Annotated in this window: 53 protein-coding genes and 1 tRNA gene (1 of these 54 running past the window's edge); 31 read left to right on the top strand and 23 right to left on the bottom strand. The window is 39.5% G+C overall.

The window, feature by feature from the left end:
- The 6 genes from ppsA to AC1DDK_RS05035 all read right to left on the bottom strand — a co-directional run.
- Positions 1–258 carry the 5' portion of a phosphoenolpyruvate synthase gene (gene ppsA / locus AC1DDK_RS05060; protein WP_337716641.1) on the bottom strand. 2,139 nt of this gene lie to the left of the window's left edge, so only the first 258 of its 2,397 coding nucleotides appear in the window; its start codon is at positions 256–258; its stop codon lies off the left edge, out of view.
- Positions 259–410: 152 nt separating this feature from the next.
- Complete coding sequence (locus AC1DDK_RS05055) at positions 411–830, bottom strand: hypothetical protein (RefSeq protein WP_477611801.1); 420 nt, start codon at positions 828–830, stop codon at positions 411–413.
- Positions 831–946: 116 nt separating this feature from the next.
- On the bottom strand, positions 947–1,810 hold the full coding sequence (locus AC1DDK_RS05050; RefSeq protein WP_172659924.1) for a universal stress protein: 864 nt from the start codon (positions 1,808–1,810) through the stop codon (positions 947–949).
- Positions 1,811–1,846: 36 nt separating this feature from the next.
- Complete coding sequence (locus tag AC1DDK_RS05045) at positions 1,847–2,731, bottom strand: universal stress protein (RefSeq protein ID WP_337716639.1); 885 nt, start codon at positions 2,729–2,731, stop codon at positions 1,847–1,849.
- A gap of 117 nt (positions 2,732–2,848) precedes the next feature.
- Positions 2,849–3,568 (bottom strand): LOG family protein, encoded by a 720-nt coding sequence (locus AC1DDK_RS05040; RefSeq protein ID WP_337716637.1) that lies wholly within the window; start codon positions 3,566–3,568, stop codon positions 2,849–2,851.
- 55 nt (positions 3,569–3,623) lie between these two features.
- Positions 3,624–4,187, bottom strand: a complete 564-nt coding sequence (locus tag AC1DDK_RS05035; protein WP_337716635.1) for an HdeD family acid-resistance protein — start codon at positions 4,185–4,187, stop codon at positions 3,624–3,626.
- A gap of 154 nt (positions 4,188–4,341) precedes the next feature.
- Here AC1DDK_RS05035 and AC1DDK_RS05030 point away from each other — a divergent pair, with 154 nt between their 5' ends.
- The 3 genes from AC1DDK_RS05030 to AC1DDK_RS05020 all read left to right on the top strand — a co-directional run bounded on the left by AC1DDK_RS05030 (position 4,342) and on the right by AC1DDK_RS05020 (position 7,579).
- A complete protein-coding gene (locus AC1DDK_RS05030) occupies positions 4,342–5,181 on the top strand; it encodes a universal stress protein (protein ID WP_216854321.1) in 840 nt (279 codons plus the stop codon).
- Positions 5,182–5,236: 55 nt separating this feature from the next.
- Entirely contained in the window at positions 5,237–6,190 is a 954-nt protein-coding gene (locus AC1DDK_RS05025) for an NAD(P)-dependent oxidoreductase (protein WP_172659919.1), read from the top strand.
- Between the two features lie 339 nt (positions 6,191–6,529).
- Positions 6,530–7,579 (top strand): response regulator, encoded by a 1,050-nt coding sequence (locus AC1DDK_RS05020; protein ID WP_337716633.1) that lies wholly within the window; start codon positions 6,530–6,532, stop codon positions 7,577–7,579.
- Positions 7,580–7,760: 181 nt separating this feature from the next.
- Here the strand turns inward: AC1DDK_RS05020 and AC1DDK_RS05015 are convergent, their stop codons facing one another.
- Positions 7,761–8,135, bottom strand: a complete 375-nt coding sequence (locus AC1DDK_RS05015; protein WP_172659917.1) for a helix-turn-helix domain-containing protein — start codon at positions 8,133–8,135, stop codon at positions 7,761–7,763.
- Position 8,136: 1 nt separating this feature from the next.
- On the bottom strand, positions 8,137–9,543 hold the full coding sequence (locus AC1DDK_RS05010; protein ID WP_172659916.1) for a L,D-transpeptidase scaffold domain-containing protein: 1,407 nt from the start codon (positions 9,541–9,543) through the stop codon (positions 8,137–8,139).
- 316 nt (positions 9,544–9,859) lie between these two features.
- Here AC1DDK_RS05010 and AC1DDK_RS05005 point away from each other — a divergent pair, with 316 nt between their 5' ends.
- The 10 genes from AC1DDK_RS05005 to AC1DDK_RS04960 all read left to right on the top strand — a co-directional run bounded on the left by AC1DDK_RS05005 (position 9,860) and on the right by AC1DDK_RS04960 (position 19,189).
- Entirely contained in the window at positions 9,860–10,270 is a 411-nt protein-coding gene (locus tag AC1DDK_RS05005; protein WP_157766335.1) for a hypothetical protein, read from the top strand.
- A 79-nt stretch (positions 10,271–10,349) separates the two neighbouring features.
- Complete coding sequence (locus AC1DDK_RS05000) at positions 10,350–11,027, top strand: response regulator transcription factor (RefSeq protein ID WP_172659914.1); 678 nt, start codon at positions 10,350–10,352, stop codon at positions 11,025–11,027.
- Entirely contained in the window at positions 11,024–12,298 is a 1,275-nt protein-coding gene (locus tag AC1DDK_RS04995) for a sensor histidine kinase (RefSeq protein WP_216854319.1), read from the top strand. Before AC1DDK_RS05000 ends, AC1DDK_RS04995 begins: the two co-directional genes overlap by 4 nt.
- An 87-nt stretch (positions 12,299–12,385) precedes the next feature.
- Complete coding sequence (locus tag AC1DDK_RS04990; RefSeq protein WP_172659913.1) at positions 12,386–12,820, top strand: thioredoxin family protein; 435 nt, start codon at positions 12,386–12,388, stop codon at positions 12,818–12,820.
- Between the two features lie 6 nt (positions 12,821–12,826).
- Positions 12,827–13,762: an FAD:protein FMN transferase gene (locus tag AC1DDK_RS04985; protein WP_172659912.1), complete on the top strand. Its 936-nt coding sequence runs from the start codon at positions 12,827–12,829 to the stop codon at positions 13,760–13,762.
- A 79-nt stretch (positions 13,763–13,841) separates the two neighbouring features.
- Positions 13,842–13,994, top strand: coding sequence for a DUF4266 domain-containing protein (locus tag AC1DDK_RS04980; RefSeq protein WP_288879068.1), 153 nt, complete (start codon positions 13,842–13,844; stop codon positions 13,992–13,994).
- An 8-nt stretch (positions 13,995–14,002) separates the two neighbouring features.
- Positions 14,003–15,223, top strand: coding sequence for a DUF3570 domain-containing protein (locus AC1DDK_RS04975; protein WP_337716630.1), 1,221 nt, complete (start codon positions 14,003–14,005; stop codon positions 15,221–15,223).
- Between the two features lie 16 nt (positions 15,224–15,239).
- Positions 15,240–15,923: a cytochrome b/b6 domain-containing protein gene (locus AC1DDK_RS04970; RefSeq protein WP_172659910.1), complete on the top strand. Its 684-nt coding sequence runs from the start codon at positions 15,240–15,242 to the stop codon at positions 15,921–15,923.
- On the top strand, positions 15,913–16,602 hold the full coding sequence (locus AC1DDK_RS04965) for a VIT1/CCC1 transporter family protein (RefSeq protein ID WP_099437513.1): 690 nt from the start codon (positions 15,913–15,915) through the stop codon (positions 16,600–16,602). Before AC1DDK_RS04970 ends, AC1DDK_RS04965 begins: the two co-directional genes overlap by 11 nt.
- A gap of 82 nt (positions 16,603–16,684) precedes the next feature.
- Complete coding sequence (locus AC1DDK_RS04960; protein ID WP_337716628.1) at positions 16,685–19,189, top strand: cation-translocating P-type ATPase; 2,505 nt, start codon at positions 16,685–16,687, stop codon at positions 19,187–19,189.
- Between the two features lie 780 nt (positions 19,190–19,969).
- Here the strand turns inward: AC1DDK_RS04960 and AC1DDK_RS04955 are convergent.
- Both AC1DDK_RS04955 and AC1DDK_RS04950 read right to left on the bottom strand, forming a co-directional pair.
- A tRNA-Ser gene (locus AC1DDK_RS04955) sits at positions 19,970–20,056 on the bottom strand.
- Positions 20,057–20,121: 65 nt separating this feature from the next.
- On the bottom strand, positions 20,122–22,200 hold the full coding sequence (locus AC1DDK_RS04950; protein WP_172659908.1) for an HD family phosphohydrolase: 2,079 nt from the start codon (positions 22,198–22,200) through the stop codon (positions 20,122–20,124).
- Positions 22,201–22,393: 193 nt separating this feature from the next.
- Here AC1DDK_RS04950 and AC1DDK_RS04945 point away from each other — a divergent pair, with 193 nt between their 5' ends.
- The 7 genes from AC1DDK_RS04945 to AC1DDK_RS04915 all read left to right on the top strand — a co-directional run bounded on the left by AC1DDK_RS04945 (position 22,394) and on the right by AC1DDK_RS04915 (position 30,026).
- A complete protein-coding gene (locus AC1DDK_RS04945) occupies positions 22,394–23,254 on the top strand; it encodes an SPFH domain-containing protein (protein WP_172659907.1) in 861 nt (286 codons plus the stop codon).
- Between the two features lie 9 nt (positions 23,255–23,263).
- Complete coding sequence (locus AC1DDK_RS04940) at positions 23,264–23,443, top strand: type II toxin-antitoxin system antitoxin (protein ID WP_048906559.1); 180 nt, start codon at positions 23,264–23,266, stop codon at positions 23,441–23,443.
- Positions 23,444–23,521: 78 nt separating this feature from the next.
- Positions 23,522–24,700 (top strand): acetyl-CoA C-acyltransferase, encoded by a 1,179-nt coding sequence (locus AC1DDK_RS04935; protein ID WP_337716626.1) that lies wholly within the window; start codon positions 23,522–23,524, stop codon positions 24,698–24,700.
- 33 nt (positions 24,701–24,733) lie between these two features.
- Entirely contained in the window at positions 24,734–25,627 is an 894-nt protein-coding gene (locus AC1DDK_RS04930; RefSeq protein ID WP_337716624.1) for a hypothetical protein, read from the top strand.
- A gap of 234 nt (positions 25,628–25,861) precedes the next feature.
- On the top strand, positions 25,862–27,688 hold the full coding sequence (locus tag AC1DDK_RS04925) for a peptide MFS transporter (protein ID WP_172659904.1): 1,827 nt from the start codon (positions 25,862–25,864) through the stop codon (positions 27,686–27,688).
- A 16-nt stretch (positions 27,689–27,704) separates the two neighbouring features.
- Positions 27,705–29,198 carry a peptide MFS transporter gene (locus tag AC1DDK_RS04920; RefSeq protein ID WP_337716621.1) on the top strand — a complete coding sequence of 498 codons (1,494 nt, stop codon included), beginning with the start codon at positions 27,705–27,707 and terminating at the stop codon, positions 29,196–29,198.
- Positions 29,199–29,294: 96 nt separating this feature from the next.
- Positions 29,295–30,026, top strand: a complete 732-nt coding sequence (locus tag AC1DDK_RS04915) for a polyprenol monophosphomannose synthase (RefSeq protein WP_172659902.1) — start codon at positions 29,295–29,297, stop codon at positions 30,024–30,026.
- Between the two features lies 1 nt (position 30,027).
- Here AC1DDK_RS04915 and AC1DDK_RS04910 read toward each other — a convergent pair whose 3' ends face one another.
- The 5 genes from AC1DDK_RS04910 to proS form a co-directional block, all read right to left on the bottom strand.
- Positions 30,028–30,543, bottom strand: a complete 516-nt coding sequence (locus tag AC1DDK_RS04910) for a YdeI/OmpD-associated family protein (RefSeq protein WP_172659901.1) — start codon at positions 30,541–30,543, stop codon at positions 30,028–30,030.
- 7 nt (positions 30,544–30,550) lie between these two features.
- Complete coding sequence (locus tag AC1DDK_RS04905) at positions 30,551–31,411, bottom strand: TIGR02757 family protein (protein WP_288879063.1); 861 nt, start codon at positions 31,409–31,411, stop codon at positions 30,551–30,553.
- 162 nt (positions 31,412–31,573) lie between these two features.
- Positions 31,574–32,713, bottom strand: a complete 1,140-nt coding sequence (locus AC1DDK_RS04900) for a cystathionine gamma-synthase (RefSeq protein WP_337716619.1) — start codon at positions 32,711–32,713, stop codon at positions 31,574–31,576.
- Entirely contained in the window at positions 32,710–33,405 is a 696-nt protein-coding gene (locus tag AC1DDK_RS04895; RefSeq protein ID WP_172659898.1) for a hypothetical protein, read from the bottom strand. Before AC1DDK_RS04895 ends, AC1DDK_RS04900 begins: the two co-directional genes overlap by 4 nt.
- Before the next feature lie 11 nt (positions 33,406–33,416).
- Positions 33,417–34,889: a proline--tRNA ligase gene (gene proS, locus AC1DDK_RS04890; RefSeq protein WP_172659897.1), complete on the bottom strand. Its 1,473-nt coding sequence runs from the start codon at positions 34,887–34,889 to the stop codon at positions 33,417–33,419.
- A 105-nt stretch (positions 34,890–34,994) separates the two neighbouring features.
- On the opposite strand from proS, the gene AC1DDK_RS04885 reads away from it, so the two are divergent.
- Together AC1DDK_RS04885 and AC1DDK_RS04880 are read left to right on the top strand one after the other, a co-directional pair.
- The gene (locus AC1DDK_RS04885) at positions 34,995–35,954 is read left to right on the top strand and encodes a hypothetical protein (protein ID WP_172659896.1); all 960 of its coding nucleotides are present in this window, start codon (positions 34,995–34,997) and stop codon (positions 35,952–35,954) included.
- Positions 35,955–36,007: 53 nt separating this feature from the next.
- Positions 36,008–37,492: an OmpP1/FadL family transporter gene (locus AC1DDK_RS04880; protein ID WP_337716617.1), complete on the top strand. Its 1,485-nt coding sequence runs from the start codon at positions 36,008–36,010 to the stop codon at positions 37,490–37,492.
- Positions 37,493–37,716: 224 nt separating this feature from the next.
- Here AC1DDK_RS04880 and AC1DDK_RS04875 read toward each other — a convergent pair whose 3' ends face one another.
- Both AC1DDK_RS04875 and AC1DDK_RS04870 read right to left on the bottom strand, forming a co-directional pair.
- Entirely contained in the window at positions 37,717–39,552 is a 1,836-nt protein-coding gene (locus tag AC1DDK_RS04875; RefSeq protein WP_337716615.1) for a UbiD family decarboxylase, read from the bottom strand.
- 184 nt (positions 39,553–39,736) lie between these two features.
- Entirely contained in the window at positions 39,737–40,216 is a 480-nt protein-coding gene (locus AC1DDK_RS04870) for a Dps family protein (protein ID WP_172659893.1), read from the bottom strand.
- 182 nt (positions 40,217–40,398) lie between these two features.
- On the opposite strand from AC1DDK_RS04870, the gene AC1DDK_RS04865 reads away from it, so the two are divergent.
- Both AC1DDK_RS04865 and AC1DDK_RS04860 read left to right on the top strand, forming a co-directional pair.
- Positions 40,399–41,631, top strand: coding sequence for a LysM peptidoglycan-binding domain-containing protein (locus tag AC1DDK_RS04865; RefSeq protein ID WP_337716613.1), 1,233 nt, complete (start codon positions 40,399–40,401; stop codon positions 41,629–41,631).
- Positions 41,621–42,274, top strand: coding sequence for a uridine kinase family protein (locus AC1DDK_RS04860; RefSeq protein ID WP_288879059.1), 654 nt, complete (start codon positions 41,621–41,623; stop codon positions 42,272–42,274). The genes AC1DDK_RS04865 and AC1DDK_RS04860 overlap by 11 nt, the downstream gene beginning before the upstream one ends.
- Positions 42,275–42,290: 16 nt before the next feature.
- On the opposite strand, the gene AC1DDK_RS04855 is transcribed toward AC1DDK_RS04860, so the two are convergent.
- Genes AC1DDK_RS04855 through AC1DDK_RS04835 form a run of 5 tightly spaced genes read right to left on the bottom strand, consistent with a single transcriptional unit; the run spans position 42,291 to position 47,854 of the window.
- Positions 42,291–42,950 (bottom strand): 3-oxoacid CoA-transferase subunit B, encoded by a 660-nt coding sequence (locus tag AC1DDK_RS04855; protein WP_337716611.1) that lies wholly within the window; start codon positions 42,948–42,950, stop codon positions 42,291–42,293.
- A 17-nt stretch (positions 42,951–42,967) separates the two neighbouring features.
- Positions 42,968–43,669 carry a CoA transferase subunit A gene (locus tag AC1DDK_RS04850; protein WP_068889605.1) on the bottom strand — a complete coding sequence of 234 codons (702 nt, stop codon included), beginning with the start codon at positions 43,667–43,669 and terminating at the stop codon, positions 42,968–42,970.
- Between the two features lie 49 nt (positions 43,670–43,718).
- Positions 43,719–44,807 carry a PQQ-dependent sugar dehydrogenase gene (locus AC1DDK_RS04845; protein ID WP_337716609.1) on the bottom strand — a complete coding sequence of 363 codons (1,089 nt, stop codon included), beginning with the start codon at positions 44,805–44,807 and terminating at the stop codon, positions 43,719–43,721.
- A 46-nt stretch (positions 44,808–44,853) separates the two neighbouring features.
- Positions 44,854–47,226 (bottom strand): endonuclease MutS2, encoded by a 2,373-nt coding sequence (locus tag AC1DDK_RS04840; protein ID WP_172659888.1) that lies wholly within the window; start codon positions 47,224–47,226, stop codon positions 44,854–44,856.
- A 13-nt stretch (positions 47,227–47,239) separates the two neighbouring features.
- Positions 47,240–47,854: a DUF4296 domain-containing protein gene (locus AC1DDK_RS04835; RefSeq protein ID WP_337716607.1), complete on the bottom strand. Its 615-nt coding sequence runs from the start codon at positions 47,852–47,854 to the stop codon at positions 47,240–47,242.
- Positions 47,855–47,926: 72 nt separating this feature from the next.
- Between AC1DDK_RS04835 and AC1DDK_RS04830 the strand changes: the two genes are divergently transcribed.
- The 6 genes from AC1DDK_RS04830 to AC1DDK_RS04805 all read left to right on the top strand — a co-directional run bounded on the left by AC1DDK_RS04830 (position 47,927) and on the right by AC1DDK_RS04805 (position 53,470).
- On the top strand, positions 47,927–48,616 hold the full coding sequence (locus AC1DDK_RS04830) for a YggS family pyridoxal phosphate-dependent enzyme (protein WP_172659886.1): 690 nt from the start codon (positions 47,927–47,929) through the stop codon (positions 48,614–48,616).
- A complete protein-coding gene (locus tag AC1DDK_RS04825) occupies positions 48,613–49,077 on the top strand; it encodes a GNAT family N-acetyltransferase (protein ID WP_337716605.1) in 465 nt (154 codons plus the stop codon). The genes AC1DDK_RS04830 and AC1DDK_RS04825 overlap by 4 nt, the downstream gene beginning before the upstream one ends.
- 1 nt (position 49,078) lies before the next feature.
- Entirely contained in the window at positions 49,079–49,888 is an 810-nt protein-coding gene (locus AC1DDK_RS04820; protein ID WP_288879052.1) for a DUF3298 and DUF4163 domain-containing protein, read from the top strand.
- Complete coding sequence (locus AC1DDK_RS04815) at positions 49,888–51,165, top strand: aspartate kinase (protein WP_337716604.1); 1,278 nt, start codon at positions 49,888–49,890, stop codon at positions 51,163–51,165. The genes AC1DDK_RS04820 and AC1DDK_RS04815 overlap by 1 nt, the downstream gene beginning before the upstream one ends.
- Complete coding sequence (locus tag AC1DDK_RS04810; RefSeq protein WP_288879050.1) at positions 51,158–52,342, top strand: class I SAM-dependent methyltransferase; 1,185 nt, start codon at positions 51,158–51,160, stop codon at positions 52,340–52,342. The genes AC1DDK_RS04815 and AC1DDK_RS04810 overlap by 8 nt, the downstream gene beginning before the upstream one ends.
- A gap of 99 nt (positions 52,343–52,441) precedes the next feature.
- Positions 52,442–53,470: a tetratricopeptide repeat protein gene (locus AC1DDK_RS04805; protein ID WP_172659881.1), complete on the top strand. Its 1,029-nt coding sequence runs from the start codon at positions 52,442–52,444 to the stop codon at positions 53,468–53,470.
- Positions 53,471–53,666: 196 nt separating this feature from the next.
- Here the strand turns inward: AC1DDK_RS04805 and AC1DDK_RS04800 are convergent, their stop codons facing one another.
- The gene (locus tag AC1DDK_RS04800; RefSeq protein WP_337716602.1) at positions 53,667–54,332 is read right to left on the bottom strand and encodes an NAD-dependent epimerase/dehydratase family protein; all 666 of its coding nucleotides are present in this window, start codon (positions 54,330–54,332) and stop codon (positions 53,667–53,669) included.
- Positions 54,333–54,521: 189 nt separating this feature from the next.
- Between AC1DDK_RS04800 and AC1DDK_RS04795 the strand changes: the two genes are divergently transcribed.
- Positions 54,522–57,515 (top strand): DUF2723 domain-containing protein, encoded by a 2,994-nt coding sequence (locus AC1DDK_RS04795; RefSeq protein WP_337716600.1) that lies wholly within the window; start codon positions 54,522–54,524, stop codon positions 57,513–57,515.
- Positions 57,516–57,671 lie beyond the last annotated feature (156 nt).

Below are 57,671 nucleotides of genomic sequence, written 5' to 3'. Positions count from 1 at the left end.
GGCCTGCTTTCCAATTTCTGCCAGGTTGGTATACCCCTGTCTGTCCAGTTCTTTCATCAGCGCAGCAAGTGGGAGTTCAAAACCATTGCAGCTGACAAAATATTTATAGGCAGCAGCAGTAACGGCAAACCCCTTAGGTATTAATATACCTTTTGGTGTTAAATGACTGAACATTTCTCCCAGAGAGGCGTTCTTTCCGCCAACCTCGGCAATATCATTAATGCCGATCTCACTAAATTTTTTGATGTAGTTCATCATGATAGAATTTAATTATGAATTTACTCACCGGTAGTTTTCCGGTAAACACTTAATAAGATATCTCTAAGGGCTAGGTGAAGGGAGAATACATGCTGATCAAAAAGCAATAATGTGCTCATGTGGCTATTATTTAATGTATGAAAGGTTAAGCATTACAATTCAAATAATTCATCATCTTTAACGACTTCTTCCACAAGCGCGAAAAGTACTCTTTTGGTATGGCGGAATTTATGGGTCAACTCGGTTATCAGCCGTCCCAGCCGGATGTGCATTGCTTCCAGGTCCTGAGGGTTTTCCAGGATCGTATCCTCTGAGATCAATTCTATCTGACTGAGGTGTTCACTAAGCAGTCTATCCAGTTCATAACGGTTATTTTCTATTTCCCCGAGTTCAGTTTCTAACGCACTGAGTTGTTGAGTAAATCGGGCTCCAGACAAGCGTACGAAATAGGCAGCCAGTAAACGGCGGAAGAAAACACCTTCAACCTTAAAAAACTCAAGGTCTTGAGCCCAGCTGTTAGCTGAAGAATGATAATTATTCAAGCGTGTAGCTAGTTTTACCGCGGTCTGCATAATTGAATGATTTGGTTATCAAATTTAAGCAGCTGAGACTGGAGCAAGTATGACGGTCGTCAGCTGATGCATTGATGCTGATCACAGATGAACTCAGTGGTAAGCCCCCCTGTTAATTACTGTTTCTGTGAAAATACCAACAGTGGAATTTTAGTATGTCTGGAAAACTTCTGTGTATGGCTCCCCCTGAAGATTCGTTGAAGCAAGCTATGGCGGCGATGACATAGGGCGATCATATCCATATGCTCCTGTTCGGCAAGCCATTCCAGTCCATTGTCAATGTCTATGTTCCAGACATATTCAAACTTAATATGAGGATAATTTATAGTCAAGGCCGCACGATCCAGGAAGGCATCTATCTTATTTTGCAGTTTACCATCGGGAGTCACCTCCTTATCGGTAATATGAACAATGGTGATCTGCGCTTCAAATGCCTGTGCAAGTTCTGCGATAAATTGCAGTGAAACGATATCCTGTTCTCCGAAATCCGTCGCGAAAGCGATTTTGCGAAGCTTTTTAAAACTCGCCTCAAAAGGCACAAATAACACGGGGCTTTCCGCCTTTTCAATCATCTCCTTACTATTGCTCCCCAGCAGGAACTGGGTAAGCCCACCCGCACCAGCTATCCCCATCACCACCAGGTCTATTTTTCTGTGCTTAACCAGGGATGAGACCACTTCACAAACCGTTCCTGCACTTGCCTCATAGCTCAAGTCAGGGCAATGCTCCTCTTCAGGGGAGCAGGACAAATCGGTCAGCATTTTAACCATTTCATCCAGATCGCCGGTAACTTCCCTTTTTAAATCGGCATAGTCCATTAAAGGCCATGCGACCTGCGCGGCCATAGGTGCGTCCGCAGGTACTTTAATCGCATTGCAAAGCAATACATCTGCTTTGAGGCCTTTGGCAAGTTCCAGGCCGTAGCGCGCAGCGTTTTCGGCCGGAACCGAGAAATCTGTTGGAATTAAGATCTTTTTCATATTACAAAAAATAAATAGATACAGGATAGAAAACTGCTATAGCGGTTTGTTTCCGCAATCAGGGGGAAATACCATTAAGGGGATAGAGATTCTCTTTTTGAGTCTTTGGGTATAGCTGCCCCTGAACAGTTTATGAAGCACGTTGTGTTGACGATGGACCATGGCCAGCACCTGCATCTGGCCATATTCGGCCAGCCAGTCTAAACCATTGTCCACCTCCGAATCCAGCACGTGCTGATAATAAATCTTATGATAATTGACTTTGTTGGTCACCTCATTTAAGAATACATTTATTTTATTCCGCTGCTCAATACCCTCATCAGGAACTTTCTCGCTGATATGGACAATCAGAATTTCAGCATTAAACATCCGTGCAAAGCCGGCTAACGTGTGGATGATGCCGATATCGGTTTTACTCAGGTCTGTTGCAAAGGCAATCTTACGGATGCCCAAAAATCTGGCCTCATCGGGAATCAGCAGAAGAGGCGTTTTAGTGGCCTCAACCATCGCCCTGCTGCTGCTTCCTATTAGAAATTTCCCTATTCCTCCTGCCCCGGACATGCCCATGACCGTTAGACTTATTTCACGGTCGGCTGCAAAATTTGTTACCGCATCTGCCACGCTGCCTATGCCCACGGCATATTCAATCAAAGGGTGGAAGCTGTCGGGAGCTGTTTCCTGCTCATCTCTTTCCTTTAGTTTTTTGACATAACGTTTCAACTCCTGCTCAACTTCATACTCCAGACTCTCAAATGTGATTAACGGGGCTGAAACATGTGCTGCCAAGGGAACTTCCAGGGGAACCATGACCACGTTACACAATTTGACATTGGCTTTCATCTGTTTTGCAAGATGCATTGCATAATTGGCCGCATTTTTAGCTGAGCTGGAAAAATCAGTTGGGATTAAGATCTTTTTCATGGGATTACAATTTTGTGTTCAAATACCCGATTACGCTTCAAAGATGCTAAGTAACAGCAATTTAAATAGTGACAATCATCATCTTTAAGCATGATTATCGGCACTGGAGGAGGCCTGCTAGCTATGCTCAAAAAGCCATTGAAAAGGATGTGGTTTCTGTCTGGGTTTTAACCCATATTGTTTGATGCTTTTTTCCCGAATTAAATCAACAGCTTCCTCAATACTGTCGGTAACCAGAAACAGTTCTGTGTCTCCCCTTGTCACGGTTCCCTCCTTTTGCAAACGCAATATATAAGCGATCAGTTCCTGGTGAAATTCTTTGCCAAAGATGATGATCGGGAAATTACTGATCTTACGGGTCTGGATCAGGGTCAGCGCTTCAAAGAATTCATCCAGAGTGCCAAAGCCTCCCGGCATAACCACAAAAGCAAAGGAATATTTCACCAGCAAAACCTTCCTGATAAAAAAATGATTGATGTAAACCCATTTATCCAGATATTGATTTGGTTTCTGCTCGGAAGGAAGTTCGATATTGCAGCCCACTGAACGGCCGTTAACATCTTTGGCTCCTCTGTTTGCTGCCTCCATCAAACCCGGGCCGCCACCTGTAAGGATCGTAAAACCAAGTGACGCAAATGCTGCCCCAGCCTTTCTGGTCAGCTCATAATAAGGATGTCCTTCTTTGAAACGGGCAGATCCAAATACGGTAATACAGGGCCCCAGAAAATGAAGCTTCCTGAATCCGCGAATAAACTCCCTCATGGTTTTTAAGGTGAAGATAAACTCTTTCCACCTGGATTGCGGTCCGTCAAGAAAGACGATCTCGGATTTGCTCATGTCAGCTGTATTTTAATATTTACCGGTTGTCAATGATTCCTGGAGCAAGGAAGATTCAATAGAGATTTCTGGCCAGACTCCTGAGCTGCAGGGATAACAGTATTCTGAATATTCCCGACAATAAGAACGCGAAAGCGGTCCAAACGACAATGTTGATGGCGCCAAAAAGAGGATCTGCAATAATCAATACCGACAAAACGACAATCAGGATACCTGTCAGCAAAAGCCAGGCCCAGTCCAGTACTCCATAGGCACGAAGTTCAATAGAACTGCTTATGGCCATAAATCCCCTAAGGAGCATCCATAAGCCAATGATTACCGGCATGATCACCATGGTCAGTAACGGAAGATTTAAAAGATAGCCTCCAAGGAAAATGTCAATCAGCCCCCCACTCAAAGTCCAGCCCCAGCCATGAAGCCTTTTGTGGTTACTTACCGAAAAGGTCACTTCAAAAATCCCGGCAAAAATCATCCCGAAGGCAAACAACAGGCTTAGGGAAAGATAAGACGAGACTGGGGCGGCAAGCATCCAGATTCCCAGTCCTATAAATAATACTCCGGAACAAAACATCAGCCACCAGTATTGTGCAGCGTCATTATTGAGATAGGTAGTTTTCATGATATTTTATATTAAGATGAGGCTTATTTCCAGCTCAAAGTTTCATAATCCATAAAAAAAAATACATGACAAAGATCACCGGAACCGCTGATGGTGATCACCGGCTGATCCAGAAAATCAAGTTAGGTTTGAACTGCATACCACATAATTACAGATGATGAAAAAGATTCTTGTGACAACAGATTTCTCCACAAACTCAAAGGGGGCATTGCGTTTTGCCATGCAACTTGCCATGCAAAGTGACTGCCAGATCACATTTTTCCATTCCTACCTGGTCCCAAGACCAAGCAGATGGAGTGAGAGGGTTTTCAATTCCTTTGAAAACAGCGAATTTGCGAAAATCAACAAGAAACTGCGCAGGTTTATAGCCGGTGTATATAAATCGCTTAGGCTATCCTTCACAGAACCTTTGCATTGCGTTGCAAAACAGGGAGCAAATCCTGACCACAATATCATGACCTTCGCGAAGGAAAACAGTTTCGATTACATTTGCATCAGCAGGAATGGAAATGGCAAAACCAGTCGATTGCTTGGATCCAATACAGCCACCCTGATCAAAAAATCTGAAGTTCCAGTCATCGCTGTTCCTCCATTCTACAAAAGAACCGAAATCCTCAGTATCTGCTACGCATCAGATTTGTTTGATCTTGACGATGAGCTAAAGAAAGTAACAAGCTTCAGCACCTCGATCGATGCAAAAGTGACCCTGTTGCACCTTAAAACCCCACTGGATTACCTTGCCGACACCCGGACCTTCAACACTTTAACCCAAAAACTCAATAAACACCACATTAGTGCAGTTTTCGACACCCTCGATTATGAAAAAACATTGATCGCAAACATCAACAAAAATATAAAAAGCATCAAACCGTCAATATTAATTATGTTCAGCAATCAAAGGAGAACAATTTTTGAAAAAATCTTTTTATCCAGTATTTCTGCTGAATTTTCTTCCGTTTCCAAGCTTCCATTACTGGTTTTCAGGAAGAAATAGCGATACAATTCATTCACCTGAATTATCAAACTCAATACATTTAATTTTTCCAATCATGAAAGCAATTTTTTACAGCACAAAATCCGTTGAGAAATCCCTGATGCTACATGCCAATAACCAAAGGCATGACCTTGTTTTTACCACACGGACATTGAGTACGGAAACCACCTCATTTGCCGAGGGGGCAGATGCAGTGGTCGTCTTCACCAATGATAACGTCACCGCACCTGTTATTCACAAGCTGGCAGCTTTAGGGATAAGGTACATTGCCACCAGATCTGTTGGAATAGATCATATTGACAGGGTCACCGCAGAAAAATATGGAATAAAGATCGCAAACATACCGGCCTACTCACCCCAGGCGATTGCTGAACATGCTGCCGCCCTTGCCCTTGCATTAAGCCGTCATCTGGTGCAGGCAAGCCAACAATGTCAACATTTTAACTTTAGCCTGAATAACTTAATTGGCTTTAATTTCTACGGAAAAACAGTAGGCTTGATTGGCCTGGGACACATCGGCAAGGCGGCAATACCAATTTTCAAGGGACTTGGGTGCAAAATTATCGGATATGATATCCTCCCCGGGCAGAATTTACCCGACATTGAGATGGTTGACCTGGATGCTCTGTATAAAAATGCTGACGTCATTTCCCTCCATATCCCGTTAAATGAACAGACCAAACAAATTATTGACTGCACGAGCATTGAAAAAATGAAAACAGGAGTGATGATCATCAATACCGCACGCGGAGGTTTGATCAAAACAACAGACGCCCTGGATGCGCTGAAAAGAGGTAAAATCGGCTATTTAGGCCTTGACGTGTATGAAAATGAGCATGGCTTATTTTTTGAAGATCATGAAGCAGACCAGGTCAGGGATCCGCTATTGTCGGAACTGATGAGGATGCCTAATGTACTGATTACACCACATCAGGCATTTCTAACCACCGAAGCTTTGGAAGAAATAGCCCACGAAACGATAAATACCCTTAACAGCTGGGAAAATTGATTTTTATTAATGCCCCGGATTGATGAAGATAAAATGGGTGCGGTTTTAAGGTGTAATTTACAAGAGGCTTGCTCTTTTTTTTCTATTTGCGTCTCAACAGCAGGAAAAACCAGGAAATTTTTCGCACCTAAGATTCAATCAGAACATGACATAAATAACATAAGATATTGATAAACATTATTATAAACTCAAATAAATACTGTACTTACTTTATATCAATATATCCATTTAAGTGAAGTAGATTTCGGAACAAATTTTAATTTTTATCTGTGTTAATGGAAAATAATTGCCTAACTTACCATCTGTCACACTTTAAGTTTTTTACCTTCATCTGGAATCATGAAAACTGTATTGATCATCGAAGACGACAACGATATCAGGGAAGGCTGTGCGGAGATACTGGAACTATCCGGATACAAAGCACTTAAGGCTAATAACGGAAAAGCAGGAATCGAGCTTGCCAGCCAGCATAAGCCTGATATTATTTTGTGCGACATTATGATGCCCGAACTGGATGGATATGGAGTGTTGTATTTACTCGGCAAAAACAGTGCTACCTCTGAAATACCATTTATTTTCCTGACCGCCAAGACCGAACGGATTGATTTCAGAAAGGCCATGGAAATGGGTGCTGATGATTACCTGACCAAGCCTTTTGATGATATGGAATTAATCACTGCAATAGAAACCAGAATCAACAAATGGCAAAAACAGAAAGATGCCTACCGCAGTACATTAAATCACCTGGAGAGACTATCGCTGAACCCGGGAGATGGGATGAACGAGCTTAAAGCGCTTATTGCCGGCCGTAAAATCAAACGCATAAAAAAAAAACAGGTGCTGTTTTATGAAGGAGACAGCCCTCAGGGATTATACCTGCTTATGGAGGGCAGCATCAAAATGATCAAACGAGCCCTTGATGGTCGGCAATTGATCACCAGTTTATATAAACCAGACGACTACATCGGCCTGGACTCGCTATTGCTTGAAGGAGCGTACACTGAGACTGCTGAGGCAACGGAACATACTTCGGTTTGTTTATTGCCAAAGGAACTTATTGTAAACTTATTGAACAAATATCCGGAAGTAAGTCGTCAGTTTATCAAAATATTGTCCAAAGACATCCACCAAAAAGAAGAACAGCTATTAGAACTGGCCTACCTTTCGGTACGAAAACGCATCGCACAGGTGCTATTGCGTTTAAGTAAGACCTCAGCCTCTCCCATCCTGTTAAACATATCAAGAGACGAGCTAGCTGAACTGGCCGGAGTTGCCCTGGAAACAGTAAGCAGAACACTTTCAGATTTTAAGGAAGAGGGCCTGATAGAAAAGAATGGCAATCAGCTATGCCTGATCGACATTAGTCGCATCACCAAGTTGAAGAACTAATCTGCTGTAAAAGGGTCCTGCTGATGACAAGCGCATTTTCATCATTTCGCCAGGCAGTTCGTTTAATTGGCTGCATAAACTAATAATATAAAAACGAGAATTCTGATAAAATGAACCAACCCAGTTCAAAACTTCTAGCTGAACCACAGACTGGACTGAGGGATGAAGGATCGGTTTGACGCTAAAGTTCAATTTTATCGGTGAGCTGATTATATTCCTCGAGTAAAACAATGTACTTCCGCATCCAGTAATGCACATGCTCTTCTGGAAGAGAGGGGTCTGACAATTTAAGATGCGTTTTATCTACCTTACCAGGTTGATCATCACTGAAACTCAAATCCTCACCAAGCTCTTTGCTGAAATCATGGTTGATGATCCTTCCTATAGCTGATAATAGACTTATATCTAATGTACGCTGTTCAAACCAGTTATACAAAGTCCTTCGAGAGACCTTCATTCTTCTGGATACCTCACTAATGCTTATTTCCTCACGCCGAACTGCACGTTCCAGGATTCCCAACACATACGCCCCATAATAATTCTTAACAAAATTCACTTCATAAATTATCGGCGAGGCTGGGCTCACTCATTCCATAAAGCTGGTTTTCCAGGGTTTCATCCAAATGATAAATATCCTTGTAAAAAACCGGCAGTCCTTCCTGGATCTCACAAGTGAGGTATGTGATCTTAACCGGAACCGGGTTCCTCAGTATGAAGTTCCTTTTCTGATAGGCATTTACCGACTTCTGCATCAAGGGAATTTTACTTTCTGAACCATCGTACTTTAGTAGCAATTCAGCCAGTCTCTCCGCCTGCTGAACCCGGATGCATCCATGACTTAGCGCCCTTAGATCTCGCTCAAAAAGTGCTTGATTGGGGCTGTCGTGTAAATAAATATTGAATTTATTTGAGAATTGAAATACCAGCGCGCCTAAAGAGTTGTCGCAAGCATTGGACTGCCGGGCAAAATAATGCGCCGGATTACTATTTATCTGTCTTATCCTGTAACTGTTTATTGCAATATGCTTTCCCTTGATATCGTATATCTCATAATGATTGTGCTCAAAAAAATCCGAGTTTTTAATAGCCTGTGGCAAGAGCGTTTGCGTAAAAACATGTTGTGGAACCTTGCGGTCCGGTCCGGTAGTAATTTGAGTTACACTACTGCTCAACACAGGCGTTTGTGTTTCAGCTTTGCCCACGATTGCCTTAAAATCATAAGTGGTATCTTTTTCGTGTAGCTTTACTGAATAGGACGGAATATTGATGTGGATATAATTAAATCCATTAATATTCGCCCATCTTAGTCTCTCCATATTAATGGCAATTTTTCTTGCCTCAGTTTCGGGCACTTCATAACAGTCGTCGACATACTGTCCCTTTATCAGTCTCATATAACTTTGTAGTTGCTCATATTCCTTAGTCTTTGGTTGTACGCTGAGCAGGGTCAACATGAAGTCCTTTCCTTTTAGCGCACCGATGAGCTCAGATTCGGCACTAAATCCCTTTAACCCTCCACCATCTATCTTTGCTGAGCTAACTTCAGGGTTGAGCTTTCCGTAATGCAAATGGTTCATAAAAGTAATCAGCGCATCAGTCAGCAACAGATCATACTGAGCTTTGGCTACCTCACTGACCTTTTCAGGCTCATTGATCATGGTTCTTAAGCTGTCATAGGACAGTTTTTCTGGATGGTAATCGTTATGATTAAGTCCAAATTGAAGCACACAGTCCAGCAAAAGCATCCCCGTCCAGGTTTGGCCCGCCTTGTCTTTAGGTTTGATCCATGCATAATTAAAGCCGTTTGCCTTATAAAACCTTTTGACAGAGTTTGGATAACACAATTCAATACCGAAGGTTGACTTTTTCATTTCAGCTAAGATTGCCTGCTGAGATTTGGCTTCCTGGCATTTTACTGCTGAAACAGCACCTAACAAAAATACCAAATTCACTAAAATCTTCATATCCATTAAATTAAACCCTAAATTTCCAGGTTATTACGCGACTATTTAATGATCCGCGTCACGGATTAACTTGATTTAACACAGCTTTTTAAACCAGGAAGATCTGTTAAAAGACTCCTTATCGATTAAATTCCATGAAAGCTGTTCAGTGGTCTTGTCATTAATAAATAAGCAAAACGATCTTTTCTGAAGACCCCAGTCTGAAACCAAGCCATTTTCCCCTCAAAACGTGATGAATATCATGTATAAAACTGAGCTCCATCAATTGAAAAACAGTGAATTAAGGGAACATTTACACATTATTAAACCTTATGTTATGACACCTGCAACAACAATTGAAAACAATGAACTCGAAACAGAGTTACAGGAACTATTCCTCATTGGCAAGCAATGGACCACTGACCTGTCGTTTATCGAATGCGAATTGACCACGCTTAATAAGCTCTTTAAAAAAGCTTCCTTTATGCTGGTCAAAAGTGATTTTGACAGACTTTCAGGTCTAAACCGTATTTGCGCAGATTTGAAAAATAGACTACGCGAATATTTCGGGCAACTTAAACCACTGATTACAGATCCAAAACAAACTATTGACTTCAGTTTAATAGATCAATATACGTTGCTGGAACGGGAATTGGAAGAGGCTCTGCAGCGCCTGCAGATATTCAAAAACAAAATCTTTCAAACCAATAAGCATCAGCTAAAAAATCCCAGTTCGACTACATCGTAAATCTGCTGAAGCGGATTGCGATCGGGAAATATGGGGGCCAACTTCAAAGAGTCTTCAGATTTTAATATCATATTTACGTATGAAATTTCTAATTATTGAAGACGAAGAAGGCTTAAGGCAAAGTATTGACCAGTATTTGACGGCTGAAGGAAATATTTGTGACTGTGCTTCAAATTATGAACAGGGATATCAAAAATTGTCTATTTACGATTATGACTGCGTTTTATTGGATTTAACCCTTCCTGATGGAGAAGGGCTTCAGCTCTTAAAGTATCTTAAAAAGCTCAATAAGGCAGATGGCGTACTCATCATTTCAGCGCGCAATTCCCTGGATCAGAAAATTGAAGGATTAAGCCTCGGTGCTGACGACTACCTGATCAAACCTTTCCATTTATCCGAACTTTATGCCAGAACACTAGCGATTATAAGACGACGTAATTTCAATGGAAACAGCCTTTTGAGTTTCAATGAACTGGAAATTGACACCGCCTCAAAGGAAGTCAAAGTAAATGGCCAGCTTGTGTACCTAACCAGAAAAGAATTTGACCTTCTTTTATATTTCCTGGTCAACAAAAACAAGGTGATTTCCAAATCCGCGGCAGTGGTGCACATATGGGGTGATGAAGCGGACATGGCAGATAGTTTTGATTTCATTTATACACATATTAAAAATGTAAGGAAAAAACTGACAGATTCCGGCTGCAAAGACTATTTTCAATCGGTTTATGGAGTAGGTTATAAATTCACCGATGCATGAAATTATTTACCAGTTACAACAGCATTTTATCTGTCATTACCCTTACAGGCCTCTTGATTATAGGATTCTTATTTTATCAGACATTAGGTCAATACATCAACAGGCAGATCGAGGACCACTTATATGAGGAGCTCCTGGAAGTAAAAGACTTTGCTCATGTTAAAAATATTCTGCCATCCCCCGAAGGTTTCGATGATGTAATCGTGGAGTATAAAAAAATACATAAGCTGAGCAATAGCCGCAGATCGTTTGCTGACACAAATTTCTACAATCCTAAAAAAAAACATAAAGAGTCTGCAAGATACCTGAAAACACAATTGGTGCTGAACGGGCAACCTTACGAAATACTCATCATCGCCTCAAAATTTGAACGTCAGGAACAGATCAAAAGCATCATCCTGATCATTTTATTACCTGTCATAGCGTTGTTATTGATTTTGTGGCTGGTCAACAAAATCCTGATCAGAAGAATGTGGTCGCCATTCAGACAATTATTAACAAACATCAAGGCATTTAACATTAATCAGGAGAAGGTTTTTGAGCCAATCCAAACCAATATTGAAGAATTTAAAGAACTGAACAAAGCTGTTCTTGAAGTATCCTTAAAGGTAAAATCGGATTATAAAGAGATCAAGCTGTTTACTGAAAATGCAGCCCATGAAATGATGACGCCTCTTGCAGTGATCAACTCCAAACTTGACACCCTGCTGCAGTCCAATTCACTGGGGAAAGAAGAAAGTGAAATCCTGTCAGATCTGTATAAAGCCACCTCGAAACTAACAAAATTGAATCAGTCTCTTTTACTCCTGGTGAAAATTGACAACAATCAGCTCCAGGCAAGGGAAGAAATTAACCTTAAGACTTTAATTGAAGAGAAACTCGGTTACTTCCAGGAACTCATTCAAAAAAGGAATTTGAACATACAATCAGAACTCGCCGAATTTATCATTTATGCCAACCGCTCCTTAGTAGAGATTTTGGTGAATAATCTTTTCAGTAATGCCATAAGACATAATTACGACGGAGGGTCCATTCGGATTACATTGACCGAAGATAACCTTGATTTTTCCAACACCAGCACACAGATGGGCCTGGATCCTTTAAAAATCTTTGAACGATTTTATAAAGACAACGCCTCTGATGGTACGGGACTGGGACTGGCCATTTTGAAACAAGTATGTATAAGAAAGAATTATCAGTTGAGTTACTGCTATCAACGGGAACAACACCACTTTAAGATTGTCTTTAAGCATTCCGAAAATAAAAATTAGATGACAAAACCTTAACATATTTTAACACACAACTTCACAATGTCTTCAGAATTCCCATAGATATTAGATTCATCAAAAGGCATACTGATGAAAATATTACTAATTATACTATTATCATTTGTTCCAGCTTCCTTAATCTGGAATGGCAATTTCAATGAGGCACAGCAGCAGGCTAAAGCCGGTCATCAACAGATCTTAATCAATTTTTCAGGATCTGACTGGTGTGGTCCATGCATTCGTTTAAGAAAAGAGATCTTCGAATCCGAAACCTTTGAGAATTACGCCAAACCACATTTGGTACTGGTGCGCGCAGATTTCCCCCGTCAAAAAAAGAATCAGTTGTCTGCAGCACAAATTGAACAAAATGAGGCTCTGGCAGAAAAATATAACCCGGACGGTAAATTTCCTTATACCCTGCTGGTGAACGAAGATGGAAAAGTCTTAAAATCCTGGGATGGCTATCCAAATGAAAGTCCTGAAAAGTTTGTTCAGGAAATCAAAACCACAGTATCCGGTAATTAACAAGCAATGAGAATCAAAGAATCCTGTCAGCGTATATTGAAGCTAATGGGCAATCGGTTTGAGTTCACGGTGATTGCTGAGGATGAAGCTGCCGGCCGAAAGGCAATTGATGCAGCTATAGCAGAGGTGAGCCGGATTGAAGCGCTGTTCAGCACTTTCAGAGACAGCAGTCAGACTAGCCTGATCAATCAGCATGCGGGTATAAAACCCGTAAAGGTAGATAAAGAGGTGGTTTCCCTTATCCAGCGGGCCATAAAAATATCGGATATTACCCAGGGCGCTTTTGACATTACTTATGGTTCTATTGATAAAAGCCTGTGGAATTTTGACATCAACATGACCTCGCTTCCGGAGGTTGAAACTGCGCTTCAATCGGTAAGTCTGATCAACTATCAAAACGTAATAATAGACACAGAAAATTCGACAATAATGTTGAAAAACAAGGGTATGCGCATTGGATTTGGCGGTATTGGCAAAGGGTATGCCGCAGACCGGGCCAAGCTTGTTTTGCAAAATATCGGTATCAAAGCTGGAATTGTTAATGCCGCGGGTGACCTGGTGACCTGGGGCATGCAGTTAAACGATAGACCCTGGACCATAGGCATCGCTGACCCGAACCAAAGCAACCTTCCCTTCTCTTCATTAAACATCAGCAACATGGCCATTGCAACATCTGGCAATTATGAAAAATATGCTACCATTAATGGCAAAAAATATTCGCATACCATTGATCCTAAGACCGGTCTTCCGGTTAGCGGAATCAAAAGTGTAAGTATCCTTTGTCCGAGCGCTGAATTGGCTGATGCCCTGGCCACACCAGTAGTGGTAATGGGCGTTCAGGTAGGTCTTGATCTGATCAACCAGTTGCAACATGTCGCATGCATCATTATAGATGATTTTGACCGTTTGTATACTTCCAAAAATATTAATGTAAAACAATGATATGAAAACGTCAATTCCAATATCAGTACTTCTAGGTACGAGCCTTTTTGCCCTCAGTTTGCTGAGTGCGTGCGCAACAGTGAAACCCTATCAAAAAAACAAGCTCAACGACGCCGAAATGACCTTATCGTCGAGACCAGCTCAGAAATTTGAACAAAGTTTCCAGCTCTACCGGGAAGGCGGATCGGGTGCCAATGGCGGAAAAAGTGGTGGTGGTTGTGGTTGTAATTAGCGGAAATAATGAGAAAAATTTATCTGCATGTACTCATGCTGTTCCTCGGTGTATTAGGTGCCAACGGACAAATTAAAATTAAAGCCACTCCTTCCGACACGAGCAATTACCAAAGCAGAAAACTCAAAATTGATGAAATTAACCTGGTATCAGCATATTACCATCAGGATGGGAACAATTCGGCTGTAACGGGTGGTATAGGAACTGAAAAACTAACAGATTTTGCAAACACCTTCGATTTGCAGCTGTCTAAATTCAACAAAGCAGGGAATAAAAACACTTTTCTGTTTGAACTCGGTGTAGACCATTACACTTCTGCTTCATCGGATAAAATAGATCCAGGCACCATCTCTTCTGCCTCCAGGGCAGACACGCGTGTCTACCCTTCGCTAAACTGGACACACAGTAATGAAAAAACAGGGAATGCTATCGGCTTTATAGGATCCTTTTCAACAGAATATGACTACCAATCCTTAGGGGCAGGATTTAACCTTACTCGTTTATCAAAAGATAAAAATACGCAGTTTGATTTCAAACTGCAGGCATTTTTGGATACCTGGAAAGTCATCCTACCCGTTGAACTGAGATCTGAAACCAATCCAGGCAATGGCAGGGAATCAAAAAGTGAGGGATCAAGTCCAAGAAATTCATTCAGTGCCGCTTTCTCTCTTTCCCAGGTCATCAACCAAAAGCTGCAGGCACTGATCATGGTCGAGCCAGCTTACCAGAAAGGTTTACTGGCCACCAAATACCAGCGCGACTATTTTACGGATGGCTCTTTAAGAGCAGAAACCTTGCCCGACAAGCGTTATAAGCTACCTATTGCAGCCCGGTTAAATTACTTTGCGAGTGATCAGGTCATCATCCGAACTTATTACAGATATTTCATGGATAACTGGGGCATCAGGGCCCATACTGCCGAAATAGAAGTTCCTGTAAAACTAACCTCATTTATCTCTTTAAGTCCTTTTTATCGTTATAACAAGCAAACCGGATCACGCTATTTCGCTCCCTATGGCCAACATGATCCTTCCGCTGCCTATTTTACCAGTGATTATGACCTATCTACTCTGAACAGTGATTTCTATGGCGCAGGGATACGACTTGCCCCACCCCATGGTGTATTTGGCTGGCAACATCTTAACATGCTGGAACTGAGATACGGACATTACAGCAGATCTACAGGACTGGTTTCTAACATTATTACCTTAAATTTAAAAGTAAAATAAGATTAACACAATCGCCATGGCTATTATCGAACCGCTAAGAAAAGATATTGACAATCCATCTGATATCAAAAAACATAGTGCCTCTGTTAGGGTATGGCATTGGCTGAACCTGCTAATCATTAGCGGATCATTATTAACAGTCTTGTTAAATTCAACCTTGTTAGATGTAAAAGGCAATACAAGCTATGTACAACAACAATTGCAGAAATCCGGTGTTTCTGTAACCCCCGGGCAAGCTAAAAGCGTAGCCCATGGCCTTGAAGACAAGGTTTGGGGCATCCATATCTATTTTGGTTACGCCCTGGTCGCAATATTGTTGTTCAGGTTAATTGCTGAAATTTTTCAACCTCGTAAACAAAAATTTTTCAGCAGCTTGAACAGTGCATATCAGACTTATCGCAGGCACAGTAAAAAATCCAATCTGGCTTTGCACGATCTTACCGTTAAAGCACTATACCTTATTTTCTACCTGCTGTTAATTATTATGGGCGTTACAGGACTGTCTATGGCATTTGATCAGGAACTGGGTATCAGCAAGGGGACAAGCCACAGCATCAAAGAATTTCATGGTTTCTGTATGTATTTGATCCTGATCTTTATTGGAGTACACATTGCAGGGGTATTACTGGCTGAAAGAAAAGAAAACAAGGGCATCGTATCAGACATGATCAATGGAGGTAAAACATCGTATGGAAATTGAGGAACATTATACCAACAGAAGCGGCTGGTTAAGGGCTGCAGTTTTAGGGGCAAACGACGGCATCCTTTCTACTACAAGTCTGGCAATAGGGATTGCAGCAGCAAGTACCACACGGGAACCGATTGTTCTTGCTGCACTGGCAGGACTGGTAGCAGGAGCATTATCCATGGCTGCAGGGGAATATGTTTCAGTAAGCTCACAATCGGACATCGAGGTCGCTGACCTGACGAGAGAAAAAGGAGAGCTGGAGAATACACCGGATGCGGAACTACAGGAGCTGGCCAATATTTATCGCCAAAGAGGCCTGGATGAAAACCTGGCCAAGCAAGTGGCAGTCCAACTCACTGCCCATGATGCCCTGGGGGCGCATGCTAAGGATGAACTAGGTATTAACGAGATCACCCAGGCGAAACCGATGCAGGCAGCATTAGCCTCAGCAGCTTCCTTCATCATTGGTGGCTTGCTCCCGTTGCTGGTTTCGATATTTGCACCAATAAAACTGATGCTCATTTACCAATATGGCTTTTCTATAGTATTCCTGGGCTTGTCAGCATTGGTTGCGGCAAAAGCAGGTGGTTCTAGCCGGGGAAAGGCCGTCCTGAGAATTTGCTTTTGGGGAACGGCAGCCATGGTCATGACCGCATTGGTTGGCTATCTTTTTGGGGTAAAAACCACCTGAGCAGGAATCAAGCAAAACAATGATCTGAATCACTCCTATGCTCGGGAATATAACCGATTTTTAAAGTATCAATCTTAAACAGATGCCTGCAAACAACTTTAATATCCCCGGATTATCGAAGCAAGAAGTGATTGCCTCAAGATCAAAAAATGGTGATAACCGTTTAACCTCTAAAAAGGAGTATGCGCTTATAGATGCCATTAAAAACCTGGCAAAAGAACCAATGGTTATTTTACTGATGGCCGCCGCGGTTATTTACCTCATTAGCGGTCAATCGTCAGATGCCATTTTTCTGGCATCAGCAGTTATTTTAGTAGCGGCTATTTCACTTTATCAGGACTCCAGAAGCAGAAATGCTTTGGATAAACTGAAAACCTACAGTCAGCCACATTGCAAGGTCATCAGGGATGGTCAGACCACCGAGATTAAAAGTGAAGAAATTGTAATCGGTGATTATCTGATCATTCAAGAAGGTACCTCTGTTACCGCCGATGGCAGTATTGTTCATTCTAATGACTTCTCTGTAAACGAGTCTATACTTACCGGGGAATCCTTTGCGGTATATAAAGACAAAGACAGTACCAATCACGAGGTTTTCCAGGGCACCACTGTAGCCAGCGGGCTGGCCATAGCAGTGGTTACAGCGATTGGAAATGGCACCAAATTGGGAAAAATTGGTAAAAGTCTGGAAGATATCAAAGAAGAAAAGACACCACTAGAAATTCAAATCAACAATTTTATCAAAAAAATGGTGGTTGCCGGAGCAGCCGTTTTTTGCATCGTATGGGGCATTAATTACTTTAATTCCCTCGATGTACTGGATAGCCTGTTAAAGGCACTTACCCTTGCCATGAGTATATTGCCAGAGGAAATACCGGTGGCCTTCGCTACTTTTATGGCACTGGGGGCATGGCGCATGATGCAAATGGGGGTCGTGGTCAAACAGATGAAAACCGTAGAAACACTGGGCAGTGCGACGGTAATCTGCACAGACAAAACCGGAACAATTACCGAAAACAAAATGAGTCTTGCCAGACTATATCTGCTGGCATCCGATAAAATAGCAGCTCCTGACCAGGGTCTTAATGATGCAGAAAAAGCCCTGATCCGAATGGGGATGTGGGCCAGTGAACCTATTCCATTCGATCCAATGGAAGTCGCCTTACACCATGGTTATGCTGAAACTACATTCTCCGATGAACGCCCGGACTATAAAATGGTTCACGAATATCCTTTAGGTGGAAAACCGCCCATGATGACCCACATATTTGAAAATAAAAGCGGGATACGGATCATCGCAGCTAAGGGCGCCCCTGAAGCCCTGATTGCGGTATCGGAACTTGAGGCTTTTGAAAAAGAAAAGATTACAATGGCTGTTAACTCACTTGCCTCACAGGGATACCGCGTCCTGGCAGTAGGCCAATCGGATTTTACGGGATCTCAGTTTCCGGATCAGCAGCAAAAATTTAAGTTTAAATTCATCGGTATGCTGGCCTTTTATGACCCGCCCAAACAACACATTGAGCAAGTATTAAAGGATTTCTACCAGGCTGGAATTGCCGTTAAAATCATCACCGGGGACAATGCGGCAACCACCACCGCTATCGCCAGACAAATCGGGTTCAAAGGGTACGAAAAAAGCATCAGCGGTGATGAGCTTATGAAAATGCCGGAAAAAGAACTTCAGCGCACTGTAATGCAAATGAACATATTTTCCAGGATGTTCCCGGATGCGAAGCTCAAGATCATTAACGCCTTAAAATCAAACAATGAAATCGTTGCCATGACCGGTGATGGAGTAAATGACGGTCCTGCCCTGAAAGCCGCACATATTGGGATTGCAATGGGAAAAAGAGGCACAGAAATCGCCAGGCAAGCCGCTTCATTGATCCTGCTGGAAGATGACCTGGCCAAAATGGTAACTGCTATAGCAATGGGCAGAAGAATCTACACCAACCTGAAAAAAGCAATTCAATACATCATCTCTATTCACATCCCCATCATATTAACCGTATTTATTCCCTTAGCCCTGGGTTGGATTTATCCCAATATTTTTTCTCCCATTCACATTATATTTTTAGAACTGGTGATGGGGCCAACCTGTTCCATTATTTATGAAAATGAACCGATAGAGCAAAACACCATGCTTCAGAAACCGCGCCCTTTTTCTAACACATTTTTCAGCGGGAAAGAATTGACCACAAGCATCCTGCAAGGATTAATGATTACCGCAGGAACTCTATTTATCTATCAATATGCCGTTCAACATGGTTATGGAGAACTCCTCACAAGATCCATGGTATTTACCTGTTTAATCGCGGCAAATGTATTGCTCACTCTGGTTAACAGATCTTTCTATTATTCTCTACTTACTACCATAAAGTACAAAAACAACCTGGTATTTCTCATAATTATGATCACTATACTTATTTCAGGTGCTATTCTCTACATCAAACCATTAACAGTATTCTTTGGATTTCAGTCACTGAGCTTAATCCAGCTGTCCCTCAGTATTGGCATCGGATTCTCATCCGTAATCTGGCATGAATTTGTTAAATGGAAAAAGAGGCTTCAGTCGGTAACATAATGTTGAGTCATCGTAAATGCCAATTTTCCTACTGAAGTTTATTAGGATTTTCCAAAAAAAATATTCATTCTAGAATTGCTTGTCAATCTATTATTAAGTTATTAAATAATATTGCATTGTGGGAACAACAATCAATTTTCATCCTTTTAGAAGGAATTGAGTAGCATACAAACTGTATATTTATATATCCGGGTAAGGCCATATGAACAGGCTACAAAAGGATACTCAAAACCAAAGAACTTATACAAAATGGAGAAATCGAAAATGAAGATTTCCTGATTATTAAGAAAGACTGTGAGCAGAGTATCATGAGTATCTACAAAGCAGTAGGAATACCATGTTTATCAAAGAAATGGTAGTTTTAGCATTAACAAGAGAAAGATATAAAACCCTAAAAAACAAAATGTTAAATCACAAGAAACACTAAGTTTTCTAGTAAACTTTGCTAAGTTGACTATAGAAAATACGAACTGTCGTTAATAGTACATACAAAAACCTTAGTATTTGGATCTATGAAGGTGTTCGAATCCCATGTCCCCTCTTACAATTTTCAGAATTTCAATGTTACGTCCTCATTCTTTCGTATCAGACAAAAACAAACAACATATTGAAATACAGTAAATTAACTTAAAAAATATTTTTAGACGCTTAAATGAGATTGCTGAGTAATTTTATCTCTTCTATTTTTAGAAACTCAAAAACAAACACAATTCATTCGTTTTCAAATAGATATAAAAAAGCCGGAAAAGTGTTCTAAAAACAGACACTTTTCCGGCTTTGCGGAGGAAGAGGGATTCGAACCCTCGGTACCGTTGCCAGTACGACAGTTTAGCAAACTGTTCCTTTCGGCCACTCAGGCATCCCTCCGTATCTCGAAATCTCCCTTTCGAGGTTGCAAATATAGCAATTCATTAATATTTGCAAAAGAAATTTTATAGAGTTTGTTGATAATCTATTCGAACATGATAGATACTCATAAGCATTGTCTTGAATATCAGCTTTATAGTTTCGAGATCTTTTAATGTAATATCGCAATTATCTAATTGATTTTGCTCCAGTTTATAGTCAATTATGCGTTCAACCAGGTCATTTATGCTCTGGGCGTCCGGATTTTTCAGACTTCTTGAGGCCGCTTCCACCGAATCTGCCAACATTAAAACACCAGTTTCTTTAGAAAAAGGTATAGGTCCCGGATAGCGGAAGATATTCTCATCAACAAACTTTTCAGGAGAATTCTTCAAAAACGACTGATAAAAATAATCTACACGGGTATTACCATGGTGAGTTCTTATAAAGTCTATCACACTTTCGGGTAATTGATGCTTACGTGTGATCTCTATGCCCTTGTGCACATGTTTAATGATGATCTGGGCACTTTGTTCATATGGCAGCTTATCATGCGGACTAAGTCCGGTATTTTGGTTTTCAATAAAATATTGAGGATTCTCTATTTTACCAATATCGTGGTACAATGCCCCCGCCCGAACAAGCAATGAGTTCCCTCCTATTTTGAATATTGCGGCCTCGGCCAGATTTGCTACCTGCAAAGAATGCTGAAACGTACCAGGAGCTTTAAAAGCCAGCTCCCTTAGCAGTTTATTATTAGTGTTAGTAAGCTCAATTAATGCAACATCAGAGGTGATTCCAAACAGCCTCTCAAAAGCATAAATCAAAGGATAAGCAAGCAAAGAAAGCAATACACTAACAATAAATGGAACAAAATTCATCCATTCTATCTGACCGATAGCCCCTTCCCTCAATAATGCAATGCCAATAAAAGAAATAAAATATGCCGACAATATAAATAAAGCCGACAATAGCAATTGCTCTCTTTTAACCAAATTCCGAATACTATAGATAGCCACCATACCGGCAGTTGTTTGATAAAATACAAACTCAAAGCTATTTGGCACAAAGAAACCGGCAATCAGGATCACCAATAAATGCAGATATAGTGCCAACCTGGTATCAAATAATATCCTTATAATAATGGGGACTATACAAAATGGAATGTAATATAAACTAGGGAGACTAAGCTTTATAGCCCAAGATAAGGCCAAAAGCATACTCGTCGTTACCAGTAATATCAAAGAAAGCTGACGGTTGTCGGCAAATATATCCTTACGAAACAAGTGTAAAAACACCATTAGCAAACAAACATTAAAGCCTACAAGCAGGATCTGACCAAAATAAACCAGGCTGCTATCACCAATTGTTTTAGACTGCGCTTCATATATTTCCTTAAATGACTGCAGCTTTTGGTAAATCTCGTCGTCAATCACATTATTTTTAGCAATGATCAGCTCGCCTTTCTGAACCATTCCTCTGGTTGTAGAAAGACTATTTATTGCATTCTCTTGTACGATAGCCGTCAATTTCTCATTAAAAATAATGTTGGGCTGCAAATGATCTTCAACAAGATTAACAATTACCTCCTTAACTTTCAGATTTACAGACTGGAAATTATCTTTAAAATAATCAAGAGCAGTTTGTACGGTAAATACATCTTGAGTACTAACCGCTTTACTTATATTATTATCCAGCAAAGAGAAATCATAATTCTTACTTCCTTTTTGATGTTTGGCATTAATTGCAATAATCCCCTTATCGTAAATCGATTTTAAAAGTTTAAACGAGGCCTGTCTGTATTGTTCCTTTTCATTTTCTGGAAGGGCATTACTTCTCCACTTTACATCAAACTCATTTAAATAAGCCTCTTCAACATCATTAATCAGATACTTATTTATAGTATAAATAGGCAATACATTATTTAATGCATCCTTTTTATCTGTATCTACTTGTGGGTTTGTCTTTAATATTGCAAAATTAAATGGAGATATAAGGTCCTTATTTTTCCAGATCTCTCCCTTTTCAAATTCGTACCTGAAACGTGGCTGTTTTGGTAAAAAAGCAGTTATTATCAATACAGAAAGCACCATCATGATATACTTAATGTTTGATGTATACTTACGGTAAAGTACCCTGTGAGAATTCTTGTTGATTTTTGCCAAAGCGATTTATGTTGAATTTGATTCAAAAATAACATTAATTTTTCATTTGAATGTTTGTTTTATTGCCTTTAAAGCTATAATGGATTTTAACTATCGACTCTTCATATACAAAAAACAACCTGGATACCTGCTAATTAACTATTGTTTTAATGGAAAATTATTGCTTACTTTATGATATCAAATTAATATCATTATGTATCAGGAAAAAATTATTACTCCGCCTGCGGGCATTCGAATGATTGCTGTATTTATTGCGCTCATATTATTTTGCGGATTACTGGCAATGGCAGCTCAAAGTTTTGTAGTTGTAGAAGTTATTTTAGCCATTTGTGGTTTTTTAATACTGCCTGGCTTTATCATCAACAACCCAAATGAGGCTAAAGTACTCACCCTTTTTGGCGAGTATGTAGGCACAGTTAAAACCGATGGCTTCTTTTGGGTTAACCCTTTAACCATTAAAAGAAAGGTATCATTAAAAGCGAGAAACCTAAACGGGCATCAGATTAAAGTAAATGATAAGCTTGGAAATCCAATTGAAATTGCAGCTGTTGTAGTTTGGCAAATAAAGGAAACTGCAAAGGCAACATTTGCAGTTGAAGACTACCTGCAGTATGTAACAATACAAAGTGAAGCCGCCGTTAGACATTTGGCCAATATTTTTCCATATGATAATTTTGAAGATGAAGAGGCCACAATTACCTTAAAAGACGGTGCAGAAAAAGTAAGCTCATTACTTGAAGCCGAATTAAGCGAAAGATTGTCGCGGGCAGGAATAGAGGTTGTTGAAGCCAGAATTTCTCACCTTGCCTATGCCCAGGAAATTGCAAGTGCAATGTTACAGCGCCAACAAGCTACAGCCGTAATTGCTGCAAGGAAACTTATTGTGGAAGGTGCAGTTGGAATGGTAGAAATGGCTTTGGATAGACTTTCTGAAAAAAATATCGTAGAATTGGATGAGGAACGCAAAGCAGCTATGGTTAGTAATCTTCTGGTAGTGCTATGCGGTGACCGTAATGTTCAACCCGTTGTTAATACCGGGACATTATATAATTAACAATTAGATATGTCTGAAAAAGATAAAAAAGCTTTTGTTCTCAGAATAAACCCTGAACTACTTAAAGAGATTGAGAAATGGGCCGGAGATGAGTTTAGGAGCACCAACGGACAGATAGAATTTTTGCTCAATCAGGCCGTAAAATCCAACAGGAGAAAACGGTTAAACAAAAATGATACAGATCAATAATGTTAAAAATGGTCAGTTATAACCACTGAATGACTGTAATTATATAACTTTGCTTTCAACTAACTTAAAACACAGTAAATGAGAGAAGTAGTAATTGTATCTGCTATCAGAACTCCAATTGGTAGCTTTGGAGGTGCATTATCAAGCTTTTCTGCTACCCAATTAGGCGCTTTGGCCATCAAAGCGGCAGTGGAAAAAGCAGGACTAAAGCCCTCAGATATTCAGGAAGTTTACATGGGCAACGTCTTATCAGCCAATATTGGTCAGGCGCCTGCAACACAGGCAGCTAAATTCGCTGGTCTGCCCGATCTTCCTGCCACCACAATTAATAAAGTGTGTGCATCCGGCACAAAAGCAATCATGCTTGCTGCTCAAAGTATTGCACTGGGAGAAATTGATATCATTGTTGCCGGAGGAATGGAAAGTATGAGCAATGTTCCTTACTATTTGGATAAAGCACGCACCGGTTACCGTTTAGGTCATGGTCAGATTACAGATGGCCTTCTTAAAGATGGCCTGTGGGATGTTTATAACGATTACCACATGGGTTCTGCCGCCGAATTATGTGCTTCAGAATGTGGAATCAGCAGAGAAGATCAGGATGCTTTTGCAATCACCTCTTATAAAAGATCACAAACAGCACAAACTGAAGGAAAATTCGATTCAGAAATAATTCCGGTAGAAATAAAAGACCGCAAAGGCGAAATAACACTTGTTTCTAAAGATGAAGAACCCTTTGCTGTTAAATTTGATAAAATACCCGGTTTAAAACCGGTATTTAAAAAAGATGGAACCGTTACCGCGGCCAATGCTTCAACACTTAATGATGGCGCCGCAGCTCTTGTTTTAATGAGTGCTGATAAGGCAAAAGAACTTGGATTAAAGCCCTTGGCCAAAATCCTGGCTTATGCTGATGCACAACAGGCACCTGAATGGTTTACTACTGCTCCATCTAAAGCAATTCCATTAGCATTAAAAAGAGCTGGCAAAAGCATTGCCGATGTTGATTATTTCGAAATTAACGAAGCATTTTCTGTAGTTTCACTTGCAAACAATAAGGAACTTGGACTTAATGAAGAAAAAGTGAACATAAATGGCGGAGCAGTTTCCTTAGGTCACCCACTGGGGGCCTCGGGTGCACGAATTGTAGTTACACTACTTTCCGTTCTGGCACAAAACAATGGAAAAATAGGCGTAGCCGGAATATGTAATGGTGGCGGTGGTGCCAGTGCAATAGTTATAGAAAAGATTAAATAGATGCGAAAGAGGTTAAAACCTTTGATACTCATAATGATACTATGCTGCGCCACAGCAACGCTTAAGGCACAGCATAGTTTTGCTTTTAACAATGGTCCTGCAATGCATAAATTCCAGGATTCATTAAGCAGGCTTAGTGATGAGACATTTAACGCGACCAGCAACTCTGAGCGGTATACTAAAAATGCGGCTTTTATAAAAACATTGGTCAACTCCCTAAAAACTCAGGGATCTTTTCTTTATCCTTTCGATTCATTAAAAAAAATTACCATTCTTAAATCGCCTGATAACTCGTTCAGGATATTCTCCTGGTATGTGCCTCTTGATGATGGTTCTTATCGTTTTTTTGGCACCATTCAAATAGCCACAAAAGATGGAAAATTAAAAATGTTTCCTCTTATTGATGATACTGCTAATATTAAGGACACCAATGGAATTAATGGCAATAAAAACTGGTATGGTGCCCGGTATTATGAAATCATACCGGTTATTATGAATGGTCAACAACCTTATTACGTATTAATAGGCTGGAAAGGAAATAGTTTAAAAACTTCTAAAAAGGTGATTGATGTGCTTTCTTTTAATAAGGAACAACAACCCATTTTTGGTAAGCCTGTATTTGAAGAAGCCAAAAGTAAAGCTACCAGGAACAGGATAGTTTTTGAATACAACAAACAAAATACAATGACGGTAACGCTCGATAAGAACGTTAATATGATTGTATTTGATCACCTGGCCCCTATTTCGGAAGAAATGATGGGAAATTTTGAATATTATGCATCCGATTTAAGTTTTGATGCGTATAAACTATTAAACGGACGATTAAAGCTAGTAGAAAACATAGAATTAAAGAATGAGCCGAACCAGATGGACGACCTTTTTTCAGATCCGAAAGACAAGAAAATTAAGGCTATAAAGAAGCTTTAAGTGTATTTAATACACCTTTGATGGAAATTAAAAATTTGGGAGTTTGCCATCATGTGCCTATCTTGCGCGATGCTTATTTTTACAAAAAGAGGGAAAAGCACAATCAACTAACATAAAAAACTCCGAAACAAAACATAAAATCCTGATATAAAACGCATGTCAGGTTGATATAGCATTAGATTAATATACTTGAACTAACTAAACTTACTATAAATAACACACAAGAAAACTAAAATGGATACAAAAAATTTGGATACGCCAAATAACTTTTTTGAAAGTAAAGTGCTGGGGCATCCCGCTGGACTGTTTGTTTTATTCTTCACAGAAATGTGGGAAAGATTTTCCTACTATGGTATGCGGGCCCTATTGGTCATGTTCTTTACAGCATCTGTTTTAGGAGATCATCCAGGCTGGGGCTGGCCACGGGAACATGCGATGTCGCTTTTCGGATCATATACCGCTCTGGTATATCTGTCCACTATGCTTGGCGGTTACTTTGCAGATAAATTAATTGGATTTAGATGGGCTGTAATTGTTGGGGCTTTATTGATGACTTTAGGTCACGGTTGCATGGCGGTAGAAACGCCATTTTTCATTTACCTTGGTCTTGGCCTATTGGTTTTTGGAACAGGTTTTTTCAAACCAAACATGACCTCAATAGTATCTTTAATGTACAAAGATCATCCTGAAAAGAAAGATGGTGCATACACCATTTTTTATATGGGTGTAAATGCAGGTGCATTTTTTGGAATATTATTATGTGGTTACCTGGGCGAAAAGGTTGGCTGGAGCATTGGTTTCGGATTGGCGGGAGTTTTCATGCTGTTCGGCTTGTTACAGTTCTATTTCACTCAGAACATCTTTGGAGACATCGGCTTAAAACCACTTAAAACAAGAGATATTGTAATCGATAAAGATGATGTCGACAACAGGGTTCCATTTACATTATGGCAGGTTATCGTTGTTCTTCTTTGTTCCGCTTTAGGTTTAATCTGGGTTATTAACGATCCTATTTCCAAGATATCCCACGGAGCAAGCAACCTGCTAGACTTCAAAATAGCTGGAATGGAAGGAACCAATTTCACTATATTGTTAGCACTGGGCTTGTTTCTGTTCTTATTATTTTACAGGCTAACAAAATATTCAAAGGTAACTAAGGAAAAATTATACGCAGTTACCTTTTTTGCATTCTTAACCTTTTCATTTTTCGCTGTTTTTGAACAAGCACCGGGTACATTAACCATCTTTGCCAGAGATTATACCGACAGAATTTTGGTTGGTAATTCAAGTTTGATCTTCTTAATTGCCAACTCATTAATTGCTGTAGTTCCTTTAGGAATTATCACATGGGTTTTGTTTCTATTATTTAAGCAAACCTTCAAAAAATATGGCCTGGCTAATATTATCCTAAGCATCAGCTTTGTGATCATATGGATCATTACTATCTGGATGTTAGTGCGAGATTTTTATGGAGCAGGGTTTTTAAACCTCTCAGATTCTACTTTAGCTTCGCTTAAAATTGAGAAAGTAAAAGAAAGCCTTACCCAAATCCCGGCTTCATGGTTTAGTGTACTTAACTCATTGTTTATTATCACTCTTGCTCCATTGTTCTCTAAATGGTGGGAAAGCAGATTTAATCCTGGTGCAAACGTTAAGTTTGGTATAGGTATGATCCTATTAGGCCTGGGAATGGCATTTCTTGTTTTTGGTGCCAGAGACATTGTTCCTGGTGCAAAAACAGCCTCAGTAAGTATTTTTTGGCTGATCATGGTTTACCTTTTCCATACCATGGCTGAACTTTGCATTTCTCCTGTAGGCCTTTCTTACGTAAGTAAACTTGTTCCTGCCAGAATGATTGCCTTTATGTTTGGTGTATGGTACCTGGCTATTGCTATTGCCAATAAAGTTGCAGGTATACTTGGAGAAAACGCTGATAGAATTGCCTCAGAAAAAGGGATTAGCTATTTCTTCTTAATCATAACCGGTGTTGCCGTTGCTATTGGAGTAATGTCTATCCTGTTAACTCCAGTGATCAAAAAATTAATGCACGAAGTAAGATAAGCTAACTGATATAACAATGCAACATAACATTACGCTGGAGGAGATCCAGGACTTTAAGGGGAAATACCCAAAACAGCTTTGGGCTTTGTTTTTAGTGGAAATGTGGGAACGCTTTTGCTTTTACGGTATGCGCGGTATGCTCACCATTTTCATGATCGACAAGATCGTAGGTCTTGCACTTACAGATAAAGATGCCAATCTGCAATACGCCGCTATTCAGGCATTCGTTTATGCATTCACATTCCTTGGTGGTATTTTTGCCGATAAAGTCTTAGGCTTTAGAAAATCACTTTTCTTTGGCGGAATGATCATGATCCTCGGCAATTTAATCATTGCGGTCTCCCCAAAAGAGTTCTTTTATATTGGTATTACCCTTTCTATTATCGGTACAGGTTTTTTCAAACCAAACGTATCGTCGATGGTAGGCGATTTATATAAAGAGGGTGATGCCCGCCGGGATGCAGGTTACGGAATGTTCTATGCAGGTATCAATATTGGTGGTTTACTTGGTGGCGCACTTTGTGTATACCTGGGTAAATATGTTTCATGGAATTATGCCTTCCTTGCTGCCGCAATTGTTATGGCTTTAGGATTGGTAACCTTCCTCTTTACACAGAGAACATTAGGCCCTATTGGCGATTCACCTTTAAAAAACATGACTGTCTCGAAGAAAAGAGCACGTGAAATTGGTGTTTACCTCTTTTCTCTGATCTCTGTTCCGTTGATTTTGATAATGGTTCAAAACACGCATTATACAGATTATTTCATGTATACCATTGCGCCATTATCAATTATTTATTTCCTGTATGAGACGTATAAAGTTAAAGACAGAAAATTTCAGATGAAATTGTTTGCCGCATTTATCTTTATCTTCTGCTACTTCTTGTTCAATGCCATTTACGAGCAAAGCGGTGGTTCACTGGCTCTTTTTGCAGAAAAAAACTTGTCGCACACCCTTTTATTCTTCAATATCGATCCTAACGTAGTAAACAACAGTTCTAATTCTTTATTCGTAATTATATTTAGTCCTTTAATTGGTTTACTGTGGTTATGGCTCGCTAAAAAGAAAATGGAACCAAACTCGATTATCAAATTTGGTGTAGGATTCTTGTTCCTGGCAGCATCCTTTTACATCTTCTTTTATACTCGTTTTTTTGCCGATGCAAGTGGTGTAACTTCATTAAATCTTTTCACACTGGGCTATTTGGTAACCACCATTGGCGAACTTTGCTTAGGCCCGATCGGTATGTCGCTGGTTACGCAATTATCACCTAAAAAATTAACAGGTATGATGATGGGTATGTGGTTTTTAGCAAGTGCATTCGGACAGTTTGCCGCAGGAAAACTTGGAGCAGAAATGTCTGTAAGCGGAGACGATGTATCTTTGCTAACCAAACTGGAATCCTATACTTCAGGATATTATCAGCTGGCTGTTTATGCCGCTATTGCCGGAGTATTTTTAATCCTTTTCTCTCCTTTAATTAAGCGATTGATGCAAGGTGTAAGCTAAAATTTAGCTGTTTTAACATATTTTAACCCTTAGTATAATCTATATTAAGGGTTTTTTCATTTAGAATCCATAATTTCGCTACTTAATTTATTTTACGTGTCAGACAGTCTAGTAATAATACCTACCTACAACGAGAAAGAAAATATTGAGAGAATCATTAGAAAGGTTTTTTCGTTAAGCTATTTCTTCGAAATATTAGTTATTGATGATGGTTCCCCTGATGGCACAGCCGAAATAGTTAAGAACCTCCAGAAAGAATATCCGGCACTTCATTTAGAACAAAGAACAGGCAAACTAGGACTTGGAACGGCTTACATTCATGGTTTCAGATGGGCGCTGGCCAAACCTCAATATGAATATATATTTGAGATGGATGCAGATTTCTCGCACAATCCGGATGACCTGATACGTTTACGCGAAGCCTGTGTTAATGGTGCAGACGTTGCAGTGGGCTCCCGTTATGTTAGAGGAGTTAACGTAGTTAACTGGCCTATGAGCAGAGTGTTAATGTCTTATTTTGCCTCTATGTACGTGCGTTTAATTACACGGATCGACATACAGGATGCAACTGCCGGCTTTAAATGTTACCGCCGCAAAGTGCTTGCTACTATTCCGTTAGACAAAATTAAGTTTGTTGGCTATGCCTTCCAGATTGAAATGAAGTTTACAGCCATTAAATACGGATTTAAGGTAGAGGAAGTTCCCATTATATTTACAGATCGTACAGAGGGTACTTCAAAAATGAGTACACGGATTTTCAGGGAAGCTTTTATTGGAGTAATCCAAATGAAAGTATGGAGCTGGTTCAGGAAATACGACAGGATTTAATCTATTCCTCTTTTCTCGGCTTTCCATCACGCATCATCGTTCCAAAATCCCAATCCTTATCCATAGCTAAAACGATCTTCACAATTCTTTTGGTACGGGTAGCTTCTGTTTTAGCCGAGTTAAGCCAATTGATATACCAATTTTGATGTGATTTAGGTTGTTTTAAAAAGTTTTTAAGCAGATGAGGCTCATCAGAAAGGCAGACCTCCAGATCTTCTGGCACCTCTATTTTAAAAGTTGTATCCTCTTCTAAAGCCAGTTCTAAAACTCCACCCAGATCTTTCTTGAGCTGCTTGCGAATGCCCGCATTTAGCGCCATAATAAAGTTCCCCTCTCCCATGGGCACAAGTGCTATGCCTTCAATTTCAATGTGATCCAAACGACCCTTTACCCGATAACTCTTCCTGCAATCGGGTTTAATCATATTGGCAATAGCAAGTGGAATAAAAACATAAGTCCAGCCTGTTTTTTCCCCCATTTCGGCAAAACGCTCTATTTCTGCTTTAAAAGTAACCATAATAGCTTTAAAATTTCTCCTCTACACCTAAGCCAAACAATGCAAAATCATATTTAACCGGATCCATAGGATCAAATTTAAGCAGTTCATTTGTAAGTTCCACTGCAGTGCGCCAATCCGTCTGTTTTCTTTCAATTAAGCCAAGCTTACGCGCTACCCTATCCACATGCACATCACATGGACATATCAAATCTGAAGGCTTAATTGTGTTCCAGATCCCGAAATCAACACCCTTATTATCTTTCCTTACCATCCATCTTAAAAACATATTTAAACGCTTACAGGTTGATTTTTGCATTGGCGAAGAAACATGCTTTATCGTTCGTCTGGGATAGTCTGGAAGAGAAAAGAAATAAGACCTGAAATAATTAAGAGATCTTTCAGTTTTTGGCTCCTGCTGAGTTAACTCTGATAACATGCAGCTCGAAGAAGCATACTTTGTGTATCCATGTTGAAGCTCATCAGTTAAAAAATCAGTTCTAAAAACATCAGAAGGAGATAAAAATGCTGTCTCAAGGCTATCGAACTGTTGATAGTGCTGATTAAAAAATGCCACGAAATACAGAAGATCCGTATCGTTAAAAGTTCTGTGTTTAAAACCCAGCAATCGCTTTAAATCATCCTCGCCATGATGCAGCATAAAATTATGCGGATCATTATCCATCCGCTCAAACAGCTCAATACACTTGTTAATGATGGTCTTTCGTTGCCCCCAAGCTAAAATTGCCGCAAAAAAAGCAGCAATTTCAATATCTTGTTTCTTAGTATACTGGTGTGGAATACAGATGGGGTCATTTTGAATAAAGTTTGGTCGGTTATACTGATCAACCTTTACATCCAAAAATTCTTTAAGTTCTAAAAATTCCAAGGTGTAATGTTTAAGATAACTGTATTAATTAAATTATGTAATCTCGAGGTTTACAATACGTCATCTCGAAATGAGGAACGATTGAGAGATCTCTTGGTCAGGATATTCAAGGAGATCTCTCTCTTCTTTCGAGATGACGGAATGACGAGATGACTTGCTGAATTAACTTAATGCCTGTTCTAAATCGGCGAGCAAATCATCAATATCCTCCACACCAACACTTAAGCGCAACAGGTTATCTGTAACTCCTACTTTCTCACGTTCTGCTTTAGGGATAGAACCATGAGTCATTGTAGTTGGATGGTTAATTAAAGATTCTACTCCGCCAAGAGATTCTGCAAGTGTAAAAACCTTAAAAGAAGAAGCCACGCGGAATGTTTCCTGAAGATCAGCACCTTTTAATGTTATAGACACCATACCCCCAAAACCACGCATTTGTTTTTTTGCAATATCATGGTTAGGATGATCTTCGAAACCCGGCCAGTAGATCTTATCAATTTTTGGATGATTTTTAAGATAACGGGCCACTTTCTCTCCGTTCTCACAATGCGCTTTCATTCTTAAGTGAAGCGTTTTAATACCTCTCAGCACCAAAAATGAATCCTGAGGTCCTGGAGTTGCTCCGCAGGCATTGTAAATAAACCAAAGGTCCTTATAAAGCTGATCATCGTTTACAAGCAAAGCGCCCATTACCACATCAGAGTGACCACCAATGTATTTGGTTACAGAGTGCATCACAATATCAGCACCTAAGTCCATTGGATTCTGCAAATATGGAGATGCAAAAGTATTATCAACAGTAAGAATTAACTTATGCTGTTTAGTAATTTTAGCAACACCCTCAATGTCAATGATCCTCATTGTTGGATTGGTTGGCGTTTCTATCCAGACCAATTTAGTATTTTCATTGATGTGTGGCAGTATGTTTTCCGGTTTCGATAAATCCAGAAAATGAAACTTAATGCCATACTTTTCATAAACCTTGGTAAATATGCGATAAGAACCACCATAAAGATCGTTCCCCGTAATCACTTCATCGCCAGGCTTCAATAACCTTAATACAGTATCTGTAGCGCCCATTCCGCTCGAAAAAGCCAGTCCATATTTAGCATTTTCTAATGCTGCCAAACAATCTTCAAGTGCTTTACGAGTTGGATTAGTACCCCTCGAATATTCAAACCCTTTGTGGTCACCTGGCGCCTTCTGCCAGTAAGTAGAGGTTTGATAAATCGGGGTCATCACTGCTCCCGTTGTAGGATCAGGCTCTTGTCCGGCGTGGATCGCTTTAGTTGCAAATTTCATATATTATCGTTCTGCTCAATTTCTGATTTAAACTGGTAACCCAGGTTTTTACTGGTTGGATAACCGCTTGAAGCCAGCATTGATTGTTTTTGATTTAAAGTTACTTCTTTTATTTCTGCAAAAGGGGGTAATAAAAGATCAGAGTCCAGACAGTGAAGAATAGATCGCTCTATAATATCTGTTAGCTTTTCTTCCGTTACAACGTTTTCAGCCATGCTTTGGTATAAGAAATCAAGCGCCCCCTCCCCCTCAACCATAAAATGCTTTTCCTTATTAACCAGTATACGTGCAATCAGCGATCCCTCATCTGCCAACCTGTTATATTTCACAGAATCAGCAAGGAAATTATGGATATAAATAGTTCCACAAAAACTTAGAGACTCATCTTCTTTGATGTACTTTGTTTGGTATATGGAATGTGTTTTATCAAAGGCAAACACATTGGTATGCATAGAAACCATCAACATATCACCTGAAAACTTAAGCTGACCTTCAAATTTACCGCTTTCCTTAAAATGCACTTCAACAGAGGGATCTTTGACCACATAATCTGTTTGCAGCTTAACCGCAATTTTAGAAAGCTGGGTCTTCAGCAAGCCAAAGACCTCAGTAGTGTTTCTAAATATCTTTTGTTTTAATGAAGCTTTACTCTCGAATTCGCTCAGTATTTTACTGTAGTTGTCAGTTTCCATTCCATTAAAATTTAGTAAGCGCGTGCAAATAATACCCTTTGGGTAGATGGCTTACCTGAGTAAATACAAACCCCTTCTTCCAGCTTATTATCTAACGGGATACACCTAATGGTAGCTTTAGTCTCTTCTTTAATTTTTTGCTCTGTTTCAGGTGTTCCATCCCAATGTGCAGCAATAAATCCGGCTTTACCATCAAGCAATTCTTTAAACTCATCATAAGAATTGGCATCAGTAGTATGCTCAGTTCTATAGTCGAAGGCTTTGTTATAGATATTTTGTTGAATCTCTTCTAAAAGCTGTGCAATATGAATTTCAAGGCCTTCCTGAATTACAGTTTGTTTTTCTCTGGTATCTCTTCTTGCAAGCTCAACGGTGCCGTTTTCCATATCTCTACCACCAATAGCCAGACGAATTGGCACCCCTTTAAGCTCATATTCAGCAAACTTAAAGCCCGGACGCTGCGTATCACGGTCGTCGTATTTTACAGAAATCCCTAAACGTTTCAGCTTTGGCATTAATTCGTCAACAAATGTTGAGATCTTACTTAACTCCTCATCGCCTTTGTAAATAGGAACAATAACAACTTGTATTGGAGCTAGTTTTGGAGGAAGTACCAGACCGGCATCATCGCTATGCGCCATAATCAATGCACCAATTAAACGTGTAGAAACACCCCACGAGCTTGCCCAAACGTGCTCTATCTTACCTTCTTTGTTCGTGAATTTTACATCAAATGCTTTAGCAAAGTTCTGTCCAAGGAAGTGAGAAGTTCCAGCTTGCAACGCCTTTCCATCCTGCATTAATGCTTCAATGCAATACGTATCTAAGGCTCCTGCAAAACGCTCATTTGGCGTTTTTACACCTTTTACCACTGGCAAACCCATCCAGTTTTCAGCAAAATCTGCGTAAACATCAAGCATCTTTCTTGTCTCTTCAATTGCCTCATCAGAAGTTGAGTGAGCGGTATGTCCTTCCTGCCATAAAAACTCAGTAGTACGCAAGAACAAACGGGTACGCATTTCCCAACGCACAACATTTGCCCATTGATTTATCAACAAAGGAAGATCCCTGTAGGATTGAATCCATCCTCTATAAGTATTCCAAATGATGGTTTCAGAGGTTGGTCTAACGATCAATTCTTCTTCCAATTTGGCTGTTTCATCAACAATAATGTTCCCATTTCCATCATTTTTAAGACGATAATGTGTCACAACGGCACATTCTGTTGCAAAACCTTCAACATGAGAAGCTTCCTTTGAAAAATATGACTTTGGAATGAATAACGGGAAATAAGCATTACTGTGTCCTGTATCTTTAAATTTTTGGTCTAAAATAGCCTGCATCTTCTCCCAAATGGAGTATCCATAAGGTTTTATCACCATACATCCCTTAACGGATGAGTGTTCTGCCAGGTCAGCTTTTATAACAATGTCGTTATACCACTGGGAATAATCTTCGTTTTTACTTGTAATGCCTTTGCTCATAGCTGAATGGAACGTTTTTTGTGTTAAATGACTTGTAATGTAGGCTACAAATTTATAAATTTATACCTACAAAAAAATTGCAACACACAAACAACACATATAGTTATGAAACCTAACCATTTATTCACAGGAATGCTCGTCTTAGCAGCCATAGCTGTTACGTCTTGCTCTGCGCCAAGGCTTGCGCAGCAAAGTGCCAATACTGATGATGACGTTTATAGCAGTACGGTGAAGGCAAAGGTTTATACCCCCGCTCCTCAACAAGTACAGCAACCTCGATACGACGATCAGCAATATGCTGATGAACAATATGATGAGAGTGATTATTACGGAACAAGTGATTACTATTACGATCAGGATTACTCATCTCGTATAAACAGATTTTATTACTCAAGTCCTTTCAGAACTTACTACGATCCATATTATTATTCTGGGTGGTATTCTTCTGGTTCATTGGACTTTGGATATAGTCCATTCTACAACAGCTACTGGAATTCTCCTTATGGAGGCTGGGGATTTGCAAGTTCTCCTTTCTGGGGTTACAACAACTTTGGCTGGAATAACTACTACTACGGCGGTGGCTATTACGGAGGAGGCCTTTGGGGCGGTGGTTTATGGGGTGGCGGACTGTGGGGCGGTGGCTATTACACCGGCAGAACTACCAATGTACCTGATTACAGGGCCAGACCATCTGTGGGTAGAGAAAATGGAGTTGGCGTGAATCGCAGATATGCAAGACCGGCAACCAGAGTAGATGCTGATGGAAATATCATTCCTAACAGAGCCAGACCTTCAAGAACTAATGCTGATGGAACAGTTTCAACAAGACCGGGCAGAGTACCGTCTGATGGCCAATCTACCAGACCTTCTCGTGGCGAAGCAACAAGACCTACGCGTACTGAAACTGTAAGACCTACAAGAGAAAGTGCTCCGGCCCGTCAGCCAGAAAGCAGACCTAGCTACAGCCCTCCTGCAAGAGAAAGCAGTGGTGGTGGAAGAAGCAGCAGTGGTAGCAGCGGCGGCGGTGGTGGCGGTGGCAGATCATCAAGATCAGGAAGAGGATAACTTAAAGTGCCCTGCATCACGCAGGGTGCACTTAAAATCTATTATTAAGATACATGAAAAAACTGATACTATCTCTGGTGGCTACAGTAGCCATCTCAGGAACAACATACGCCCAGATTTACTCGCCTGATGCTTTAAAATTCTCTCAAACCAATTATGGTAGCACCTCCAGATTTAAAAGTATGGGTGGAGCGCAAATTGGAGTTGGCGGAGACATGAGTTCAATTGGCGGTAACCCGGCAGGACTTGGAATGTTCACTAAATCTGAATTCAGTGTAACTCCTGAATTCAATAATTTCTCTGGAAATGCAAACTTTCTGAACCAAAACACAAAATCCACAAAAGACAACGTAAACCTTAACCATATTGGTCTGGTACTTTTTAGCCCCGCTATTAGAATGAAAGGGCAAGACACCCAACGCGGGGTGGTAAGTACTGTGTTCGGAATTGCCTACAACAGAAACAATGATTTTACCGCTAATTTCAATTACGGTGGATCAAACCCAAGTAATTCAATCGTAGATTATTTTGGTGATCTGGCAAATTCAAACGGCTTAACAAATGGCTCTGTACAAAAAGACGCTTATGATGGGTACCTTTTAGATTACGATGGGGTAAAAGACGAATATTTTGCGTCTACAAATGTACCTAACACACAAAAGAAAAGTGAAATAAGATCAGGTTCAACATCTGAACTTACCGCATCGGGAGCTATTAACATTTCTAACCAGGTGTATATAGGAGCAAGTGTCTCATTGGTAAATGTTCGTTACATCAACGACAGTGAGTTTACTGAATCAGGAACAATGGTTGACAACTCAAAGTACAACCTATCTTACAGACAAAATCAGGAATCAAAAGGATCAGGATACAATGCCCGTTTAGGGATAATTGTTAGACCGGTTGAAAACTTTAGAATTGGAGCAACCTTACAATCTCCTTCATGGATGCTTATTGAAGACAATACCTCAATAGTTTTAGACTCCAAAATTGTTGGTGGTGCTAACGCAGGAAGCCTTAATGGCACTGTACAAAACTATCCATTCAATTACCGTGTTAGGACACCTTTAAAAGGATCTTTGGGCGCTAGTTATGTAATTGCAGGTAAAGCTTTGATCTCTGCCGATGTGGATTATGTTGATTACAGTACGATTCGTTTCTCAACTGATCAGGGGCTAGATCCGGCAACAATTGTAGACGAAAACAATTCAGTAAGAGACAATTATAAACAAGCCGTTAACTTTAGACTTGGAGCAGAATATAAAATAGATAATGCATTTAGCTTAAGGGGTGGTTACGGTGTTAATGGAAGCGCAATACAAGGTGATGATAATGGGCATTTCGCCACTCAGTTTTATTCTGGTGGACTTGGCTATCGAATTAACAACTATTATGTTGATGTTGCTTACCAACGTACAGAAACAAACACAGAGCTGTCTCCTTATTTACTTGGAACAAACGACAACCCTTTAGAACCTGTTGCTGATATTAAAACGTCAAGAAACAATGTATTTTTAACCTTTGGATTGAGGTTTTAAAAGTTATTATGATAGTCATTCTTCTCGTCATCTCGACGATAGGAGAGCTCTCTTGATCGAGAAGTAGCCGCAAATTCGCATAATCAAGAGGTCTCTCCTATCGTCGAGATGACGAAAATGCGCTATAAAATAAACGACTTTGCAACGATTCTGAACGACTATTCTCTATTAAAACTCAGTTTTTACCCTCTATACTATCGTATATCAATCTTTTTTTTATTAAACTAGATCACTCCAAATAACGAGGCCCCGTTCTCACCTAGTCTATTTACTTTTTCTTCTATTTCGGGTACTTTCAATAACTCAGGCGCGTGGTGCGGTTTTTTACGTGCATCAATTATCACAGGCCCATTACAGCCCCAGTGTTTATCATCAATAAACTCCGAAATACCATGAATATCAGTTGCCGGATTGCTACGCGTAAAGGTTACCCATACCAAATTGTTTATATTCTGAGCAGTAAATTCAGCATCATCACAAAGCACAATTAGCGGTATACCACTTAAATCTTTACCTTTTACAGCTTCCTCTAATAGAGCTACCTCATCTTTTGCCGCTCTGGCGCTAGTATAAGCCGGAAGCTGCAAAGCCATTACACCTGGAATAGCAAGCTTAACAGAACAGAAATCAGCAGGCATTACAAAACCTTCGGGAGGTTCGGTCGCAAGCACTCTCTTTTTCTCTCCTGCCGCAGCAAACACTACTTTAGAACCACTGTTTAACCCCTCTCCACTGTAATCTAAAGTATCAATAGTTGTTTTGGTATGAAAATGCAGATCCCTTGTAAGATCAATACGTTCCAATACATGTTGTATAAAACCAGAAAGATCATGAGTATCTAACTGTTCATTATCTTCTCTGGCAGCAATAAATAAGTACTTAGCTAAGCTTAACTGATTCTTACCAAGAATATGGTTTGCAATAGTTAAAATTTCCTGAGGCCTTCTTTCCTTAAGATATGGTGTATAACGCTCACTTCCAATGGCAAATAATAAAGGGTGTACCCCTGCTGCATCAACAGCATTTACTTCTTTTAATCCATGTATTTCTTTTGGCAAGGCCGATCCTGCAATCTCATGAATCAATGCACCAAAACTGGTATCTTCCTGAGGAGGCCTACCTACTACGGTAAACGACCATATTGCATCGTTCCGGTGATAAACATTATGCACCTTCATTAATGGAAAAGGATGGGTAAGGCTATAGTAACCCAAATGATCCCCAAACGGTCCTTCTGGCTTGTTCTCTTGCGGATAAACAGTACCTGTTATTACGAAATCAGCATCTGCAGAAATGCAGAATCCCTCATCATCATAAAAGTACCTGAACCTTCTGTTACCTAAGGCTCCTGCAAAAGTCATTTCCGAAAGGCCTTCGGGCAAAGGCATTACCGCAGCCAAAGGATGAGAAGGTGGACCACCAACAAAAATACTCACCTTTAAAGGCAGTCCTTTTGCATTGGCTTTAGATTGATGAACACCTATACCCCTATGTATTTGATAATGTAATCCTATTTCTTTGTTGGTTTCGTAATCATTGCCCGCCAACTGTATTCTATACATACCCAGATTTGCATTTAACACGCCCGGTTTATCGATATCTTCTGTATAAACCTGGGGCATGGTAATAAAAGGGCCTCCATCCATTGGCCAGTTCACAATCTGAGGTAATTCGCTGATGGTAGTTTTGCTAAAATTAGCTTTAAACAGGCTTTGCTTTAAGGGAAGTGCTGTTAATGCAGTAAAAGCGATACCTGGTAATTTAAAAGGATTTTTTAGTGCTTTAACAGGGTCAGATCTAAGGTTTACCAGTTGTTCAACTTTAGGCAGGCTATCGCGAAACATGAATTTGGAACGTTCTAATGTTCCAAACAAATTGGAAACAGCAGGAAATTTACTTCCCTTAACCTTCTCAAAGTACAATGCCGGTCCTTGCTGCTCATACACCCTTAGATGTATTGCAGCCATTTCAAGGTAAGGATCAACTTCTTCTTTTATCCTGATTAAATGCCCATGCTTTTCAAGATCGGCAACACAGTCTGCTAAACTTTTATATCCCATTACATGCCAAAGATATTAAAGAACTTGATATTTAAAGGCAACTTGATATCCAAAGATATAGTTATGCTATGATACAAATCGTCATCTCGACAACAGGAGAGATCTCTTGAAAACGCACAGTAGCTGTGAAGCAAACGGGCATAACCAAGGGATCTCTCCTGTTGTCGAGATGACGAGATGGGGATTATTTCTTGCCTGCAAATGAACGAAGCATCCAGGTATTTTTTTCTTTGAACTGCATAAACCTGTTTACCATATCGTTAGATCCGTCATCGCCGGCTTTATCGGTTGCTTCAAGGAGTTCGCGTTCTATTTCGATTAGTTTAGCCATATCGTCCAGAACGGCATCCACCATATCCAAATCCTTTAAGCCTATGGTATCAATTTCTTTTATCGCAGATTCTTTAATATAGTCAGCGAAACGACTATGAGGTGGTTTCCCAAGTGTCAAAACACGTTCAGCAATCTCATCAATTGTAAGTTGCGCATTGGTATATAACTCCTCAAATTTTATGTGCAGTGTAAAAAAATTCTGGCCCTTAATGTTCCAGTGGCATCCTCTTAATTTCTGATAATGAACGTGGTAGTTTGCTAAATAATCGTTAAGCATATCTACAACGGGTTTTACTTTCTTTTCATTTAAACTGATTTCTTTTGCGTCCATAGTATTTATTTTTTTATTTTGTCGCCCTTAACAGGAATTGAAAATATAACAATACCTAATTAAAATGGTTTGAAAAATGTTCTTAAACATACAATAGTAAATCATAAGCAACGTTTATAGTATCAATTCAGGGGTTATTTTTATTATTCGTATAATTGCGAAATTACTTTATCAGAAAATTAATGTATAAATATTATATAGTATCATTCTTTGCCGTACTTCTTAGTTTTTCAGCTGCTAAAGCAAACACCAGGGATTCAATTGGGGTTGAAAATTACAATGGTAAAAAATTGATCATCCATAAGATTGTCGCAAAAGACACCTATTACTCATTAGGAAGAAGATATAACGTTGTTCCTAAGTATATTATGACTTTTAATGACAACAAGTACCTTCAAATTGGTGTAATCATTAAAGTACCTACTGACATCCCATTTAACGGAAATCCGACTGCTACTGCAAGCACTAAAGAAACCGCAACGCCCGCAGTTACTGACACGCCTACCGAGGGCAATCTTATAGAACATGCCGTTCAGAAAAAAGAAAACCTTAATATGCTTGCCGAAAAATACGGCACTACTGTAAACGAAATCAAAAGGGTTAATAATCTTCGTTCAATAAACTTACAAATTGGTCAGATACTAAAAATCCCTGCTACAAAATCTCCGGATGGAACACCATTGGCAACTGTAGATCCTGAAAAGATCAACACACCACCGGTTGAAAATACACAAAAGGATCCTGTGGCCGTTGTGGTAAAAAAAGACAGCATAAAGCCTCAACTGCCAATCCAAAAACCTGCAGCAGTTAAGCCAGATACTTCAAAGCCCGCCACTTCAAAACCAGATTCTACGAAGCCAGATTCGGCAAAACAAGATAACGGGCCGTTATTGATTCATACAGTTGCATCAAACGAAACGATGTATTCTATCGCAACACGATACAAGTTAACAATGGATCAGTTAAAGGCTAAAAATAACCTGACAGACAATTCATTAACTGTTGGTCAGAAATTATGGATCAGGGGTCAATACCCTGTTACTCCGCAAGAGCCTGAACACCCTCTTGACACCCTAAATTCCATCAAAGATCCATCATTAAAATATGCGGCAAGCAGGTATGGCTTAAACCAGATCGACGAAAAAGGTACCGCCGTATGGATTTCTGATACTGATCTCGATCCTACTAAAATGTTGGTTTTACACCGCACAGCTCCAATTGGTACCGTAATGAAAATTACCAACCCAATGAGCAACAGATCAACCTTTGCAAAAGTTGTTGGTAAATTTTCTGAAAATGAGTCTACAAAAGATGTTATAATTGTAATGACTAAAGCAGTTGCTGATGCACTGGGAGCTTTAGACAAAAGATTTTATTGCAATTTAACATACGGCGGACAAGAGAATGAACAATAATAAGCCCTTTATTATCGGTATTGCGGGTGGTAGTGGATCCGGTAAAACCTTCTTTTTGAATTGTTTCCTACATCATTTTAAAAATGATGAGGTAACATTAGTTTCACAGGATGATTATTACATCCCGGCGGGTGAAATGACTCAGGAAGAGAATAAATTATACAACTTTGATCTGCCATCAACCATAGATGATCAGCAGTTTCTGCTTGATATTAAGAAACTCTTAAAAGGAGAAGTTGTTTATAAGAAAGAATACAATTTCAATAATCCATTAGCAATAACCAAAATACTGGAAATTAATCCTGCTCCTATTATCATTGTTGAGGGGCTTTTTATCCTCCATTTTAAAGAAATTGCTGCCCTTCTGGATCACAGGATTTTTGTTGAGGCAGAAGAATCTGTGGCATTAGACCGCAGAATTAAACGCGATGGTATGGAACGCGGATACCCTGAAGAAGATGTGGTTTACAAATGGCACAATCATGTGGTTCCTGCTTACAAAGAGTTCTTATTGCCTTACAAAGGCGAATGTGATCAGGTTATTATAAACAATCATGACACACCTGATGACATCATCAAAATAACCGAAGAGATCTCGGTAGATCTGAAGGTAAAATATTGCAAGCATAAACAGGCCGAATAAGCCTGTTTATGTTAAATTAATCCAATATCATTTCGGGCGCGTTCTCATCAGCGAACAGTTTACCAGCAGTGGCCTGTTTGATGTAATCAACACTCACTCCCGGAGCCCTTTCTACTAATCTAAATCCACCTTCAGGTAATATATCTAATACGGCCAATTCTGTTACCACTTTTCTTATGCAGTTTACTCCTGTAAGCGGTAAAGAACATTTTGGTAATAGCTTACTTTCACCGGCTTTATTTACGTGCTGCATGGCAACAATAATATTCTTTGCAGAAGCAACAAGATCCATTGCCCCTCCCATCCCTTTCACCATTTTACCTGGTATTTTCCAATTGGCTATATCACCATTTTCTGATACCTCCATGGCTCCTAATATCGTCAGGTCAATTTTCTGGCTTCTGATCATTCCAAAACTCATTGCCGAATCAAATATGGAAGATCCGGGTAAGGTAGTAATAGTTTGTTTACCGGCATTAATTAAATCGGCATCCTCTTCTCCTTCAAAGGGAAAAGGCCCCATACCCAACAAACCATTTTCAGATTGAAGCACCACATTAATTCCTTGGGGGATAAAATTAGCCACCAACGTAGGGATGCCAATTCCTAAATTCACATAGTAACCGTCTTTTATTTCTTTTGCGATACGTTTCGCAATACCATTCTTATCGAGCATATCAATATATTATAGAATTAATTTCTTGGTCTAACCGTACGTTGTTCTATTCTTTTCTCGTAGTTAGCCCCCTGAAAAATACGGTGTACATAAACGCCGGGAGTATGAATATGATCCGGATCGAGCACTCCGGGTTCCACAAGTTCTTCCACCTCAGCAATCGTAATTTTTCCGGCCATAGCCATTACGGGGTTAAAATTGCGACTGGTAGATCTAAAGATCAGGTTTCCTGCAGTATCACCTTTCCAGGCTTTTACTAAGGCAAAATCAGCATCAAAAGCATACTCCATCAGGTAATCTTTTCCGTTAAAATTTCTGGTCTCCTTACCTTCGGCAACCTCGGTACCTACACCTGCAGGAGTAAAAATGGCCGGCATGCCATATCCCGCTGCCATGCATCTTGTAGCCAAAGTGCCTTGAGGAATCAATTCTACTTCCAACTCACCACTTAACAACTGACGCTCAAATTCGGCGTTTTCCCCTACATACGACGAGATCATCTTTTTAACCTGATGCTGCTGCAACATCAAGCCAATACCAAAATCATCCACACCGGCATTGTTTGATATACAGGTTAATTCTTTAACCCCTTTTCTTACCAGAGCGGCAATACAATTTTCGGGTATTCCACACAAACCAAAGCCTCCAAGCATTAAAGTACTACCGTTTTTTATGTCACTGATGGCTTCATCAGCACCTGCTACGACTTTGTTTATCATACTAAAAGTTTTGTTACTAAATTATATTATAAATTGTGTTAGAACCAAACTATTTCGCTATTTCTATAATTTTATCATCATTGCCGTTGCTACTTCCAATATACACCTTACCATCCGGACTCATGCAAATGGCCCTTAGCCTCCCGTAATCATTTACAAGATAATCTTTACTGGTCTCAACCTTATCACCGTCTGCATCGAGTTTTAGCTGAGTTAATTTAGAGGCCTTTAAGCTAACCAGCAGTAAAGAGTTTTTCCACTCAGGGATAAGATCGCCACTGTAATAAGTTAAGCCGCTGGTGGCTATCGTAGGTGTCCATGCTTGAATTGGCTCTACCACATTATGGGCTGTGCAAAATGTTTTTTCAGCATCTTTGTTGCAATAACCCTCAACATTTGGCCAGCCATAATTTCGTCCTTTTTTAATGATGTTAACCTCGTCATCGTTATTAGGACCATGCTCTGATTCGTATAACTTTCCATTAGCCAGCCCCAAACCTTGCGGGTTTCTATGCCCCAAGCTCCATACGCGGCTACCCGCAACTGGGTTATCGGCAGGAATTGACCCGTCAAGATTTACCCTGAGTATTTTGCCCGACAAAGAATTCATGTTTTGTGCATTATCAGCCTCACTTGCATCACCGGTAGTAATCAGGAGTTTTTTATCTGCTGTAATGAGCAGCCTGGAGCCATTATGGATAGATGCTGCCGGAATCTGATCAAGAATAACCAGAGGCGAATTCAGGGTGCCGTTTGAGTAAGTAAACCGAACTACTTTCCCTTTATAATTTGAGCCGTAATCATAAACTACATATACCCATGGATTGGCTTCAAAGTCGGGATTTAGGGTCATACCCAGCAAACCACCTTCACCTTTTGATACCACCTCGGCAATAGTATGAAGCGCCGTTACAGCACCTGTTTCCGGATTTACTCTGCTAATTTTCCCTGAACGTTCGGTAATCCACAATTGCTTATCAGGCCCATAAACAACCTCCCATACATGTGAAAGTCCTGTGGCTAAAACTTTGGTTTTAATAGCAACATCACCAGGATTCTGCGAGTCTCCGGATTTGTTTTTCTTACAAGAAGAAACGCTCATAAAGAGCGCGAACAAACTTACGATTAATACCTTCATAGGATGTCTTTTTCTCATACAACATCCTAAATGTAAATAAGTTTATCTAATTGAAATAAACATAAGTGATGCCATCGCCACCTCTATCTGCATGCTCATCTTCTACCCTGTTTACCTGGCTATATTTCTTTAAATATTCACGAATCAGCTTCCTTAAAATGCCATCACCTTTTCCGTGGATGATCTTTATAAAAGGAAAGCCAAGCATGATCGATTTATCAAGATATTTTTCCACTTCATGCAAGGCATTTTCGCCACGCATACCACGCAGGTCAAGCTCAGCAGTGAAACTCGATATCGCTTCAGAAATACTGCCTGTAAATGAGTTATTCTGAACTGCTTTTTTAGCCTGTTTGTTGCTGATTTTCTGAACACGGTTTTTCTTCAGTACAGAACGAAGGTCGCCCAATGCAACTACCAGGTTATCACGGTTTATCTCAAGAACCTGCCCCATAGTTTCGCTATTGTTTAGCTGTACCCAGTCGCCCACTTCAATAGGCGTATTACTAATCACTGGTACTTCAGGCTTTTTCTCTTCCTTTACATGATTCTGCACCAATACCTTTTGCAGGTTTTGTCTCAATTCTTTGGTTACTACCTTATCTGCCTTGCTTTCTTTAATCTCTGCTATGGTATTCTCAACGAGTTTATTGGCATTTCTAATAATCGCCTGAGCTTCGAGCTTAGCTTCTTTGATCAGTACTTTCTTGTTCTCATCCAGAAACAGTTTAAGCTTCTCGTTTTCTGCGACAAGGTTTTTCACCTTATTCTGTTGATTGGAAAGATTAACTTTTGTATCGTAGATCTGTTTCTTTTCACGTTCCAGATCGACAAGCAAACTATCTATCCTGTTTTGATTGGTACCGGTTTTAGCCCTGGCAAGTTCCAACACCTCTTTTTGCAAACCAATGTTTTGTGCAATCTCAAAAGCATAAGAACTTCCCGGTTTACCAATTTCCAATACGTACATTGGTTTCATCTTGTCGTTATCAAACAACATGGAAGCATTTTCTAAGCCTGGGGTATTACCAGCAAAAAGCTTTAGGTTAGAGTAGTGGGTGGTAATTACCCCTCTCACTTTTTTATTGTTCAACACTTCCAAAACAGCCTCTGCCATAGGCCCGCCAAACTGAGGATCTGTGCCCGTTCCAAACTCATCAATTAAAACAAGCGATTTAGGCGTAGCATGGGCAACAAAATACCTCATTTTAGTAAGGTGAGCACTGTAAGTACTCAAATCACTTTCTATCGACTGGTCATCGCCGATATCGGCAAATATCTGATCAAATATACCTACCTCACTAGATTCATGAACTGGAATCAATAAACCTGATTGTACCATTAACTGTAATAGACCTACAGTTTTCATACAAACAGATTTACCTCCGGCATTGGGCCCTGATACGAGCACAATCCTCATGTTCTCATTAATATGAAAATTTAAAGGAACAACGGTTTTCTTATCCTCTTTAAAGGAAAGGTACAGTAAAGGGTGGCGTGCATTAACCAACTTAGTCTTGGCTTCCTTTATTAGAACCGGCATATCGGCCTCAACATCTATAGCGAACAGCGCTTTTGCACGGACAAAATCTAACTTAGTAAGGAAACCATGGTACGACAATAATAATGGTGTATATGGCCTCAGATCATTTGTGAGCGCTATTAAGATCTTTATAATCTCCCTGCGCTTGTCAAATTCCAGATCCCTAAGCTTATTGTTTAATGAAAATACCTCTTCTGGCTCTATGTATACCGTTTGTCCGCTAGCCGATTCATCATGAATAAAACCTTTCAGTTTCCTTTTATTTTCGGCAAGTACCGGTATACACATTCTGCCATCACGTATGGTTAAGCTACCATCGGCAACCCAATTATTACTAATTGCCTGCTTATAAATAGAGTCCATTCTCTTCCTTACGTCCTGCTCTGCTTTTGCGATCTCTCCAATTATATTTTGAAGTGCAACAGAAGCGTTTGGCTTTATCTTTCCTTTCGGATCCAGTACAGATTCTATGCGTTTAAGTATATTCTTTTCGACAGGCAGGTGCTCAAACAGCGCCTCCAGATTAGGGTATACTTCTTTTCTTTCATCAAAAAACCTCAGTACAGAAAATACAGTTTGTAAAGAGGCGTACATTTGGTGCAGCTCATCCTCTACAAGATAAGTGCCCTCCACTCTGATCTTATCGGCCAGAGATTTTATGTCGAAAAATGTACTGATTTGCAGCGGTTCCTGGTTCTCGAGGATACTTTTAAACTCATTTGTTTGTCTCAAAAACTTATTGATCTGATCAAACTTGGTCATCACCTGCATTTTGCCCACCATTTGCTGCCCCATAGGGCTCAGACAGTGTGCGTAAATAAGTTGTTTTACCTCATTAAACCCCAAACGCTCTAAACAATTCTCCGGATATAACATTCCTATTTCTATCTTATTTTTTATTAATAGTCTTCTTTAATAATTCTCTGGCCTTTATAGAGTCTGCCCTCTTTTTCCTGGCAGCCTTCCTTAAAACAGCTTTTGCTTTTTTGGTTGAATCCACTTTTTTAATAGAATCAGCCTTTTTAACTGCAATAACTTTCTTTAACGAGTCGGCCTTAAATTTAGCTCGTTGTGGTGCAGTAACTTTTTTCAAAGAATCTGCACGCTTCACAGAGTCGGCCTTAAACTTAGCTTTAACAATTTTAGCTGCCTTGGCTTGCACCAATGAATCTGCCTTTACCAAAACGTTCTTTTGCTTGGTTAATCCCTTGGTTACCTTATCATAGATGCCATCTAATACTTTCGGATGCTGACTATAGTAAGCCATACTTTTACCGTAAAGGGCCGAATCTATCTCGTATCTTTTATAAATGCCATTATAATAAGCCGCAGCGATAGTTCTTGACGTATCGATGTTAGGTATGGTAGTGATGTAAGCATCCACAATATGAATGTCGTGCAATACCAGGGCCATTTTATCAGGCTGAATAATATCGGAAGGAATACCTGGCTTACAGCCTGCAACGAATAAAAAAAGGAAGGCTGTGTATATAAAGTTCTTCATTATGGGCTAAAACATCATTATTTCTTAGACAAAGTTCGCTAAGGTTCTTATTTTTACCAAAAATACTGATAAATGAGTATAGCAGATAACTTATTAGAATATAAAAGCGAATTAGATAAGACACAGGTTGAGTTAATAGCCGTATCTAAATACCAGGAGCCCGCCGCAATTATGGAAGCCTACAATGCCGGGCAACGCGTTTTTGGCGAAAACATAGTTCAGGAACTGGTTGACAAACAAGCACAATTACCTACAGATATTGAGTGGCATCTTATTGGTCATCTGCAAACCAACAAGGTAAAATACATTGCCCCTTTTGTAAAACTGATCCACTCGGTTGATAGCCTGAAGCTATTAATTGAAATAAATAAACAAGCCGTAAAAAATAAGCGGGTAATAGACTGTTTACTTCAAATTTATATTGCCGATGAAGACACCAAATTTGGTCTTGGTTTTGATGAGGCTATTGAACTGCTTAGGTCTGAAGAATTTGCTACACTTAAAAACGTACGTATTGTAGGTTTAATGGGAATTGCAAGTAACAACGCCACAGAAAAACAGACTCTTGATGAGTTCATTGAGTTAAAAGTTCTTTTTGACGGTATTAAAGTTAGCTTTTTTAGAAAAGATGACTACTTTAAGGAAGTATCTATGGGTATGTCTGGCGATTACAAACTTGCAATTGAAGCAGGTAGCACAATGGTAAGAGTTGGCAGCAGTATTTTTGGTAAAAGGAAGATTAAACATTACAAAACAGAATGAGCATTACAATAAGAGTTGCTGAGCGAGAAGATTGTCCGAGATTATTGGAATTAATTAATGAACTGGCTCTTTATGAAAAAGCGCCGGAGGAAGTAACCGTAACCATAGAAGAATTTATGGATGCCGGTTTTGGCGAAAACAAAGTATGGAAAGCTTTTGTTGCTGAGGATAACAATAAAATTATTGGCTTTGCCTTATACTATACCCGCTACTCGACCTGGAAAGGCTGCCGCTTATACCTTGAAGATTTCATTGTAACTGAAGAATACAGGGGGAAAGGCGCAGGTAAGCTCCTTTTTGAAACGGTTATACAGGAAGCAAAAGATAAAAACTACAATGGCATGGTTTGGCAGGTGCTGGACTGGAATGAGCCGGCAATTAATTTTTACAAAAAGTACGCTGCTGATATAGAAGCAGGATGGTTAAATGCATCCTTTTCGAAGGAACAAATTTCGAAGTAATATGAAGAAATTAGGATTATTTATTATCGCCATAGGTTTTATAGCTTGTCAGAGTGAGAATAAAACAAGCAATACTACCGACACTACAAGTGTTGTAACTACAGGAGACTCATTAACTTTTAAATACGATTCAGTAAAAGTTTACAGCAAAACCCCAGTATCTGTTGATAAAAATGTAACTGATACTTCTAAGGCAGTTATTTCGTATCCTTTATTTAATGATGAAAAAGTAAACCAGTTTGTTGAAACCAAAATAAAACTGACAGCAGATTCTGGCAAAAACTACAAAACATATAATGAATATGCTACCGATTTTATAAAAGGTTATGACGACTTTAGAAAATCTGAAAAGGATTACCCGCAAACCTGGTTCTTAGACATCAATGCTAAGGTTGTGAAACAAAAGCCAGGCTACTTGTCGCTGCTAAACACTTATGTAAATTATTCAGGCGGTGCACACCCTAACAGTGTATTTATCTACCTGAACTACAATCCGGCCACACATCAGGAAATCCTTTTAGATTCTTTAATTCAACCAGGTTCCCTGCCAAAACTTACTGCTGTGGCCGAAAAGATATTCAGAAAAAATGAAAAGCTTAGTCCTACTGCTAGCTTAAAAGATGGCTATTTCTTTGATAAGGATACGTTCAAACTGAATGACAACTTTACCATTACGGATCAAGGTTTAATGTTTCTTTATAATCCTTACGAAATCAAGGCTTATGCATATGGAAAAACAGAACTGGTTATTCCTTTTAGTGAGCTTAAAGAAATTGCTAAACCAAATTCATTACTTAGTCCCGCAAATTAATGGAAGTATACAAATTTGGAGGTGCATCAGTTAAAGATGCCGAAGGGGTAAGAAATCTGGCCAATATCATTAAAGAACGAAATCAAAAAAACAACCTGTTAATCGTTATTTCGGCAATGGGTAAGGTTACCAATAAGCTTGAGGATTTAACAAAAGCTTATTTAACGGGTCTTGAGGATACACATCAGATATTTGAAGAGGTAAAACAATTCCATTTCAACATCATTAGTGAGTTATTTCCAGACCACAGTAACCCGGTGTATAACGACGTGGCAAACTCATTCGTAGAGATAGATTGGTTAATAGAGGAAAAACCAGACGACGCAGCTGATTACATTTACGATCAAATCGTTTCAATCGGGGAAATCGTCTCGACCAAAATAGCTGCTGCTTACTTAAACGAAACAGGTTGTAATGTGCAATGGGTTGATGCCCGTAACTTTATCCATACAGATAACAATTACCGGGAGGCACAGGTAAACTGGGAAAAAACAGAGCAGGAAATACAGAAAAAACTGGCTCCTGTTTTAGAACAATATATTGCAGTAACCCAGGGATTTATTGGCAGCACAAGCGAAAACTTTACCACAACTCTTGGTAGAGATGGTTCTGACTATTCGGCCGCAATATTTGCTTCTTGCCTAAATGCAACTTCGTTAACCATCTGGAAAGATGTGCCCGGAGTTTTAAACGCCGATCCTAAATGGTTTGATGAAACGGAAAGAATTCCGCGTTTATCTTATCATGATGCAATTGAACTGGCCTATTATGGTGCAACTATTATTCACCCTAAAACAATAAAGCCGATTCAAAACAAGAACATCCCTTTATTTGTTCGTTCTTTTCTTGATCATAAGGCCGAAGGCACAGACATTACGGGAGAAAACAATCATCTTCCGGTTCCATCCTTTATATTTAAAGTAAACCAGGCGCTGATCTCTATTTTCCCTAAAGATTTCTCTTTCATCATAGAAGAAAACCTAAGTGATATTTTTAGTTTGTTCCATAAACACAAGGTAAAAATTACAACCATGCTGAATTCTGCAATCAGTTTTTCGGTAAGTTTTGATCATGATCCTAAAAAACTGGAAGCGCTGATAGCAGATCTTTCGCTGCACTATAAAGTTAAGTATAACACTGGCCTGGAATTGGTTACCATAAGATACTACAACCAGCAAACCATAGATAGGGTAACTGTTAACAAAAACATCCTACTGGAAGTTAAAAGCAGGTATACCTGTCAAATTGTAATGAGGGACAAGACAACAGTTGAATAGACATGTTTTAGATAGCGAGGTTCAGGAGTACGTTAACAATCATTTAAATGATGATGTACACAAACTCGCTATGTCTAAAAGTCCGTTTAAGGATGTTGATTCTAAAGCGCTTGCTAACCAGATTGCGGCAAAAAACAAATCGGTAAAAAAATTGCCTACCTGGTATAAAACGGATTCCATTTATTACCCTGCCCTACTTTCCATTGAGCAATGTTCATCGGAAACCACAGCAACATACAAATCAGCGTTAGCTATTGGCGACAGCTTAATAGATCTTACTGGAGGCTTTGGGGTAGATAGTTATTACTTTGCAAAAACCGTTAAAAGCTTAACACATTGCGAAATCAATGTGGATCTTTCTGAAATAGCTGCTCATAATGCAGTAATGTTGGGACAACTAAATATTAAATGCCTGGCTGTGGATGGTATTGCGCTACTGGAAAAAACCGATGAAATCTTTGATACGATTTACCTGGATCCTGCAAGAAGAAGTTCGGCAGGCAAAGTTTTTATGTTAAAAGACTGCACTCCGAATGTGGTTGAGCATCTGGAATTACTACTTTCCAAATCAAAACGCATCATTATTAAAACAGCACCGTTATTAGACATTACGGCTGGTTTAAAGGAGCTAAGCAATGTTTCTGAAGTTCATATTATAAGTGTAAAAAATGAGTGCAAAGAACTGTTATGGATTATTGACAGCGACAGATCTGCGCAGCAACCAAAAATAACAGCAGTTACCCTAAACGAATCTCAAAAGGAATTCTCCTTTTTTAAAGGTGAAGAAGAAACAGAGGTTGAATTGCTAAACGAAACTCCTTCTGGCTATCTGTATGAACCAGATACAGCACTGCTTAAAAGCGGAGCCTTTAACCTGATAGCTGCAAGGTTTCGGTTAAAAAAGCTACATCATCAAACACAGTTGTATGTTTCAGATCATTTGGATTCCTCCTTTCCAGGCAGAATTTTTAAGATCAACAGTCTCTTATCTTCCAGTGATCTTAAAAAAGAAAAGTCGCCGAGGGGAAATGTTATTGCCAGAAACTATCGGGATAAGGCGGAAAACCTGGTAAGGAAATACAAAATAAAGCCTGATCACAACAAGTTCTTTGTTTTTACACAAGGTGCTAATCATGATTATCTAATAATAGATGCCGAAATAATGCAGCACTATTAAATTTTAGGTTTAGTTATTTCAATAATTCGTTCTAAAAAAATGATCGATTTAATTTAGCTTTATGCTAACGAAATAATCATAACCAAATTTTTCCTGATCATGAACCAATTAACGCTCATTCTCTTATCTCTATTTATTTCAACTGCGGTTTTATCTCAGGATAAAAGCAAGATTAACGGCCTAATCTCTGAAGGGGTTAAACTCCATGACGCCGGTAAATTTGAAGAAGCTATCTTAAAATATAAAGAAGCATTACAATTAGATCCGGATAATTCTACCGCGAATTATGAAATTGCCTATACACTATTTAGCAATAAATCGGCTAAAGATGCCATCCCGTATCTGAATAAAATAATTGAAGAGAATCCGTCTAATTCAGGCAGTGCATACGACATGTTAGGAAGTATTTATGATACACAGGGGCAGAAAGATAAAGCCATTGAATATTATAAACGCGGCATAAAAGCGCAGCCAGAATATCAGGGCCTATATTATAATCTTGCCATAACCTATAGTAGCCTCGACAAAAATGAGGAGGCATTACAAAATGTAACCAAAGCTTTGCAGCTAAATCCAAAACACGCAAGTAGCCATCGCTTATACGCATTAATAAACATGGCCGAACCAAGTAAAAAAATTGCTGCACTTCTTAGCTACTGTAATTTCCTGATACTGGAAGCTACCACTCAACGCTCGACTAAAGCTTTTCAGGATGTTAAATCAATTCTCAATTCAGGGATTACCAAAACAACCGGAGTAAACAACATTACGATCAATCGTAATCCCAACGAAAAGGATCCCGACGTAGGTGCAGCAAGCCTGGCCATATCAATGGCTTCGCTGTCGCCAGGATTGGCTGGTTTGTCGGAAGCAGATCAACTAGAACTACAGCTTAAAACAATTTTTGGTATTACCGGGGAACTTTCTGAAAAGAAAAAAGAAAAGGATTTTTTCTGGTCTTTTTACGCTGATTATTTTTACAAACTATCTAAATCAGAATTTATGCCATTAATCGCGCGCATTATTAGCTTTACTTCCAATCAGGAAGAAAAGAGAAAATGGATAAAAGAACATGAACAGCTTTTAACGGATTATTCAGTTTGGGAATCTGCAACTCCGCGCAATTGATACCTTCAATAGCCTAATCAAAAAGAAAGCCCCGGAATACTTATATTCCGGGACCTCATCACCCTCACCCATCACCTTTAATTGTGGTAGATACTCCCTTAAAAAAGAATATTAACTATTCATTTTTAAGCATTTACGTAGTTAGGCGATAAATGGTTGCCGCCATGATGCGGAATTACTTTGAGATGACGAAAGCCTATTCAGCGGCTAATATTTTAATATCTTTTATCTCCAGTATTGATTTAGAATATCCTTTAAGAACACTATTAATCATAGCTTGTCCAACCTCTTTTAAAGTGCTTACCTGGCCTGGTATTAGCAAGCGGAGCAAAGGATATAATGATGCTATAACCTGATAAAGCCCTTTAACATTTACCTGACCTGGGGTAGGCTTCATGAAACCCGGACGAAAATTATATACATTTTTAAATGGCAACTTCATTAAAGCATTCTCAGTTTTACCTTTTACACGTGCCCACATCACTCTTCCTTTTCCGGAACTATCCGTGTGACTACCGGATATATGGCTGAAAACCATCCCAGCATTAAGAAGAACAAGTTTATTTGCCAGGTGCATCGTAGTGTCATAAGTAATGTAACTATATTCCGCTTCCTTCATCCCATTTGAACTTATGCCTGCGCAATAAAAACATGCATCATAACCAGTTAACTGATCTTGTATGCCATCAATATTGAAAAAATCTGGCACAATGCATTCTTTTAATTTGGGATGCTTCTGACCGCGATAAGGTTTACGTCCAATTGCAAGTACTTCTTTTACCTTCGGATGCGACAGGCATTCTAATAATACGCCTTCGCCTACCATACCGGTAGCTCCTGTAATGATCACTTTAATTTCCATTTATTCAGTTACTAATTTTAGTGCCCATACAAAGCTTAGGCCGGCTTGCATAAAATTACAATTCCAAACTAAAGCACAAGCATTCTTTGCGAACAATTTTAACATTCTTTAACATACTTTAACATTCCCAAATCCGCTAACTTTCAATGTTTTAGTTATTTTTACTATTAAGAAAATTACCCTCAAACTATGAACCACTATCAAAAAATTAACAATCTTGTAGGATTTCTGCTTTTTCTGATTGCAGGAGTGGTCTACTGGCTAACCATGGAACCAACCGTAAGCTTTTGGGATTGCGGAGAATTCATTTCCGCAGCCGATAAATTACAAGTAGGTCACCAGCCTGGCGCCCCTTTATTCCTGATGATAGGAAAGCTATTTTCTTTGTTAGCTGCAGGTGACGTAACAAAAATTGCTTACTGGATGAACTTCAGCTCAGTAATTTTTAGTGCCGCCACAGTTATGTTTCTTTATTGGACCATCACCCTGATTGCCAGTAAGCTATACAAACAGGAAAAAACTACCGCGGATGTGCTAACCGTTGTTGCTACAGGTGTAGTTGGTGCTTTGGCATTTACCTTTTCAGATACATTTTGGTTTTCGGCAGTTGAGGCCGAGGTATATTCACTTTCTATATTATTTACAGCCCTTGTATTTTGGGCAATTTTGAAATGGGAAAGTAAAACAGACGACCGCTGGCTGGTACTAATTGCATTTGTAATTGGATTATCTATTGGGGTCCATTTATTAAGTTTGTTGGCCATTCCAGCTGTAGTACTCGTTTATTATTTCAAAAAAACAACAAAGCCAACCACCTTTGGTATCATTAAAGCAATAGGTGTTGCAGGGCTTATATGGGTAATAGTTCAGTTCGTTATTATCCAATATTTTGTATTGCTTGCAGCAAGGTTCGATTTGTTCTTCGTAAACACACTGGGCTTTGGATTTGGATACGGCGCCATAACATTTATACTGCTTTTGGCGGCCAGTATTACCTACGCCATCTACTACTCAATTAAGCATAAAAAGTACAATCTTAACCTCAGCATGATCTGCCTAACATTTGTATTGTTTGGCTTTAGCTCTTACTTTTTAATCATTATAAGAGCAGATGCGAAGCCAAGCTTAAACCTTTCGAATCCTGATAATGCTTTTGCTTTATATGGTTATTTAGGACGTACAAATTACGGTCAAACGCCCCTTTTATACGGACAAACTTTTGATGCCAAACAAATTGACGGCAAAGAAACTTATACCAAATACAGAAAAGGAAAAGATAAATATGAGGTTTCAGGAAGAGGTATAGATGTGGAATATGACAAGAATTTATTGTTTCCAAGAACATATAGTGACAAACCAGATCACATAAACTTTTACAAGCAGTGGTTAAATCTTGCTGACGGAGAAACCCCTTCTTTTGCCCAAAATTTAAAGTTCTTTGCATCATACCAGGTAGGTTTTATGTACTGGCGCTACTTTTTCTGGAATTTTGTTGGTCGACAAAATGACAATCAGGGTCAGGGAGGCTATAGCGAAGGGAACTGGATAACCGGAATTAAATCGCTGGATGCTATACGATTGGGAAGCCAAACCAACCTGCCACCAAGTATTGTTGACAATGAAGGATTTAACAAATTTTACGGTTTACCCTTAATATTAGGTATTGCGGGTTTATTCTTTTTATACCGTAGAAACAGAAATGACACCCTGGTAATTACAACACTTTTCTTATTTACTGGTCTGGCTATTATTGTTTATTTAAATCAAGATCCCAGACAAGTAAGAGAAAGGGATTATGCTTATGTAGGTTCCTTTTATGCCTTCGCTATCTTTATTGGCTTCGGGGTATTTGCTATCAGGGAGTGGTTATCGCGCTTTAATGCGCCTAAATTGAGCCTTATGGTGGCTTCGTTGGTTGGCTTATTGGCCGCACCTGTAATTATGGGTGTTCAGGGTTGGGGCGACCATAACCGTTCTGGCAAAGCAACTGCCTTAGAGTGGGCAAAAAACTATCTTAACTCTTGTGCTCCGAACGCCATATTGTTTGTGACCGCGGATAACGATACGTTCCCTTTGTGGTATGCACAAGAGGTTGAGGGTATTCGTACCGACATACGGGTTGTAAATATTCAATATCTTTCTGATGATGCATATATCAATCAAATGAAATTGAAGCTGAATAAATCCGCAGCTCTGCCTATTACTATGCCAACAGAGAAGTATGTAAATGGTGTTAGAGATTATATTCGTTATTATGATTACGATTTAAAAGACAGTGTGGAGCTAAAAGATCTTTTAGCAGTATTGACTTCAGATAATAAGGAGGATAAACTTCCACTATCGGATGGAAGTTACGTGAATTTCTTGCCTAGCCAAAACTTCAAATTAACGGTAGACTCAGATCAATTGGTAAAAACGCATACCATTTCAGCTAAAGACAAAGACAAGGTTACACCTTTGATGGAGTGGAAATACAATAAAGATATCATGTACAAATATGATCTGGCTTTACTGGATATCATTGCAAACAACAATTGGGAAAGGCCAATATATTTTGAATCAAATGTATCTGAAGATACTTATGCAGGTTTAGGCAAATACCTATATCTTGAAGGATATGCGCTGCGTTTATTGCCTTTCAAAACTGATCCTAAGGATACACGCGATAAAATGGAGAAAACCAATAGCGATCCGATGTACGATAACCTAATGAATAAATTTGATTTTAAAAGCTTTAAAACTGCAAAATACATTGATCCGGAAAGCAGAAGAGTTGCCCAAAGTTCATGGAGTGTTTCGAACTCGCTTACTACAAACCTTTTCATGGAAGGAAAAACAGATAAGGCACGCAACATTTTAGTTAAAAGCGTTAAAGAGATTCCTCTTAAAAATTATTCAGTTGACGATACCATAAACAGGTATCAGACCATCCAAAATATGTATGCCTTAAATGAAACTAAGGCCGCTAATGAATTGACAAATGAAACATTTGAATTTTTAAATAAAGAGCTGACTTATATTGCTTCTTTAGAACCGAAACGGTTTAACGCTTACGGAAGAGATATTCAGGTAGGCATGTATGTTTTAAGCAACCTGCACAGAATGGCTGTGGGTTACAAGCAAACTGAGCTTAGTGATAAGATCGCCAAAAAGTTTGAAGAACTGCAAGCTAAGTTTAGTTAATTCGCTTCGTCCTTTAGATTTGACCAGTGGTCTAGAACCTAAAAAACAATTGTTATTAAGTGTTACGCTTAATTCCTCAGCTATACAGAATTTTGTAGGAATAATGCCTAACCACGGCAGCGGCGAATTATCAAGTCGTCAAGGTTTTTATGCCTA

This window comes from Pedobacter sp. 05T44 (assembly GCF_056395985.1).
Note: the sequence above shows the minus strand (reverse complement) of the source record. Positions and strands in the feature narration are given on the sequence as shown.

Bases quoted from the DNA above. Each gene is read 5' to 3' on its own strand.
- AC1DDK_RS04795 (WP_337716600.1), top strand. From the start codon at position 54,522: ATGAACCACTATCAAAAAATTAACAATCTTGTAGGATTTCTGCTTTTT.
- AC1DDK_RS05010 (WP_172659916.1), bottom strand. From the start codon at position 9,543: ATGAAGATTTTAGTGAATTTGGTATTTTTGTTAGGTGCTGTTTCAGCA.
- AC1DDK_RS04965 (WP_099437513.1), top strand. From the start codon at position 15,913: ATGGAAATTGAGGAACATTATACCAACAGAAGCGGCTGGTTAAGGGCT.
- AC1DDK_RS05025 (WP_172659919.1), top strand. From the start codon at position 5,237: ATGAAAGCAATTTTTTACAGCACAAAATCCGTTGAGAAATCCCTGATG.
- AC1DDK_RS04935 (WP_337716626.1), top strand. From the start codon at position 23,522: ATGAGAGAAGTAGTAATTGTATCTGCTATCAGAACTCCAATTGGTAGC.
- AC1DDK_RS04970 (WP_172659910.1), top strand. From the start codon at position 15,240: ATGGCTATTATCGAACCGCTAAGAAAAGATATTGACAATCCATCTGAT.
- AC1DDK_RS05050 (WP_172659924.1), bottom strand. From the start codon at position 1,810: ATGAAAAAGATCTTAATTCCAACAGATTTCTCGGTTCCGGCCGAAAAC.
- AC1DDK_RS04895 (WP_172659898.1), bottom strand. From the start codon at position 33,405: ATGGAAACTGACAACTACAGTAAAATACTGAGCGAATTCGAGAGTAAA.
- AC1DDK_RS04815 (WP_337716604.1), top strand. From the start codon at position 49,888: ATGGAAGTATACAAATTTGGAGGTGCATCAGTTAAAGATGCCGAAGGG.
- AC1DDK_RS04925 (WP_172659904.1), top strand. From the start codon at position 25,862: ATGGATACAAAAAATTTGGATACGCCAAATAACTTTTTTGAAAGTAAA.
- AC1DDK_RS04945 (WP_172659907.1), top strand. From the start codon at position 22,394: ATGTATCAGGAAAAAATTATTACTCCGCCTGCGGGCATTCGAATGATT.
- AC1DDK_RS04855 (WP_337716611.1), bottom strand. From the start codon at position 42,950: ATGCTCGATAAGAATGGTATTGCGAAACGTATCGCAAAAGAAATAAAA.
- AC1DDK_RS04850 (WP_068889605.1), bottom strand. From the start codon at position 43,669: ATGATAAACAAAGTCGTAGCAGGTGCTGATGAAGCCATCAGTGACATA.
- AC1DDK_RS05040 (WP_337716637.1), bottom strand. From the start codon at position 3,568: ATGAGCAAATCCGAGATCGTCTTTCTTGACGGACCGCAATCCAGGTGG.
- AC1DDK_RS05005 (WP_157766335.1), top strand. From the start codon at position 9,860: ATGACACCTGCAACAACAATTGAAAACAATGAACTCGAAACAGAGTTA.
- AC1DDK_RS04860 (WP_288879059.1), top strand. From the start codon at position 41,621: ATGAACAATAATAAGCCCTTTATTATCGGTATTGCGGGTGGTAGTGGA.
- AC1DDK_RS04930 (WP_337716624.1), top strand. From the start codon at position 24,734: ATGATACTATGCTGCGCCACAGCAACGCTTAAGGCACAGCATAGTTTT.
- AC1DDK_RS04960 (WP_337716628.1), top strand. From the start codon at position 16,685: ATGCCTGCAAACAACTTTAATATCCCCGGATTATCGAAGCAAGAAGTG.
- AC1DDK_RS04845 (WP_337716609.1), bottom strand. From the start codon at position 44,807: ATGAAGGTATTAATCGTAAGTTTGTTCGCGCTCTTTATGAGCGTTTCT.
- AC1DDK_RS04800 (WP_337716602.1), bottom strand. From the start codon at position 54,332: ATGGAAATTAAAGTGATCATTACAGGAGCTACCGGTATGGTAGGCGAA.
- AC1DDK_RS04940 (WP_048906559.1), top strand. From the start codon at position 23,264: ATGTCTGAAAAAGATAAAAAAGCTTTTGTTCTCAGAATAAACCCTGAA.
- AC1DDK_RS04985 (WP_172659912.1), top strand. From the start codon at position 12,827: ATGAGAATCAAAGAATCCTGTCAGCGTATATTGAAGCTAATGGGCAAT.
- AC1DDK_RS05020 (WP_337716633.1), top strand. From the start codon at position 6,530: ATGAAAACTGTATTGATCATCGAAGACGACAACGATATCAGGGAAGGC.
- AC1DDK_RS04805 (WP_172659881.1), top strand. From the start codon at position 52,442: ATGAACCAATTAACGCTCATTCTCTTATCTCTATTTATTTCAACTGCG.
- AC1DDK_RS05000 (WP_172659914.1), top strand. From the start codon at position 10,350: ATGAAATTTCTAATTATTGAAGACGAAGAAGGCTTAAGGCAAAGTATT.
- AC1DDK_RS04825 (WP_337716605.1), top strand. From the start codon at position 48,613: ATGAGCATTACAATAAGAGTTGCTGAGCGAGAAGATTGTCCGAGATTA.
- AC1DDK_RS04830 (WP_172659886.1), top strand. From the start codon at position 47,927: ATGAGTATAGCAGATAACTTATTAGAATATAAAAGCGAATTAGATAAG.
- AC1DDK_RS04875 (WP_337716615.1), bottom strand. From the start codon at position 39,552: ATGGGATATAAAAGTTTAGCAGACTGTGTTGCCGATCTTGAAAAGCAT.
- proS (WP_172659897.1), bottom strand. From the start codon at position 34,889: ATGAGCAAAGGCATTACAAGTAAAAACGAAGATTATTCCCAGTGGTAT.
- AC1DDK_RS05030 (WP_216854321.1), top strand. From the start codon at position 4,342: ATGATGAAAAAGATTCTTGTGACAACAGATTTCTCCACAAACTCAAAG.
- AC1DDK_RS04910 (WP_172659901.1), bottom strand. From the start codon at position 30,543: ATGGTTACTTTTAAAGCAGAAATAGAGCGTTTTGCCGAAATGGGGGAA.
- AC1DDK_RS04995 (WP_216854319.1), top strand. From the start codon at position 11,024: ATGAAATTATTTACCAGTTACAACAGCATTTTATCTGTCATTACCCTT.
- AC1DDK_RS04820 (WP_288879052.1), top strand. From the start codon at position 49,079: ATGAAGAAATTAGGATTATTTATTATCGCCATAGGTTTTATAGCTTGT.
- AC1DDK_RS04920 (WP_337716621.1), top strand. From the start codon at position 27,705: ATGCAACATAACATTACGCTGGAGGAGATCCAGGACTTTAAGGGGAAA.
- AC1DDK_RS05055 (WP_477611801.1), bottom strand. From the start codon at position 830: ATGCAGACCGCGGTAAAACTAGCTACACGCTTGAATAATTATCATTCT.
- AC1DDK_RS05035 (WP_337716635.1), bottom strand. From the start codon at position 4,187: ATGAAAACTACCTATCTCAATAATGACGCTGCACAATACTGGTGGCTG.
- AC1DDK_RS04900 (WP_337716619.1), bottom strand. From the start codon at position 32,713: ATGAAATTTGCAACTAAAGCGATCCACGCCGGACAAGAGCCTGATCCT.
- AC1DDK_RS05045 (WP_337716639.1), bottom strand. From the start codon at position 2,731: ATGAAAAAGATCTTAATCCCAACTGATTTTTCCAGCTCAGCTAAAAAT.
- AC1DDK_RS04990 (WP_172659913.1), top strand. From the start codon at position 12,386: ATGAAAATATTACTAATTATACTATTATCATTTGTTCCAGCTTCCTTA.
- AC1DDK_RS04975 (WP_337716630.1), top strand. From the start codon at position 14,003: ATGAGAAAAATTTATCTGCATGTACTCATGCTGTTCCTCGGTGTATTA.
- AC1DDK_RS04870 (WP_172659893.1), bottom strand. From the start codon at position 40,216: ATGGACGCAAAAGAAATCAGTTTAAATGAAAAGAAAGTAAAACCCGTT.
- AC1DDK_RS04880 (WP_337716617.1), top strand. From the start codon at position 36,008: ATGAAAAAACTGATACTATCTCTGGTGGCTACAGTAGCCATCTCAGGA.
- AC1DDK_RS04840 (WP_172659888.1), bottom strand. From the start codon at position 47,226: ATGTTATATCCGGAGAATTGTTTAGAGCGTTTGGGGTTTAATGAGGTA.
- AC1DDK_RS04865 (WP_337716613.1), top strand. From the start codon at position 40,399: ATGTATAAATATTATATAGTATCATTCTTTGCCGTACTTCTTAGTTTT.
- AC1DDK_RS04835 (WP_337716607.1), bottom strand. From the start codon at position 47,854: ATGAAGAACTTTATATACACAGCCTTCCTTTTTTTATTCGTTGCAGGC.
- AC1DDK_RS04885 (WP_172659896.1), top strand. From the start codon at position 34,995: ATGAAACCTAACCATTTATTCACAGGAATGCTCGTCTTAGCAGCCATA.